Origin of the sequence: Alloalcanivorax gelatiniphagus, from assembly GCF_005938655.1 — a bacterium.
In the GTDB taxonomy this organism is placed as follows: Bacteria; Pseudomonadota; Gammaproteobacteria; order Pseudomonadales; family Alcanivoracaceae; genus Alloalcanivorax; species Alloalcanivorax gelatiniphagus.
This window is the reverse complement of record NZ_VCQT01000034.1, coordinates 1-56,510: the sequence shown is the minus strand read 5'-3', so window position 1 is coordinate 56,510 and position 56,510 is coordinate 1. Positions and strand designations below refer to the sequence as shown.

Here is a 56,510-nt window from a genome sequence, read left to right as displayed (position 1 = left end):
CAAGGAAGTGCTGGTCGAGGACCACAACGGCCTGAAGCCGGGCGCCGGCGACCATGTGCGCGCCGAGATCACCCAATACCCGTCCCGGGACCATAACGTGCTGGTGCGGCTGGAAGAAGTCATCGCCACCCCGGAGCAGCCGGGCATGGAAGTGGACGTGGCCCTGCGCCGCTTCGAGATTCCCCACCAATGGCCGGAAGGCGTGGAGCAGGAAGCCGAGCGTTTCGGCGCCGAGGTGCCCCATCCCGCCAAGGCCCACCGGGTGGATCTGCGCGACCTGCCGCTGGTCACCATCGACGGCGAGGACGCCCGCGACTTCGACGACGCCGTCTATGTGGAGCGCCGCAAGCGCGGCGGCTGGCGGCTGATCGTGGCGATCGCCGACGTCAGCCACTATGTGCACCCGGGCAGTGCCCTGGACAACGAAGCCCACAAGCGCGGCAACTCCGTGTACTTCCCCAACCGGGTGGTGCCGATGCTGCCGGAGGCCCTGTCCAATGGCCTGTGCTCCCTGAACCCCCATGTGGACCGGCTGTGCCTGTACTGCGACATGCTGGTGTCCGCCAACGGCCGGGTGTCGCGCTTCGTGTTCCGCGAAGGCGTGATGCGCTCCCGCCACCGCCTCACCTATACCAAGGTGGGCGCGGTGATCGAGGAACCGGAATCGCAGCTGGCGATCGAGACCGTGGAGAGCCTGGACGACGAATCCCTGGATTCAATCTGGGCGTTCCACGAGATGTACGGCGCCCTGCGCCGGCGCCGGGAGCTGCGTGGCGCCATCGACTTCGAGAGCGACGAAAGTCGCATGCTCTACGACGAGAACAAGAAGATTCGCGACATCGTGCCGGTGCACCGCAACGTGGCCCACGTGATGATCGAGGAGGCCATGCTGGCGGCCAATATCTGCGCCGCCCGCCTGCTGGAGAAGGCCGAGGTGCCGGCGCTGTACCGCAACCACGAGCCGCCCAAGGAAGAGCGCCTGACCAACCTGCAGCAGTTTCTAGGTGGGTTGGGGCTGAGCATTCCCTGGTCGGAAGGTCCTATCGGGCCGCAGGTGTTCCAGCAGCTCGCCGAGACCATCGCCGAGCGCCCGGACCGCCAGGTGATCCAGACCATGATGCTGCGCACCATGTCCCAGGCGAAGTACGAGGCGGAGGTGAAGGGCCACTTTGGTCTGGCCTATAACGCCTACACCCACTTCACCTCGCCGATCCGCCGTTATCCGGACCTGCTGGTGCACCGCGCCATCCGTTTCCTGATCCGGGGCGGCGGCGAAACGCCCCACGCGGACAACCCCGGCGAACTGCCGGCCATCCCCCGGGATCACATCGTGCCCTACAGCCAGGGCGACATGGTCACCATGGGCGAGCACTGCTCGATGACCGAGCGGCGCGCCGATGAGGCCACCCGCGACGTGGTGCAGTGGCTCAAGTGTCAGTTCATGGAAGAGCGCCTGGGCGAGGAATTCGACGGCGTGGTCAGCGGCGTGGCCGCCTTCGGCCTGTTCGTGCAGATCCAGGACCTGAACATCGACGGCCTGGTGCATGTGGCCAACCTGGACAGCGACTACTACCACTTCGACGACGTCAATATGGCGCTGGTGGGCGAGTCCTCCGGACGCCGCTTCAGCCTCGGCGACGGCGTGCGTGTGAAGGTGGCCGGCGTGCACACCGACGAGCGCAAGATCGACCTGGAGCTGATCAGCAGCACCCCGTCGAAAAAGCCCCGTGGTGGTCGTAAGGGCGGCGGTTCCGGTGGCAAGGCCGGGAAAGGCGGCTCCGAGCGCGAGAAGCTGGCCCGGGGCGACCTGCCCAAGAAGGCCGCCGCCAAGAAAAGCGGCGCCCGCAAGGGACGCCGCCGTCGATGAGCAAGGGTCAGCCCAAGCCGCTGATGTACTCCGGTATCCACGCGGTGGAGTCGCTGTTGCGGCACCGCCCGGAAGCGGTGCTGGAGCTGTTCGTGCTGGATGCCCGGGCGAAGCGTGGCGACGCCCGCCTGGAGACGCTGATCATCGCCGCCCGGGACCAGGGCATCGCCGTGCAGATGGCGCGCCGGGAATCCCTGGACAAGCTGGCCGGCCCCCAGAACCAGGGGGTGGCGGCCCGCGCCCGGCCGCGCCGGCCCGGTGACGACGTGGCCCTGGACAACCACCTGGACCGCCTCGGCCGGCCGCCGTTGCTGCTGATTCTGGAAGGCGTCACCGACCCCCACAACCTGGGGGCCTGCCTGCGCAGCGCCGATGCCGCCGGGGTCGACGCGGTGATCGTGCCGCGCCGCCACGCCGCCGGCCTCACCCCGGTGGCCTGCCGCAGCGCCGCCGGCGCCGCCGAGTCGCTGCCGTACTTCGAGGTGGGCAACCTGGCGCGGCTGCTGGAACGCCTCCAGGAGCGCGACATCCGGGTCGCCGGCACCGCGCTCCACGAGAGCAGCACGTCCCTGTTCGAGTACCAGCCGCCGGCGGGCCTGGCGCTGATCATGGGCGCCGAGGGCGAGGGCCTGCGGCGCCTGACCCTGGAACGCTGCGACGACCTGCTGGCGATTCCCATGGCCGGTTATGTGCAGAGCCTGAATGTGTCGGTGGCCACCGGGGTGGTGTTGTTTCATCTGGTTGCCGCACGGAGGGATCGCGGCTGAAGCCGCTCCTGCACGCCCCGGGCGGGCCTCGGTAGGAGCGGCTTCAGCCGCGATCCGGCTTGAGCCTGCGGCCGGTCTGGGCTAGAATCCCCGCCCTTCCGCTTTCCCGGCCCGCCGGGGAGGCGGTCTCCTTGCCTCACCGCATAATGCGGGAGGCTGCCAATCCGTAAGGAGCCACAATGCGTCATTACGAAGTCGTGTTCCTGGTCCACCCGGACCAGAGTGAACAGGTACCCGCCATGGTGGAGCGCTACAGCGCCGTGATCACCGACGGCAACGGTATTATCCACCGCCAGGAAGATTGGGGCCGCCGCCAGCTGGCCTACCCGATCAACAAGATCCACAAAGCACACTACGTGCTGCTGAACATCGAATGTGACGGCGACACCCTCGCCGAACTGGAAAACACCTTCCGGTTCAACGATGCCGTAATCCGTCACCTCGTGGTTCGCCGTCACCGGGCCATCACCGAGCCCTCGCCGCTGGCGAAATCCAACGAGAAGGAGGAGGCCACCAGCTGATTTCCGACGGCAATCACTGCCAGTTGACCGGCGTCGTCGTTCGTCTCGAAAAGACAGCGATCACACCGGCCGGTGTACCCCGCCAGCGTTTCTGGCTGGAACACCGATCCCGGCAGGAGGAAGACGGTCATCCCCGTGAAGTCCAGGTACGCCTCGCCGTGGTTCTGGTCGGCCGCAAAGCCGAACTGATCCAGGGTCTGAAGGAAGGACAGAACGTGAGGGTGGCGGGGTTTCTCAGCCGGGCCGGTTACAAGGGCGAAGCCCGCGACCGGGTGCAGTTGATTGCGGAAACACTGGAGCCCCTGGACTAGGAATCGAGAGGAGATTATCCATGGCCCGTTTTTATCGCCGTCGCAAGTTCTGCCGCTTCACCGCGGAAGGTGTTGAGTTCATTGATTACAAGGACCTCGACACCCTGAAAGCCTACATCACCGAAACCGGCAAGATCGTGCCCAGCCGCATCACCGGCACCAAGGCGCGCTATCAGCGTCAGCTGGCCTCCGCTGTCAAGCAGGCCCGCTTTCTGGCGCTGCTGCCGTACTCCGACAGCCACGACAATTAAGCCGAGGGGACCGTCATGCAAGTGATCCTGCTGGAAACCATCAAGAACCTGGGTGACCTGGGCTCCGTGGTGGACGTTCGCCCCGGTTACGGCCGTAACTTCCTGATCCCGCAAGGCAAAGCCCTGCCGGCGACCAAGGACAACCTGGCCGAGGTGGAAACCCGCCGCGCGGAACTGGAAAAACAAGCCGCCGAGCAACTCAGCGCCGCCGAAGGCCGTGCCGAGAAGCTGGCCGAAGCGAGCATCACCGTGGCCGCCAAGTCCGGTGACGAAGGCAAGCTGTTCGGCTCCGTGGGCACCGCCAACATCGCCGATGCCATCACCGAGCAAAGCGGTGTGGAAGTGGCCAAGGCCGAAGTCAAACTGCCCTATGGCGCTATCCGCCAGACCGGCGAGTACGACATCGACCTGGCGCTGCACGCCGACGTGACCGTGACCATTAAGTTGGTCGTGGTGCCCCAGGAGTAATTACTCCCGGCACCCGGTCGGTCGCCGTTTGCCCCTGGTCGGGCGCGGTGACAGAATCAAGGGCACCGTCCGGTATCGGACGGTGCCTTTTTCTTTTCAGACACCCGATTCGCCACGCGGACCCGCCATGAACGAACCCCTGAGCCTGGACAACCATCTGCCGGACAACCTGCGCCTGCCCCCCAACTCCCTGGAGGCGGAACAGGCGGTACTGGGGGGGCTGTTGCTCAATAACGAGGCCTGGGACGATGTGGCCGAGCGGGTCGGCGCCAAGGACTTCTACCGCAAGGAACACCGGCTGATCTTCAAGGTGATCGGCCAGCTGGTGGAAGAGGAAAAGCCCTGCGACCTGGTTACCGTGTCCCAGGCGCTCACCCATCTGGGGCAACTGGACGACGTGGGCGGCATGACCTACCTGTCGGAGCTGGCCCGTAACACGCCCAGCGCCGCCAACATCACCGCCTATTCGGACATCGTCCGCGAGCGCAGCATCCTGCGCCAGCTGATCCAGGTGTCCCACGACATCGCCGACCAGTCGTTCAATCCCAAGGGCCGCCCGTCCCTGGAGATTCTCGACCACGCGGAATCGTCGATCTTCGAGATCGCCGAGCAGCAGAAAAAGGGCTCCGGGCCCCAGGACATCAAGTCGGTGCTCAAGAAGGCGGTGGACCGCATCGACGAACTGTACAAGAACAAGAACTCGCTGACCGGCCTGACCACCGGCTTCGAGGAGCTGGACAAGATGACCGCCGGCCTGCAGCCCGCCGACATGGTGGTGGTGGCCGGCCGGCCCTCCATGGGGAAAACCACCTTCGCCATGAACCTGTGCGAGAACGTGGCGCTCAAGGCGCACAAGCCGGTGCTGGTGTTCTCGATGGAAATGCCCGCCGACTCCATCGTCATGCGGATGCTGTCGTCCCTGGGGCGCATCAACCAGGGGGCGATCCGTTCCGGCCGCCTGGAGCAGGACGACTGGCCGCGCATCACTTCGGCGATCCAGATGCTCAGCGAGCAGAAATTCTATATCGATGACACGCCGGCGCTGAGCCCGCTGGAGATGCGCGCCCGCGCCCGCCGGGTGGCGCGGGAATGCGGCGGCGAGCTGGGCATGATCATGGTCGATTACCTGCAGCTGATGCAGGTGCCCGGCGCCGACAGCCGGGTCAACGAGATCTCCGAGATCTCGCGCTCGCTGAAGGGTCTGGCCAAGGAACTGCACTGCCCGCTGATCGCGCTTTCCCAGCTCAACCGCTCCCTGGAGCAACGCCCCAACAAGCGGCCGGTGATGTCGGATCTGCGGGAATCCGGGGCCATCGAGCAGGACGCCGACTTGATCATGTTCCTGTACCGGGACGAGGTCTATAACCAGGAAACCACGGAGAAGGGCATCGCCGAGGTGATCATCGGCAAGCAGCGGAACGGCCCCATCGGTACCGTGCGTCTGGCGTTCCGGGGCGAATTCACCCGCTTCGACGACCTGGCGCCGGAGTACTACCAGCAATACAGAAGCGACGAGTAGCGCGCCCATGCGTGGTACACGGCTGGAATTGCGACCCGGAGCCCTGGCCCATAACGCCCGCCGCGCCCGTGCCCTGGCCGGCGGCGCCCGGGTGTTCGCCATGGTCAAAGCCAATGGCTACGGCCACGGCCTGGGGCTGGCGGCCCGCGCCCTGGCCCACCAGGTGGACGGCCTGGGCGTGGCGCTGATGGAAGAAGCCCAGGCGCTGCGGCACCTGGGGCTGGCCCATCCGCTGCTGGTGGCCGAGGGCTTCTTCGACGACGAAGAACTGGCGCTGGCCGCCCGCCTGCACGCCGAGGTGGTGGTGCATTCCCCCTGGCAGGTGGACCTGCTGGTGGCCCGCCCCCGGCCGGTGGGAGTCTGGCTCAAGGTCAACACCGGCATGAACCGGCTGGGCATGGCGCCGGATCTGGCCCGGGCCCAGGCCGCCCGGCTGCGTGGCCTGAAAGGGGTCAAGCTGCTCGGCGTGATGAGCCACTTCGCCTGCGCCGACCTGGCCGAGGACACCCTCAGCGCCGCCCAACTGGCCCGGGCCCGCACCCTGGCCGGAGAGCTGGACGTGCCGCTCAGCGCCGCCAACTCCGCCGCCCTGATCCGCTATCCGGAAGCCCGCGCCGAGCGGGTGCGGCCGGGCATCATGCTGTACGGCTCTTCCCCGTTCGCCTGGCGCGCCGCCGCCGACCTGGACCTGCGCCCCACCCAGCGGTTCAGCGCCCGCCTGATCGCCATCAACCCGGTGCAGGCCGGCGACAGCGTCGGCTACGGGGCCACCTGGACCGCCCCCGGCCCCGGCCGGGTCGGGGTGGTGGCGGTGGGCTACGGCGACGGCTATCCGCGCCACGCCCCCAACGGCACCCCGGTGGCGGTGAACGGCCACCGCACCCGGCTGGCCGGCCGCGTCTCCATGGACATGATCACCGTGGACCTGAACGGCATCGACGCCCGGGTCGGCGACGAGGTGGAACTGTGGGGTGATGTGGTCAGCGCCGACGAAGTGGCCGCCGCCTGCGGCACCATCAGCTATGAATTGTTCTGTCAGGTCACCGCGCGCCCGGTACGCGTGATCACCGAATAACGATACCGATGTAGGAGCGACTTTAGTCGCGATGACGGCCCAATCGCGGCTGAAGCGGAGCGCCGCCCGGCCGCTCCCACGGTACGTAGCAATAAGGAGCTCCCTTGGCCAAAAAGAAAACCGCCTTCGTATGCACCGACTGCGGTGCGGATTTCCCCAAATGGCAGGGCCAATGCCCGGCCTGCGGTGCCTGGAATACCCTGCAGGAATTCGTGGTGGACCCGGCCACGCCGAAAAGTCGTGGCGCCGAGCGCACCGGCTACAGCGGCGAGCTCACCGAGGTGCGCAACCTCAACGAGATCGTGCTGGAGGAAACGCCGCGCATCGGCACCGGCATGGGCGAGCTGGACCGGGTGCTGGGCGGTGGCCTGGTGCCGGGCTCGGCGATCCTGATCGGCGGGCACCCGGGGGCCGGTAAATCCACCTTGCTGCTGCAGGTCATGTGCCGGCTGGCGGACACCGAGTCGTGCCTGTACGTCACCGGCGAGGAATCCCTGTCCCAGGTGGCGATGCGCGCCGATCGCCTCAAGCTGCCCAAGGAAAAATTGCGCCTGGCGGCGGAAACCGACGTGGAGCAGATTCTCGACCTGGCCCGCAAGGAGCGCCCGCGCCTGCTGGTGGTGGACTCCATCCAGGTGATGTACCTGTCCGGGCTGCAGTCGGCGCCGGGCTCGGTGGCCCAGGTGCGCGAATGCGCCGCCGCCTTGACGCGTTTCGCCAAGCAAACCGGTACCGTATTGCTGCTGGTGGGCCACGTGACCAAGGACGGCACCCTGGCCGGGCCCAAGGTGCTGGAACACATGATCGACTGCTCGCTGATGCTGGAAGGCTCCACGGACTCCCGTTTCCGCACCCTGCGCGGGCTCAAGAACCGGTTCGGCGCGGTCAATGAACTGGGCGTGTTCGCGATGACCGGCGAAGGCCTGAAGGAAGTGAAAAACCCCTCGGCGATCTTCCTGAATCGCGCCGATGAGATCGCCGCCGGCTCCCTGGTCACGGTGGTCTGGGAAGGCACCCGGCCGCTGCTGGTGGAGCTGCAGGCGCTGGTGGACGCCAGCCATTTCGGCAACCCCCGGCGGGTGTGCGTGGGCCTGGAGGCCAACCGGCTGGCCATGTTGCTGGCGGTGCTGCACCGTCATGGCGGCATCCAGGTGGGTGACCAGGACGTGTTCGCCAACGTGGTGGGCGGCGTCAAGGTGGCGGAAACCGCCGCCGACCTGGCGCTGGTGCTGTCCATCGTCTCCAGCTTCCGGGACCGGCCCCTGGGTCGGGACCTGGTGGTGTTCGGCGAGATCGGCCTGTCCGGCGAAATCCGCCCGGTGCCCCAGGGCCAGGAACGGCTCCACGAGGCAGTGAAACACGGCTTCAAAAGGGCCATCATTCCCAAGGCCAACCGGCCCCGGCAATTGCCGGAGGGTGTCGAAGTGGTGGCGGTGGCCACCCTGGCCGAGGCCCTGGAACAATTGTAGGAGCGGCTTCAGCCGCGAACCGGGCATTATTCGCGGCTCATTCGCGGCTGAAGCCGCTCCTACGAAAAATCGAAGGAGCAAGGATGAAAAAGCAATTCGCGATCATGGGGCTGGGCGGCTTCGGGGAAGCCGTGGGCGTGGAACTGGTGCGGCTCGGTCACGAGGTCCTGGGCGTGGACTCCGACGAGGCCAAGGCCAATCAGCTCGCCGACAAGCTCACCCAGGTGGTGATCGCCGACGCCACCGACGAGGCCTCGCTCAAGGAACTGAAACTGGAGCGCTTCGACGCGGTGCTGGTGGCCATCGGCGAGAACATCGAAGCCAGCATCCTGTGCACCATGCACCTGGAATCGCTGAAGGCCAAGGAAGTGTGGGTCAAGGCGATCACGCCCACCCACCACAAGATTGTCGAAAAGCTGGGCGCCGAACGTATTTTCCATCCGGAGTACGAAATGGGGCTGCGGGTGGCGCAGACCATGGCGCACCCCAACATGCTCGATTATCTGGCGCTGGGCGATAACTACTTCGTGATCGAGGTACGCCCCGGCGAGGTGCTCGACGACAAGCCGTTCTCGGAACTGAAGATCGATCCGGACAAGGTGCGGCTGCTGGCCATCAAGCACGGCAACAGCGTGACCTTCGATCCGGTTCCGGACTACCGCCTGCGGCGTAACGATCACCTGATACTGCTGGGCGACGAGAAGGCCCTGCGCGAGTTCACCTCCAGCCTATGAGAAGCTGGCTGCCCCGGTTGCGCGGCCGCGTCACCCTGCGCGCGCGCATGCGTCGGGCCTGGCGGCTCAGTCCGCCGGCCTTGCTGGCCGGCGGCTTCGCGGTCTTCATCCTGATCGGCACGCTGCTGTTCTGGCTGCCGTTCGCCAGCCACGAGGGGCTGTCGCTGTGGCAGGCGCTGTTCACCGCCACCGCCTCGATCACCGTCACCGGCCTGTCGCTGGTGGACCCGGCCCGGGACCTGACCCTGTTCGGTCAGGTCGTGGTGATGGTGCTGTTCCATATCGGCGGTCTCGGCCTGATGACCTTCGCCGTGCTCACCGTGCTGGCCCTGGGCGGCCGCCTGGGGCTGGGCGGCCAGCGGCTGGTCCGCGAGGCGATGAACCAGACCTCCCCCGGCGACGTGGTGGTGCTGGTGCGGCAGGTGGCGCTGCTGGCGCTGACCCTGGAGCTGGCCGGCGCGGCGGTGCTGGCCACCGCCTGGGTGCCGGAGATGGGCTGGGCCCGGGGGCTTTGGATGAGCTTTTTCCATGCCGCCTCCGCGTTCAACAACGCCGGGGTGTCGATTCTTCCCGGTGGCCTGGCGCCCTGGGCCGCCACGCCCCTGACCACCATCGTCATCACCGGGCTGTTTATCGTCGGCGGGCTGGGTTTCACGGTGATCAATGATCTGTGGCATGAGCGCCGCTTCGGGCGCCTCAGCCTGCACAGCAAGCTGACTCTCACCGGCACCCTGATTCTGGCCGTCTCCGCCTGGCTCATGGTGATGGGGTTTGAATGGAACAACGGCAATACCCTGGCCGCCCTGGCCCCGGAGCAGCGGCCCTGGCTGGCCTGGTTCATGGCGGTGGTGCCGCGCAGCGCCGGCTTCGCGGTGGTGGACATCAGCGTCGCCTATGCGCCCACGGTGCTGCTGACCATGTTCCTGATCTTTATCGGCGGCGGCAGCAACTCCACCGCTTCCGGTATCAAGGTGAGCACCTTCATGGTGGTGATTCTGGCCACCCGGGCGTTTCTCACCGGCCGCCAGCGCCCCACCGCCTTTACCCGCATGGTGTCGCTGAAATCCGTGTTTCGCGCCTATACCGTGGTGGTGCTGAGCTTGCTGATGGTGATGCTGGGGTGTTTCTTCCTGGTCATCCTGGAACCGGAAATGCGGCCCATGGACGTGCTCTTCGAAGGTTTTTCCGCGTTCGGCAACGCCGGCATGACCCGGGGCATCACCGCCCACATGTCCATGGCCAGCCAGGCGGTGGTCATGGTGTTGATGTTCGTGGGCCGCATCGGCCCCCTGGCGCTGGCCTTCTCCCTGGCCCGGCCGCGACCGGTGCGGCTGCGCTACGCGGAGGATGAGGTGCAAATCGGGTGAGCGGCGCGCGATGAAAAGCTGGCAGCCCCGCGTCAGCGGCCGTCTTACCCTGCGGGCGCAACTGCGCCGGCCCTGGCGGTTCAGCCCGCCGGCGTTGCTGGCGCTGAGTTTTCTGACGCTGATCCTGATTGGTGGTCTGCTGCTGTGGCTGCCGATGGCCAGCCACGGTGGGCTGGGGCTGGGCCAGGCGATGTTCACCGCCTGCTCGGCGGTCACCGTTACCGGTCTGGTGGTGGTGGACACCGGCAGTGTGCTCACCGGCTTCGGCCAGGCCGTGGTGCTGGTGCTGATCCAGCTGGGCGGCCTGGGCCTGATGACCTTCGCCGGGCTGACCATTCTTGCCCTGGGCGGCCGGCTCGGCCTTGGCGGGCGGCGGCTGGTGCGCGAGGCGCTGGATCAGACCGACCCCGGTGACGTGCTGGTGCTGGTCGGCCACATCGCCATTCTGGCGCTGTCCCTGGAACTGCTCGGTACTCTGCTGCTGGCCCTGGTGTGGGTGCCGGAAATGGGCTGGGGCGGTGGTCTCTGGTTCAGCCTGTTCCATGCGGTTTCCGCCTTCAACAATGCGGGCTTCGGCCTGCGCCCGGACAGCCTGATGTCGTGGGCCGGGCAGCCCCTGGTCAACACCGTGATCACCGCGCTGTTCATCATCGGCGGCCTGGGGTTCACGGTGATCCTGGATCTCTGGCGCCGGCGGCGCCTGGCCCGCCTTACCCTGCACAGCAAGCTGACGCTCGCCGGCACCGCCATTCTGGCGTTGGGCGGCTGGCTGTTGATGCTGGGCTTCGAGTGGCACAACCCGGGCACCCTGGGCGGGCTGCCGGTGGCGGACCGGTTCTGGGCGGCCTGGTTCGCGGCGGTGACGCCGCGCACCGCCGGCTTCAACAGCATCGACACCGGCGCCCTGGGCATGCCGGCCACGCTGCTGACCATGCTGCTGATGTTTATCGGTGGCGGCAGCAACTCCACCGCCTCGGGCATCAAGGTGTCCACCTTCATGGTGGTGCTGCTGTCCACCTGGGCGATCCTGCGCGGCGAACAGCAGCCGCGCCTGTTCCGCCGGGCGGTGGCGGTGGCGGCGGTGTTTCGGGCCTACGCGGTGGTCATGCTCAGCGTCATGCTGCTGATGCTGGCGGCCTTCGTGCTGGTGATCCTGCAGCCGCAGATGAAGCCCCTGGATCTGCTGTTCGAGAGCTTTTCCGCGTTCGGTACCGTGGGGTTGTCCCGGGGGATTACCGCCGAGTTGGGCGCGCCGGGGCAGGGCATTCTGATGTTGCTGATGTTCGTCGGCCGCATCGGGCCGCTGGCGTTCGCCTATGCGCTGGCGAGGCCGAATCCTGCCCGGGTGCATTACACCGAGGCCGATGTGCAGATCGGTTGAAGGCGGTCAGAGGCCGTCGGCGGCCAGGTTCAGGCGCCGGTCCCGCCACCAGCGCCAGGACGCCACGGTGTCGAAGAACAGCGCCACGGAATTGACCATCACCACCATCACCGCCAGCAGCCACTCATCCCACGCCATGGCGTCCGGGCCCCAGCCCCCGATCAGCCGCGCCACCAGCGCCGCCTGCAGCGGTACCCAGGCGAGAAGATGGGGCAGGGCCAGCGCCCGGTTCAGGGAGGCATACCGCCACAGGGTGAGGCCGTTGGCGGCCATTACGAAAGCGCTGGCCCAGGCCACCGCGTGGCCACTGGCGGTGTGCAGCATGAAAAAGCCGGCGGCGTTCACCGGAATCAACACCAGCATGATCCACAGACGCATCCACAGTGGCAGGCGGCGGTAGGAATTCTGGATGCGGTCCAGGCGTTCGATATGACTCATGCGGCCCTCGTGATGCGTCGGTTCGGCGAGGCCGGCATTCCGCTTCAGGCGGTGTCCCGGCCGGTGAGCGCCGCGCCCTGGAAATCACGGTCTGATGCTCGACGGCGTCAAGATGGTGGTGGCGACCTTCGCTTTCAAGCGCCGGCGTTGCACCGGTGCCACTTATGTCGCCTTTTTCCCCGCTGCCGGCCGCCGGTGCGGGCTCAGGGTGAGGTGGACTGGCCGGCGGGGTCCCCGTTCAGGGACCAGTCGTAGTCCAGAAAATCGATCTCCAGGTCGCCGGCGCGCAGCCGTTGGCGGGCGTCGCCGGGCAGTGCCAGGGCGTCGCCCTGGTCCGCCAGCCAGGCGCCCAGGCTGCCGGCGGCGGCCTCGAAATCCTCCTGATACCAATCGAAGATGGAAGACACTTCCAGCACCCCGTCGCGGTACCGGTTGCGCTGGCGGTCGGAGAGAAAACGTCCGGTGGCGTCGTCCAATTGCCGGTCAAGAGCGCCGGCGGTGTAGGCTTCCGGGCGCAGGGCCGGGCAGCCCACCGAGGCGCAATTGACGGCGAAATGAATGCGCGCGTCCATCAGGGCCGGGTTGTCCCGGATCAGGCCGTGCTCCACGTCGTCCAGGGTGCGCTCCTTACCCAGCAGGGTGAAGAAGCGCTGTTTCCAGGGACCACGGAAGATCGAGCCGATGTCGCGGATGGAATCCGGCCTTGGGTTCTGGCGCAGAATCAGTTCCACGGTAAAGGCATTGTAGGCGTTGATCAGAAACGCCAGCCGGGCGTCCCGGGGCCACTGCTGAAACCGCTCCGCGCTGACCGCCGAGAGCCGCTCCAGATAGGCGTGCAGGGCCTGCCGGTCCGTGGCGAAGCCGTCATAGTCCACGGTGGAGGTGCGCCCCTGCCGCTGCCACGTAACGTGGTCCCGCAGCAGGGTGTCCCAGGCGCCGTGATCGAACGGTCGCTCGGCCAGGGCCGGCGACACGCTCAGGGCCAGGAGCAGCAGCCCCAGCAACCCGCGTTGAACATAAACCATGACGGCTCTCCGCGATAACAGGGACAGCCAGCTTACTCGCTTCGGTGTAGCGTTGGAGTGAGCGCTTGATCGGACTCGGCGTCGGAGGCACGGAAGAACCTCATTTGCCGCAGCAGATCGTTGGCCTGGTCCTGCAGCGACCGGCTGGCGGCGCTGGATTGTTCCACCATGCTGGCGTTCTGCTGGATCGCCGCGTCCATCTGCGACACCGCCAGATTCACTTGCTCGATGCCCTGGGTCTGTTCGCGGCTGGCCACGGCGATCTCGCCCACCAGCGCGGTGACCTGATCCACGCCCTTGGCGATTTCCCCGAGGGTTTCGGCGGCCTTGTCCACCAGGGCAGTGCCGGTGTCCACCCGGTCCACGCTTTCGTCGACCAGCGTCTTGATTTCGCGGGCCGCCTCGGCGCTGCGTCCGGCCAGGCTGCGTACCTCGCCGGCCACCACCGCGAAGCCACGGCCCTGTTCGCCGGCCCGGGCCGCTTCCACCGAGGCGTTCAGCGCCAGCAGGTTGGTCTGGAAGGCGATCTCGTCGATCAACGAAACGATGCTGGTGATCTTGCGGCTGGAGCTGCTGATTTCCGCCATGGCGGAGATCGCTTCCCGGGCGATGTCGCTGCCCTGTCTGGCCTGGCCGCTGACACGTTGCGCCAGCCCGTCGGCCTCGTTGGCGTTGTCCGCGTTCTGGCGCACGGTGGAGGTAATCTCGTCCATGGACGCGGCGGTCTCTTCCAGGCTGGCGGCCTGGTCCTGGGTGCGCCGGCTCAAATCGTCGGTGCCCTGGGAGATTTCGGTGGAGGCGATGCTCACCGATTCGGCGTTGTCGCGCACCGAGAGCACCACGTCGGAGAGTTTCTCCTGCATGGTCACCAGATCACGGAGCATGTCACCGAATTCGTCCTTGCAGGTCACATCGATGTCGTCGTCCAGTCGACCTTCCGCCATGGCACGTGCCACATGGCGGGCCTTGCCCAGCGGCGTCATGATGCCGCGCACCAGCCAGAAGGTCAGCCCCAGCGCCACCAATACGGAAACCACCATCAGACCGATGACCACATTGCGGGACGCCTTATAGTTGGTCAGTGCCCGGTTGTAATGGGTATCGGCCTGTTCCCGGTTGCGCGTTACCAGGGCGCCGATCAAGTCCTGCGTTTGCGTGTAGCCTTCGCCCACTGCTCCATTGGCCAGCAGGTTGGCTTGATCGAAGTCGCCGGCGATCATCAGAGCTTTAAGCTCATCGAGGTTGGCGCGCAGCGCTTTCAAGCTTTCCTGGAAGCGCTCGGCGATGGCCCGTTCCTGGTCTCCGCTGATCCGCTGAGGAAAATAATCCGCCCAGTACTGATCGATTTTCAGGTCGTTTTCCTTGACCTCATCCTCCATTTTTCTGGCCAGGCTGACATCGCGGTCCCGCTGGGCAGCGGTGATGATGATGCGGGTGTCCATCAGTGACTCGTGCACCGTGGCCAGGTCCAGCAAGGTGATCAGGTTCTGATTGTACGTTTGTTCCAGGTTTTCTCTCACGGAACTGGTGCTGATGATACCCATCACGCCAATAATGATGAGCAGCACGATGCAAAGACCCAGGCTTAGGGAAAGCCTTAGTTTGACGCTTCTGTTGAGCAGCATAGGAAGGAGCCTTGTATGGATGTTTCAGTGTCGGTGCGGCTTTCCCGACGGACGTTTTAGTCCTGCCGCTTGGTACAATGGCGTCCGTGTCCCATGCTCTATCGGCGCGGCTCAGCAGTAGTTAACAGCTTGCATATATTTTCTGTAACAGCTTTGATCCTTCACGCTATCGTCTCGCATCGTGAAACCGTTGCACCCAGCGGAGCAGTTTCTCCGGCTTGTGCGCCTTCTTCCATTCGCCGGCGGCGAACTTGTTGGCTTCGGCGCGCGTGGGGTAGATGTGGATGGTGCCGAGAATCTTGTTGAGGCCAAGGCCGTGCTTCATGGCCAGCACGTATTCGCTGATCAGGTCCGAGGCCGCCTCGCCGACGATGGTCACGCCGAGAATGCGGTCCTTGCCCGGCGGCGTGAGCACCTTGACGAAACCCCGGTCGCTGCCGTCGGCGATGGCCCGGTCCAGATCGTCGATGCCGTAGCGGGTCACCTCCACCTCGATGCCTTTTTCCCGGGCCTCGTTTTCGTTCAGTCCCACCCGCGCCACCTCCGGCGCGGTAAAGGTGGCCCAGGGAATCACCCGGTAGTCGGCCTTGAAAGTCTTCAGGATGCCGAACAGGGCGTTGACCGCGGCGTACCAGGCCTGGTGGGCGGCCACATGGGTGAATTGGTAGGGGCCGGCCACATCGCCGCAGCCGTAAATATTGGGGAAGCGGGTGCGCAGCCGCTCATCCAGATCCAGGGTGCCGTTGTCGCCGGTGGCGATGCCCAGCTCCTCCAGGCCCAGGCCGGCGGTGTTGGCGCGCCGGCCCACCGCCACCAGTACCGCGTCGAAGGGAATTCGTCGCGGCCCCTGTTCGCTGTCCGTAACAACACACTGTTCGCCGTCCTCGACGGTGAAGCGGACCGCCTGGTGGCCGGTGAGCAATTCCACCCCGTCCTCGCCCAGCGCCGTGGCCACCGCCTCGGCCGCGTCGTCGTCTTCACGGGGCAGCAGGCGCGGACCTTTCTCCAGCTGGGTCACCCGGCTGCCGAGCCGGGCAAAACTCTGTGCCAGTTCGCAGCCGATGGGGCCGCCGCCCAACACCAGCAGGCGAGGCGGCAGTTGATCGATTTGCCACAGCGTTTCCGAGGTCAGCACGCGCACCTGATCAATGCCGGGAATCGGCGGCAGCCACGGGCGGGCGCCGGTGGCGATGATGATCGCCCGGGCGCTCAGGCGCCGTTCACCGTCGGCGGTCTCGACGGCCACTTCCCAGGGCGACACCAGCCGCGCCCGCCCCTGGATGCAATCCACGCCCAGGGCCTGGTAGCGCTCCACCGAATCGTGGGGCTCGATGCGGCCGATCACCCGCTGGATGCGCGCCTGGATATCGGCGAAGTCGAACTCCGTGGTAATGCGCTTGAATCCGTATCGCTCCGACACCTTCGGCAGATGCGCCAGGGAGGCGCTTTTGATCAGTGCCTTGGAGGGCACGCAGCCGGTGTTCAGGCAATCGCCGCCCATCTTTTCCGCCTCGATCAGCGACACCCGGGCTTTTACCGTGGCGCCGATGTAGGCGCTCACCAGGCCGGCGGAACCGGCGCCGATCACGATCAGGTTGCGATCAAAATGCTTGGGCTTTTGGTATCCCCGATACATCTTGCGGCGCTGCACCAGCGCCAGCGCCGCCTTGGCCAGCCAGGGGAACAGCCCCAGCAACACGAACGCCCCCAGCAAGCCGGGCGACAGCAAGCCGGACAACGACGACAGTTCGCCCAACTGGGTGCCCGCGTTCACGTACACAGCGGTGCCGGCCAGCATGCCCACCTGGCTGACCCAGTAAAAGGTCCAGGTCTTCAGGGGCGTCAACGCCATCAGCAGATTGATCACGAAAAACGGAAAGGCGGGAATCAAACGCAAGGTGAAGAGATAAAAGGCGCCGTCCTTCTCCACGCCGGCATTGATCTTTTTCAGCCGCTCGCCGAAGCGCTCCTGCACCGCGTCCTTGAACAGAAACCGGGCCGCCAGAAACGCCAGGGTGGCGCCCAGGCTGGAGGCGAACGACACCAGCAGCAGTGCCACCCAGAACCCGAACAGCGCCCCCGCCGCCAGGGTCATGATCGCCGCCCCCGGCAAACTCAGGGCCGTGACCAGCACATACAGCGCGAAGAAGCCGCCCAGCACCGCCACCGGATGCTCGCTGGCCAGGGTCTGAAATGCCCCCTGCTGTTGCTTCAGGTAATCCAGGCTCAGGTACTGCCCCACATCGAAAAAGAAGTAGCCCGCCACCAGCGCCACGATCACCAGCAGCAACGTCATCTTCTTAATGCTCATAATTCACCCTTATCCACTGGGACGTTTTTGCCCGGCGATTGGCAACCACTGTTACGTTTGTGACGAGCCGGATCCGGCGCCCTCACTGTGGAAGGGGTGCGAACCCGGTAGGGTTCCGACGTTAGCAGCGCGTTACGGCGCCCGCCGTGAAGGCTGCCATGAAGAAAGTAAGCGGGAAGGCGGGGTCAGTCCAGGTTGTCCAGCCGGAGAGCGGCTTCCAGGGACATCGGTTTGCCGATCAGGTAGCCCTGCACCTTGGTCACGCCCAGGCGCCGCAGCGTATCCAGTTCGGCCTGGGTTTCCACCCCTTCGGCGATCACCCGGACGTCCATGACTTCCGCGAAGCGGATCAGGGCGGCGGCCAGCGCCTGGCGGCCCTGGTCGCGGTGAATGCCGCGAATCAGGGTGAGATCCAGCTTGATGATGTCCGCCTTCAGTTCCAGCACATGCTGGAAGCTGGCGTAGCCGGCGCCGGCGTCGTCGACGGCGATATCGACGCCCTTCTCCCGTAACGGCGCCAGCGCTTCGCGCAACGCCGTATAGTCGTCGATGCGGGCGTGTTCAGTGATTTCCAGCAACACTCGATGGGCGGGCCATTGCTCCAGGCCGGCGAGAAAGCCGCCATCGAGCAAATGCTCCGGCGACACGTTCAACGACAGGTAAACGGAGTCCGGCAGGGGCGCGGCGGTTTTCAGCGCGGTGTCCGCCGCCAGCTTTTCCAGGGCCAGCCCCAGCCCGACGGCATGGGCATCGGCGAACCACTGATCCGGCGGCCGGTAGGGTTCGGTGGTGAACCGGGTCAACGCCTCGAAGCCCACCACCCGCCGTTTTTCCATGTGGAAAATAGGCTGGAACAGGGTGTGCAACCGTTTGTGTTCGAGGGTATCCAGCACCCGTTCGCGGATCGGGCGATCCTGATCCTGCTGTTGCAGTTGTTTGCCGATCAGACGACCGGCGAAGTCGGCGAAGGCGCTGAGCAGATCCAGGTCTCTCTGGTCCAGCTTGCTGCCGGCTTGATGGTCGAAGCAGCAGAAACTGCCGAACAGGGAACCATCGGGTAGATGCACCGGCACGCCGATATAGTTGGCGATGTCCAATGCATCGGTGACCGGCATGGTCCGCGTCATGTCATGCTGGCGGGTGTCCGGCACGATGCCTTCCAGTTCGCCGCTGGCGATGTAGTGGCAATAGCTGTCCGGCAGCGCATGGGAATCGCCGGGTCGCAGGGCGGTGGAATGTCGCCGGGTATCCACGTACCGGATCACCCGTCGCCCTTCCAGAAATTCAGCAATAAAGGCTACGTCCATGCCCAGGTGGGTTCTGAGCGTGGTGAGAATATGCTGAATATCCGCGATGTCGTGCCCCGCGCCGATACCGGGATCGGCGGCGATCAGGGGGGCAATCAGGCTGTCATCACCCATGGCCAGTCCAGACGGAAAATGAGGGCGGTAGGCTAGGGCCGTGCCCGCCAAAGTCAATATACAGCTCCTTGCAGCCCGACGCGCCCCGGCCCCAAGGCTTATGACCGGCCCTGGGCCGTCGGGGAGGCGCCACCGGGGGATCGGTGCCGGCGCCAGCGGCGTTCCCAACCGATTCCGCTGACCAGGCCCAGCAACAGACCGCCGGCGGTGAGCGCCGGCCGCCATCCGGCGAGATCGATCCCCGCCGTGCCACTGGTCACCGGTAAATAGTGCGTGGCGGCGCCGGGGCGGCGGCTGAACCGTTGCAGATAAGCGCCAATACGGTCGCCGCTGGCCACCGGCGTCGGGCTTTGCACCTTGAGCCGCGTCGGGCCCGGACCCGGCCAGGCGACGCGCACCTCACAGCGATGGCCGAGCCACAGCAACAAAGGGTCCCGGTGGCAGCCGGCCAGCGCCGAGACCGTGCCGGTGCGCAGGGCCTTGCCTTTATCCGCGTACAACACCGTGGCGATATCCATGCCCGCGGTGGGGATCAGAAAGCCCACCGCCAGGCAAAGCATCACGCGCAACTGGCCGACCACCCTGTCGCCGCCCGCGCCCTGCTGTGGATGGGCGTGGCCGTGGCGGCAATGGCGCAGGTCCAGTACCGCCAGGGTCACCAGTGCCGCCAGCAGACCCGCCAGACCCAGTGCCAGGAAGCCGCTCACCGGCGTGGCCCTCCGTGGTCAGGCAATGCGCGCCGGGGCACGGCTGGCTTCCAAACGAATGGCGATCAGCTTGGAGGTGGGCGTGAAGCTGCCGTCTCCGTAGCTGTCCATGGGCACCAGCGGGTTGGTTTCCGGATAGTAGGCGGCGGCCTGGCCGGCGGGCACGTCGTACTCAAGCAGGGTGAAATCGCTCACCCGCCGCTCCACGCCATCGCGCCACAGCGACACCAGATCGATTTTGTCACCCGGTTTGAAGCCCAGGCGTTTGATGTCCGCGGCGTTGGCGAACACCACCTTGCGGCCGTTGTGCACGCCCCGGTAGCGGTCGTGCAGGCCGTAGATGGTGGTGTTGTACTGGTCATGGGAACGCAGCGTTTGCAGCACCAGGTCCGGTTCATCGCCACGGGCCAGGATCTCACCGTCCACCAAGCTGTCCGGCAGCGGGTTGCTGGCCAGATGGGCCTGGCCGCTGCGGGTGTGCCACTCACGGTCGCGGGCCGGGTTGCCCAGATAGAAGCCGCCCGGGTGTTTAAGCCGCTGGTTAAAATTCTCGAAGCCGGGGATGGTGTCCTGGATCAGTTCGCGGATGCGGTCGTAGTCCTCCACCAGGGCGGACCAGTCCACCGGCGTTTTGCCCAGGGTGGCCTCGGCGATGCCGGCGATGATCGCCGGTTCGGAACGCATGCGGTCGGACAACGGCTTAAGCTGGCCGTGGGAGATGTGCACCATGGAGAACGAATCCTCCACGGTGACGCCCTGGGGCCCGGCCGCCTGGCGGTCGATGTCGGTGCGCCCCAGGCAGGGCAGAATCAGGCCCTCCTTGCCGCACACCAGATGGCTGCGGTTGAGTTTGGTGCTGATCTGCACGGTCAGCTCGCAGCTGCGCAGCGCCTCATGGGTGCGCGGCGTGTCCGGGGTGGCCTGGGCAAAGTTGCCGCCCAGTGCCAGGAACACCTTGAGCTTGCCCGCCACCATGGCCTGCAGGGTGGTAATCACGTTGTAGCCGGGCTTCCGGGGTGGCTGGAAACCGAAGCGCTTTTCCAACGCGTCCAGCAGCGCCGCCGGCGGTTCGTCGGCGATGCCCACGGTGCGGTCGCCCTGCACATTGGAGTGGCCGCGCACCGGACACAGGCCGGCGCCTTCGCCGAACTGGCCGCGCAGCAACTGCAGGTTGGCGATTTCCTGAATGGTGGGCACCGAGTGTTTGTGTTGGGTGATGCCCATGGCCCAGCAAATGATGATCCGCTTGCTGTCCCGATGGATGCGCGCCGCCTGTTCGATCACGTCGCGGCTCAGGCCGGATTGTTCCTCGATGTGTTCCCAGGAGGTGGCGTCCACCTGCGCAAGATAGTCGTCCAGGCCGGTGGTGTGCTCGGCGATAAAAGCATGGTCGAACACCGGCTCGCCGCCGTTCTCCGCCGCCTCCCGGTCCCACTGCAGCAGCCACTTCACCATGCCGCGCACCGCCGCCATATCGCCGCCCAGGGCAGGGCGGAAGTAGGCGGTATTCAGCGGCGAGGAACCGCCGGTGAGCATTTCCTTCGGGTCCTGGGGCGCCTGGAAGCGTTCCAGACCGCGCTCGCGCAGCGGGTTGAACACCGCCACCTGGGCGCCGCGTTTCACCGCGTCGCGGATCGGTTCCAGCATGCGCGGGTGGTTGGTGCCCGGGTTCTGGCCGAAGATAAACAGCGCGTCCGCTTTCTCGAAATCCTCGAAGGTCACCGTGCCCTTGCCGGTGCCGATGCTTTCCGCCAGGGCCACGCCGCTGGCTTCGTGGCACATGTTCGAGCAGTCCGGAAAATTGTTGGTGCCGAAGGCGCGCACGAACAGCTGGTAGAGAAACGCCACCTCGTTGCTGGCGCGGCCGGAGGTATAGAAGGCGGCGTCGTGGGGGCTGTCCAGGTTCTTCAGGTGGCGGGCAATCAACGCGAAGGCATCGTCCCAATCGATCGGCTCATAGTGGTCGGTGGCCCGGTTGTAGACCATCGGTTCGGTGAGCCGGCCCTGGAATTCCAGCCAGTAATCGTCCTGCTTGAGCAGGTCGCTGACGCTGTGTTCCGCGAAGAAAGCGGCGTCCACCCGGCGGCTGGTGGCTTCCCAGTTCACCGCCTTGGCGCCATTCTCGCAGAACTTGATCATGCCGCCCTGGGGCGCCTCGCCCCAGGCGCAGCCGGGGCAGTCGAAACCATTGCTCTTGTTGGTCTTCACCATGGCGAACAGGTTCTTGAACGGCTGCTTGCTCTCGAACCAGTGGTCGGTGACGGCGCGCAGGGCGCCCCAACCGGCGGCGGGGCCCGGGTAGGGCTTGAAGCGCAACCGATCAGCGGGGGTATGAGGATCACTCATTGGGGGTCTCCATGTTCCCGGGCCCGTATTCCGGGAGTCAGGGGGTCGGGCTGTACAGCCGCGGCGCGCCCTGCCGCGGCTGGTGAATCAGATTCAGAGCACTGCGTCGTGCCTGGCGCACGCTCAGCGAGGACGGCGCGGACAGGCTCACCAGGGTGCCGGCGCCGGCGCGCACCGCCTTGTGGATCAGCTCCAGACCACAGCGGCTGGTGATCGCCAGAAAGCCGTCCGCCGGGTCCAGGCCCTGGCGGACGCAGGCGCCGATCAGCTTATCCAGGGCGTTGTGCCGACCGATGTCCTCACGGCAAAGCCGCGTTTCGCCGTTGCCGTCCACGTAAATCGCCGCGTGCATGGCGCCGCTGTGCCGCGCCAGCCGCTGGGTGGCCTGGAAGCGCTCGCGCAGCGCCTCCAGGTGCTCCGGCGGCGGCAACGGGGCCCGGGGGCGCACCGGCAACGGCGGCAGTGCCTGATCCAGCGCTTCCACGCCGCACAGTCCGCAGCCGCCGGTGCCGGCCTGGCCTCGCCGCTGCTGCTTGAAGCCGGCGAAGGCGCGGCTGCTCAGCGTCACCGCCACCTCCACCGCGTCCTCCAGGACCGTCAGCTCGATGTCGTAGAGGGCGCGGGCGTCATCCACCAGACCGGCGGTCAGGGTGAAACCGGTGACGAAGTCTTCCAAGTGTTCCGGAGTGGCCATCATCACCGCGTGATTGATGCCGTTGTAGCTGATCGCCACCGCCACCTCGGCGGCCAGCGCCTGTTCACCAACGGCGTCATCGGCGCCGTATTCCCGATAGGCGAAACGGGGCGACGGATCGTTCAGCGGTGTCTCTGCGGGATCATGCCCGGCCTCGTGCCGGGGCGGGGAGGTCATGCCGGTGCCTCTTGCGGTTGGCGTCTGCGGTTCTCGGCCAAAGGATAGGCGCTTTGCGGGCGCCGTCCAAATAACCAATGCCTATCGGCCGATGTCGGATGCTTCTTGAGCTTGGCGTTGACCGCTGGGAGGGTTTTGGGCTGTGGTGGTGGGCCGGGTGCAGGCTGACAGGCGGGCATCGCGGCTGAAGCCGCTCCTACAACTGTTCTGTTATGTAGGAGCGGCTTCAGCCGCGATCATCCAGCATCCGGGCGGACTTACACCTCGATGCGTTTGTACTTCATGCGCTTGGGCTGCAGGGCCTCGTCGCCGAGCTGCTTGCGGCGGTATTCCTCGAACTCGGTATAGGAGCCTTCGAACCATTCCACCTGGGCGTCGCCCTCGAAGGCGAGGATGTGGGTGGCCACCCGGTCCAGGAACCAGCGGTCGTGCGAGATCACCACGGCGCAGCCGGGGAACGCCAGCAGCGCTTCTTCCAGGGCGCGCAGGGTTTCCACGTCCAGGTCGTTGGTGGGTTCGTCGAGCAGCAGTACGTTGGCGCCCTGCTTGAGCAGTTTGGCCAGGTGCAGCCGGTTGCGCTCACCACCGGACAGGTCACCGACCCGCTTCTGCTGGTCGCCGCCCTTGAAGTTGAAGCGGCCCAGGTAGGCGCGGCTGGGCACCTCGTAGTTGCCGATCTTGAGGATGTCGTTGCCGTCGGAGACCTCTTCCCAGACGGACTTCTTGGCGTCCAGGTCTTCGCGGCTCTGGTCCACGTAGGCCAGGTCCACGGTCTCGCCCTTGTCGATCTCGCCGGAATCCGGGGTTTCCTCGCCGGTGAGCATGCGGAACAGGGTGGTCTTACCGGCGCCGTTGGGGCCGATGATGCCGACGATGGCACCGCGCGGGATCGAGAAGTTCAGGTTCTCGTAGAGCAGCTTGCCGTCGAACTGCTTGCTGACATCCTTGATCTCGAACACCTTCTCACCCAGGCGCTCGCCGGGCGGGATATACAGTTCCTGGGTTTCGTTGCGCTTCTGGAAGTCCTGGCTGGCCAGTTCCTCGAAGGCGTTGACCCGGGCCTTGTTCTTGGCGCGCCGGCCTTTCGGGTTCTGGCGCACCCATTCCAGCTCTTTCTCCACGGTTTTGCGGTGGGCGCTTTCGCTCTTGGCTTCCTGCTCCAGGCGCTGCTCTTTCTGTTCCAGCCAGGAGGAGTAGTTGCCCTTCCAGGGAATGCCTTCGCCCCGGTCCAGTTCCAGAATCCACTCGCAGGAGTTGTCCAGGAAGTAGCGGTCGTGGGTCACCGCCACCACGGTGCCGGGGAATTCGTGCAGGAAGCGCTCCAGCCAGGCCACGGACTCCGCGTCCAGGTGGTTGGTGGGCTCGTCCAGCAGCAGCATGTCCGGGGCGCTCATCAGCAGGCGGCACAGCGCCACCCGGCGGCGCTCACCGCCGGACAGGTTGGCCACGTTGGCGTCCCAGGGCGGCAGCCGCAGGGCGTCGGCGGCGATGTCCAGGCGGCGCTCAATATTGTGGGCGTCGGTGGCTTCGATGATGTTTTCCAGCTTGGCCTGTTCCTCGGCCAGCTTTTCGAAGTCCGCGTCCTCTTCCGCGTAGGCGGCGTACACCTCTTCCAGGCGGGTCTGGGCGTTGCGGATCTCGGACAGGGATTCCTCGACGATCTCACGCACGTTCTTGTCCGGGTCCAGGTCCGGCTCCTGGGGCAGATAGCCGATGTTGATGCCCGGCTGCGGGCGCGCCTCGCCCAGGTAGTCCTTGTCGACGCCGGCCATGATGCGCAACAGCGTGGACTTGCCGGCGCCGTTCAGGCCCAGCACGCCGATCTTGGCGCCGGGGAAGAACGACAGGGAGATGTCCTTGAGGATCTGCTTTTTGGGCGGGACGACTTTGCCCACCTTATCCATGGTGAAGATGTACTGGGACATAGTAAGGAACTGCCTGAAATCACTGTGAAAGGCCCGTCATACGGGGGCGGGCGGAATGGCGCCTAAACTAACCGAACCCGGCCCGGGATGAAAGCCCGTGCCGGGCGCGCCTAAAGTTCCCGGGGCGGCTGCCGATAGCGGAAGGGGGAAATAAAAAAAGCGGGCCTTTTGTCCGCAACGGAACGGGAGTCTGGTTGTGTTCGCTAAATTAAACCGTATCAATGTGAAGTACGGCGCCGCCTTTATTGGCGTGGCGCTGGCTCTGGCCCTGGTGGTCACCGCCAACGCGGTGCTGGTCAATACCGTCAAGAACCGCATGGTGGAAGTGGCGGAGGTGTTTAACCAGGCCCTGTCGCTGACGCTCAACGCCGACCGTGACCTGTACCAGGCCAGGGTGGCGGAAATGTCCTATCTGGCCACGGTGCCGAACACGCCCGAGGCGAAGGCCAGCCGGGCGACCTTCGAGGAAAACGCGGATCAGGCCCGCGACCGCCTTAAGCGGGTGGCGGAGCTGCTCGCCCCTTACACCGATACCGAGGAACAGCTGCAGCGTTTTCAGACGCTGTATGGCACCTGGCGTGAGGACGCCAGCAAGGTGTTCACCCTCTATGACGACCAGGACATCGGTGGCGCCATGGATCAGCTGGACGGCGCCTCCATGGCGGCGTTCGAGGCGCTGCGCGGCTTCTACGACGAGACCGGCCAGTCGGTGGATGACCGCGTCCAGGCCCTGCAGGCGGATACCCTGGCCCAGGTGGCGCGCCAGCAGACCCTGGTGATCGGCTTCGCCCTGGTGGTGGGCCTGATGGCGGTGGCGGTGGCGCTGATCGGCCCGCACCTGATGTCCAAGGCGATTCGCCAGGTGTCCGCGCGCATCCAGGAAATCACCGAAGGGGACGGCGACCTGACCGCCCGTATCGCAAGCACCCGCCGGGACGAGATCGGTGATCTGGCCGATCAGTTCAACGCCTTTATCGAGCGCATCGACACCACCCTGCAGTCGGTACGCCACAACGCCATGGGCGTGCACCGGGCCTCCGACGAGATCGCCAAGGGCAGCCAGGAACTGGCCTCGCGCACCGAGCAGTCCGCTGCCAACCTGCAGCAGACCTCCGCCTCCATGGAGCAGATCACCACCACGGTGCGCAACACCTCCGACTCCGCCGGCGAGGCGGACCGGCTGGCGCACACCACCGTGGACGTGGCACGGCGCGGCCAGCAGGCCATGAGCGAGGTGGAAAGCACCATGGAGGAAATCAGCGCCTCCTCGGCCAAGATCAACGAAATCATCGCCCTGATCGATGGCATCGCCTTCCAGACCAATATCCTGGCGCTGAACGCCTCGGTGGAAGCGGCCCGGGCCGGCGAGCACGGCAAGGGTTTCGCCGTGGTGGCCGAGGAAGTGCGCACCCTGGCCGGCCGCTCCGGCGACGCCTCCCGGGAGATCCGCGCCCTGGTGGACCGCTCCGTGAGCAGCACCCGCAGCGGCGCGGATATGGTCAAGAACGCCGGGCGCACCATGGAGGAGATCGTCGACAGCATCGAGCAGGTCACCCGGGTGATCGGCGAGATCAGTTCCGGCGCCAGCGAGCAAAGCCAGGGCATCGGCCAGGTCAACACGGCGGTCAGCGAACTGGACTCCATGACCCAGCACAACGCCGCCCTGGTGGAAGAGAGCAGTGCCGCCGCCGAGTCCATGCGGCAGCAGGCCGCGGCCCTGGCCCGGCTGATCGCCGGCTTCCGGCTCAGCGACGGTGACGGGGAAGCGGACGCCGAGCAGGAACAGGGGCCGGTCCTGCGCGCGGTGCGCGATCACGGGGAGCAAGAGCGCGCCGCCTGATCCTCGGCCGGCCCGACCCGCACGGACCGGTGTCGCCGGTCCGTGCTTTCGTGTGTCTGAAGGAAAGATGACTTAGGGGCATGATGGGAGATAATCGCCGCTTTATGGTGATTTTTCGCGGCACGATTCACTAATTTGCAATGGGGGTTGGTCAACCTCTCCGGGTCGCTGTTTATCAGGCTCGCCCAGGAGGCCCCATGCTTCACTCCCTCAACCGCATCAACGTCAAATACGCACTGACCTTTGTCGGCGTGGCCCTGTCTCTGTGGCTGGTGGTGCTGGCGGACGCGCTGCTGGTCAACTCGCTGCGCGACCGGCTGGACGCCTTCAGTGGCCCGTTCCACCAGGCCACGGTGGCGGTGATGGGCGCCCAACGCGACCTCTACCAGGCCCGCTCGGCGGAAAACGAATACCTGCGCTATATCCCCGGCATGCCGGAATCCAAGGCCGCCAAGGCCAGCTACCTGGCGATGGCGGACCAGGCGCAGCAGGCGCTGGCCAGTTTTCGGGTGGCGATGGCGGACTATCCGGAAGTGCTGGCCCGCGCCCAGGGCTTCGAGGACAGCTTCGCCGCCTGGCGGCAGGCGTCCCAGGCCACCTTCGACTATTACGACGATCAGAACGTGGTGCGTGCCACCCAGCAGATCGACCGGGCCTCCCTGGACACCTTCGAGGCGCTGGGGGCCTTGCTTGGCCGGGCCAGCCAGGCGGTGGACACCCGCACCGACCAACTGGCGGCGGAAACCGCCGGCAAGATCGCCCGGCAGCGCCTGATCGTGGGCCTGTTCGCCGGGGTGGTGGGGTTGGTCGCCATGGCCGTGGCGCTGGTGGGGCCGCATCTGATGGCCCGCGCGATTGGTGGCATCACCGGGCGCATCCGCGACATTACCGACGGCGATGGGGATCTGACCGCCCGCGTGAACAGCCCGCGCGGCGACGAAATCGGCGACCTGGCGCGGGCGTTCGACGCCTTTATCGAACGCATCGACAGCACCTTCCAGGCGGTCCGCGACAACGCCCTTGGCGTGCACCGGGCCGCCGACGAAATCGCCCTCGGCGGCCAGGAGCTGGCCGGCCGCACCGAGCAATCCGCCGCCAATCTGCAGCAGACCTCCGCCTCCATCGAGCAGATCACCACCACCGTGCGCCACACCGCCGAGGCCGCCGGCGAAGCGGACGGGCTGGCCCAGCAGACGGCGGCGGTGGCCCGCCGTGGGCGCACCGCGATGCACAAGGTGGAGACCACCATGGACGAGATCAACGCCGCCTCCTCGCGCATCAATGAGATCGTCGCGCTGATCGACGGCATCGCCTTCCAGACCAACATCCTGGCGCTGAACGCCTCGGTGGAGGCGGCCCGGGCCGGCGAACACGGGCGCGGTTTCGCCGTGGTGGCCGAGGAGGTACGCATTCTGGCCGCCCGCTCCGGGGATGCCTCCCGGGACATCCGCGATCTGGTGGAGCGCTCGGCGAGCAGCACCCGGGGTGGCGTGGATCTGGTGCGTGACGCCGGCCGCACCATGGACGAGATTGTCGCCGGCATCGAGCAGGTCACCGGGGTGATCGGCGGTATCAGCACCGGGGCCCGGGAGCAGAGCCAGGGCATCGGCCAGGTAAACACGGCGGTCAGCGAGCTGGACGCCATGACCCAGCACAACGCGTCCCTGGTGGAAGAGAGCAGTGGCGCCGCCGAATCCATGCGCCGGCAGGCGCAAGAACTGACCGCCCTGATCGCCGGTTTCCGGCTCAGCGACCAGCACCAGGGCGCGGACGCGCCGGCGGTTCTCGAGTCGCCGGACCAGGAGGACGCCTTTGCCCCGGAGCTGGCGGCCTGACCCGGTGGCGCCCCGTGAGGCCGGCTCAATGTGGGAATGAGGGGCTTTCATGTGCCAAAGGGCCGGGTTTTGGTTAGAATACGCGCCCCGAAACCCACCACCCAGGTACAGGTAGCGCATGTTCCCGAAATCCATGTCCATCGCTGAGTTCGACCCGGAAATCCAGGCCGCCATCGACGCCGAGCGCGAGCGCCAGGAGCAGCACATTGAGCTGATCGCCTCCGAGAACTACGCCTCGCCCCGGGTGATGGAAGCCCAGGGCTCCGTACTCACCAACAAGTACGCCGAGGGCTACCCGGGCAAGCGCTACTACGGTGGTTGCGAGCACGTGGACGTGGTCGAGCAGCTGGCCATCGACCGCGCCTGTGAACTGTTCGGCGCCGCCTGGGCCAACGTGCAGCCGCACTCCGGTTCCCAGGCCAACGCCGCCGTGTACATGGCGGTGCTCAAGCCCGGCGACACCGTGCTGGGCATGAGCCTGGACGCCGGCGGTCACCTGACCCACGGCGCCAAGCCCAACTTCTCCGGCAAGATGTACAACGCCGTGCAGTACGGCCTGGACAACGAAACCGGCCTGATCGACTACGACCAGGTGGAAAAACTGGCCCGCGAGCACAAGCCGAAGATGATCGTGGCCGGCTTCTCCGCCTACTCCCAGGTGGTGGATTGGCAGCGCTTCCGTGACATCGCCGACGAAGTGGGCGCCATCCTGCTGGTGGACATGGCCCACGTGGCCGGTCTGGTCGCCGCCGGGGTCTACCCGAGCCCGGTGGGCATCGCCGACATCACCACCACCACCACCCACAAGACCATCGGCGGCCCGCGCGGCGGCCTGATCATGGGCAAGGCCAACGAAGACCTGCAGAAGAAGATCAACTCCGCGGTCTTCCCCGGCGGCCAGGGTGGCCCCCTGGAGCACGTCATCGCCGCCAAGGCGATCTGCTTCAAGGAAGCCATGGACCCGTCCTTCAAGACCTACCAGCAGAACGTGGTGAAGAACGCCAAGGCCATGGCCAAGGTGTTCATCGACCGTGGTTTTGATGTGGTTTCCAACGGCACCGAGAACCACCTGTTCCTGCTCAGCCTGATCAAGCAGGACATCACCGGTAAGGATGCGGACGCCGCCCTGGGTCGCGCCCACATCACCGTCAATAAGAACGCCGTGCCCAACGACCCGCGTTCCCCGTTCGTCACCTCCGGCCTGCGCATCGGCTCCCCGTCGATCACCCGCCGTGGCTTCAACGAACAGGACGCCACCGACCTGGCCGGCTGGATCTGCGACATCCTCGACAACATGGGTGACGAGTCCGTGATCGACGCGGTGCGCGGCAAGGTCAGCGAGATCTGTGCCCGGCTGCCGGTATATGAGCGCTGAGCAAGCGCGTTAAAAGTTGAAAGTTAAAAGTTGAAGGCGCGCGCGGCCCTCGTCATGATATTTGACGCTGGTCGCCGCGCCTTTTGCTTGAGCGCGGCCTGAAGCGCCGAACAAGAGAGCGTTTTCGCCCGCGTTTCAACTTTTAACTTTTCACTTTCAACTTGTTCGTTTCGGCCGGAGGCCGCCATGTATTGCCCGTTCTGTGGAGCCCAGGACACCAAGGTCATCGATTCCCGCCTGGTCGCCGACGGCGGTCAGGTGCGGCGTCGCCGTGAGTGCCTGAGCTGCACGGAGCGCTTCACCACCTTCGAGACCGCCGAGCTGGTGATGCCCCGGGTGATCAAGTCCGATGGCACCCGCGAGCCGTTCGACGAGAACAAGCTGCGCGCCGGCATGCAGCGGGCGCTGGAAAAACGCCCGGTGAGCGTGGAGGACCTGGAGGCGGCGATCAGTCGCATCTGCCACCGGCTGCGCGCCACCGGCGAGCGGGAAGTGCCGGCCCGGGAAATGGGCGAGTTCGTCATGGAAGCCCTGCAGGAACTGGATGACGTGGCCTATGTGCGCTTCGCCTCCGTGTACCGCAGTTTCCAGGACATCTCCGAGTTCGCCGCCGAGGTGGACCGCCTGCGCCAGGGTGGCAAGAAAAGCGGCAAAAAAGGCGACGCGTGAGCGGCGCCACCCCCTTCTCCGACTTTGACCAGCGCTGCATGCTGCGGGCGCTGGAGCTGGCCCGCCGTGGCCTTTACACCACCGACCCCAACCCCCGGGTGGGCTGCGTGATCGCCCGGCACGGCGAGATTATCGCCGAGGGCTTCCACGCCCGCGCCGGCGAGCCCCACGCCGAACGCCATGCCCTGGCCGCCGCCGGCGACCGGGCCCGTGGCGCCACCGCCTATGTCACCCTGGAACCCTGCTCGCACACCGGCCGCACCGGCCCCTGCGCCGACGCCCTGGTGGCGGCCGGCGTGGCACGGGTGGTGGTGGCCATGGAAGACCCCAATCCCCAAGTCGCCGGCAGGGGCCTGCGCAAGCTGCGCGATGCTGGCATCGAGGTGGAAGTGGGGTTGCAGGAGCAGGACGCCCGGGCGCTCAACCCGGGCTTTATCCGGCGCATGGGCGGCCAGCGGCCCTATATCCGCATCAAGGCCGCCGCCAGCTTGGACGGCCGCACCGCCATGGCCAGCGGCGAATCCCAGTGGATCACCGGCGCCGCCGCCCGCGAGGACGTGCAGCGCCTGCGTGCGCGCAGCAGTGCCATTATCACCGGCATCGGCACGGTGCTGGCGGACCGGCCCTCGTATACGGTGCGCCCGGAACAATGGACCCGGGCGGATTACGGCAGTGATTGGGTGCGCCCGCCGCTGCGGGTGATCCTCGACCGTGACCTGCGCACGCCGGTGGATGTGCCGGTGGTCACCGCCGAGGGCGAATGCCTGATCGTCGGCGGCGAAGCCCACCCGGAACGGCAAAGTGTTTTGCAAGCCGCCGGTGCCGAAGTGATCCACCTGTCGGCCTCCGGGTCGGGAATCGACCTTCAGGCGCTGCTCGCCGAGCTGGCCCGCCGGGAATGCAACGAAATCCTGGTGGAATGCGGCGCCACCCTGGCCGGCGCCTTCGTTCAGGAAGGCCTGTTCGACGAACTGATCGTCTACCTGGCGCCGGCGCTGCTGGGCACCGACGCCCGGGGTTTGCTGGCCCTGCCGTTGGCGCGCATGGCCGAGAAGATCCCGCTGCAATGGCAGGACGTGCGCCGGGTCGGCGACGACCTGCGGCTGACGCTTCAGCCCACCGCCAGCCGGTTGCGGCCCTCCGCCTTGGCCTGATACAGGGCCTGATCGGCGCGCTGCAGCGTGGTGCGCCAGTCCTCGTCGCGCAAGGTGGCGAGGCCGATGCTGGCGCCCACGTCCAGGCTGGGCGTGCCGTCCAGCTGCAAATGCCGGAAGGCACGCAGCAATCGCTCCACCACCACCCGGGACGCCGCCTCGTCCGCATCCGCCAGATACACCACGAACTCGTCGCCGCCCCAACGGCAGGCAATGTCCTGCTCGCGCACCGTGCCGCGAATGGCGTCCGCCACCGCGCGGATCAGCTGGTCGCCGTGGTCGTGGCCGAAGCGGTCGTTGACGCCCTTGAAGTGATCCAGATCGATGAACAGCAGGCTGCCGCCCACTCCGGGCGGCAGGTGATCCAGTCGCTGCTCCAGATGGGCGCGGTTGAACAGGCCGGACAGCGGGTCGCGGATCACCCGATCCTCCAGGCGCCGCAACTGGTGATCGTGTTGGGCGCGCTCGCGCAGGGTATGGGAGTAGTGCAGCACCATGGTGCCGAAGGCGCCGATCTGGAACACCGCGCAGCCCAGGGTCAGGCCGCTGAACGGCAGCAGCTCCATGCCCAGCTCGCGGAGGGTGTCGTGCAGCCCGGCGCAAAAGAATACCGCGAAGCCGAACAGGGTCATCCGCCGCAACAGTCGGCCGGAAGCCTGGAACGCCAACCGCAACATGCCCACGGACAGCGCCAGCAGCGTGGCCAGGCAAGCCAGGAAGAACGGCGCCGCCAGGGCGCCGTAGTCCGCGAATACGCCCACCGGCGTGATTCGATAGCGCTCCGACGCGATGATCAGCGCTGGGCTATCCACCCAGAGCAGGCCGGCGACCAGGGTGCCGACCAGATAGGTGCCCAATAACCGCCGCCGTGAGGTAGCCCGGTGTGCCAGCACCTGCCGCAAAGCGAGCAGGGAGGCCAGGGCCATGGGCACCGCGCTGAGCGACACCCGGTAGGGAATCATCACATTGTCCAGGGTGCCGGCGAGCAGGCAGATGCGGACCCCGATATCGCCGGCCACATAGGCGGTGGCACAAAGGTTGGCCATGCTGAAATGCAGGGCCACCGGGGCTTCATGGTCGCCATTGCGATACAGCGTGATGGTGAACACCAGCATCAGGGTGGAAAGGGTAGCGGTGGCCCCCACGGCCATGATTTTCACCCATAGCGCCCAGGTGTCCACGCCCGAGCCAGCCAGCCCGGCCACCACTATTTCATTCGGCATACCACCCCATCCCGTCAATACGCAGCCCGTGCAAAGGTTAGCAAAAGCCCATCGCCGCCGCCGCTTATGCAGGTATCAAAGCGTTGCGGATTTGTTTCCTACCGCGCGTCGGCGGGGGTGGAGAAGGAAATCTGTATCGGATTGTCGTGATGAAGGAGGTATAACGGCACCCGCTACGGCTTTTTAGGCAGTCTTATTGCCATATTTAATTCCTTTATAAACAGTGATTTATAATGGTTTTGGCTGGCTGGAAACGCAATGCCTTATTAAATGATACGCAAATTGAATATTGACACTAAATTATGTGTCGTATAAAAAGGAGGCCATTCATGGCGGAAACCCCGGGCGCGCTCCGGGCCTTCCGCGCACGCATTTAGGAGGCACCCATGTACGCACAACAGGTGGACACCGGCAGCAAGGGCCTGAAGAGCCTGGACGATATGAGCCCGGAAGAACGCCACTTCCAGGAGAAGGTGGACGCGGAAGTCCGCATCGAGCCCAAGAACTGGATGCCCGACGGCTACCGCAAAACGCTGATCCGCCAGATCTCCCAGCACGCCCACTCGGAAATCGTCGGCATGCTGCCGGAAGGCAACTGGCTGACCCGGGCGCCTTCGCTGAAACGGAAACTGCAGCTGATGGCCAAGATCCAGGACGAGGCCGGCCACGGCCTGTACCTGTACAGCGCCATGGAAACCCTGGGCGCCGACCGGGACGAGGAAATCGAGAAGCTGCATCGCGGCGAAGTGAAGTTCTCCTCCATCTTTACCTACCCGACGCTCAGCTGGGCGGACATGGGCGCCATCGGCTGGCTGGTGGACGGCGCCGCCATCGTTAACCAGGTGCCGCTGCAGCGCTGCTCTTACGGCCCCTACGCCCGGGCAATGATCCGCGTCTGCAAGGAAGAGAGCTTCCACCAGCGCCAGGGTTACGAAATCCTGCTGACCATGATGCGCGAAGGCACCGACGAGCAGAAAGAGATGGTGCAGGACGCCATCAACCGCTTCTGGTGGCCGTCGCTGATGATGTTCGGCCCGTCCGACACCAACTCGCCGAACTCCGCCCAATCCATGGCCTGGAAGATCAAGCGCCACAGCAACGACGAGCTGCGCCAGCGCTTCCTCGACCAGACCGTGCCGCAGCTGGAATTCCTCGGCTGCACCGCCCCGGACCCGGACCTGAAATGGAACGAGGAAACCGGCCACTACGACTTCGGCGAGATCAACTGGCAGGAATTCTTCGACGTCCTCAAGGGCCACAGCCCCTGCGGCATCGAGCGCATCCAACAGCGCAAAAAAGCCATCGACGACGGCCAGTGGGTACGCGACGCCGCCGTGGCTTATGCCGAGAAGCAGAAAGCGAACGACGCCGCCTGAAGGCGGCAATCGCGGCTGAAGCCGCTCCTACAGCAGGTGGATAGCACCCCGTAGGAGCGGCTTCAGCCGCGAACCGGCGGCCCTGCCGCCGCAACCGAATCAACGAACCGGAACACAACAATGGCAGACTGGACCCTCTTCGAAGTCTTCGTGCGCAGCAAGCACGGCCTCAACCACAAACACGTGGGCAGCGTGCACGCCGCCGACGCCACCATGGCCCTGGAAAACGCCCGCGAGCTCTACACCCGTAGAAGCGAAGGCGTGAGCCTCTGGGTGGTGCCCGCCGAGCAAATCACCGCCAGCGCCGGCGACGAAAAAGAACCCTTCTTCGACCCCGCCGACGACAAGGTTTACCGCCACGCCAGCTTCTACAAGCTGCCCCCGGAAGTGGACCAGATGTGAGGATGGTGGTGATGAAGAACGACCAAGCACTCATTGAATACCTGCTTCGCCTGGCCGACACCGACATGGTGCTCGCCCAGCGCTTCTGCGAATGGTGCGGCAACGCCCCGGCGCTGGAAGAAGAAATGGCGATGCTCAACGCCGGCCTGGATCTGATCGGCCAGGCGCGCAACTGGTACGACTACGCCGCCGAGCTGCTCGACGACGGCCGCGACGCCGATCACCTGGCGTTCCGCCGCAACGAGCGCGAATACCGCAACCTGCTGATCGCCGAACAACCCCGTGGCGACTACGCGGTAACCACCGTCAAGCAGTTCTTCTTCGACGTCTGGCACCACCTGGTGCTCACGCGCCTGACCGAATCCAGCGACGAACGCATCGCCGGCATCGCCGCCAAGGCCCTCAAGGAAGTCACCTACCACCGCCGCCGCTCCACCGAATGGATGCTGCGCCTGGGGCAGGGCACCGACGAGAGTCACCGCCGTCTCGCCGACGCCGTGGAAAACCTGTGGCGCTTCACCTACGAGCTCGCCGACACCGATGACGTCGAGGACCAGCTCGCCGAGGCCGGCATCGGCGCCGGCAATGTGGGCGACGCCTGGCGCGCCGAAGTGGCCCGGGTGTTCGCCGAAGCCGGCCTGGAGCTGCCGGAACCGGCGCGCCACTTCTACATGGACGGCAAGAACGGCAAGCACACCGAGCATCTGGGTTTCTTGCTCGCCGAGATGCAGTACCTGCCGCGGGCCTACCCCGATGCAACCTGGTGATCTGATCTACCGCGAGCGCAAAGCCTACCAAGGCCAACCGCTCAGCGACGCCGACCTGCCCCGCGCCTGGGAGTGCCTGGCCGAGGTCATGGACCCGGAAGTGCCGGTGGTCAGCGTGGTCGATCTCGGCATGATCCGCGCGGTGGAATGGGACGGCGACCGTCTCAAGGTCAAGGTCTCGCCCACCTATTCCGGCTGCCCGGCCACCGAGGTGATCGAGCGCGACGTGCAAGAAGCCCTGGAAGACATCGGCTTCCGCAACCCGCGCATAGAACGGGTGCTGGCCCCGGCCTGGACCACCGACTGGATCACCGACCAGGGTCGCCACGCGCTCAAGGCCTACGGCATCGCGCCGCCGCCCAAAGGGCAGGGCAGGGCCACCCTGGCGGACCCGGGCCCGGCGGAATGCCCGCACTGCGGCAGCACCGACACCGTCCAGGTCAGTGAATTCGGCTCCACCGCCTGCAAGGCACTCTACAAGTGCCGCGACTGCCTGGAGCCGTTCGATTACTTCAAGTGCCTGTAAGCCGGCACCGTTAACGCAAGCCGGCCGCCGTCCGACCACAACGCGGCGTCCGCCAACCACCGTGAAGAGTTCGCGCCATGAGCCAATTCCACTCGCTGACAATTCGTGAAGTGCGCCCCGAGACCCGGGAAGCCGTCTCCATCGCTTTCGACATTCCGCCGGAACTCAGCGACACCTTCCGCTTCACCCAGGGCCAGCACCTGATCGTGCGCACCCACATGGACGGCGAAGAAGTACGCCGCTCCTATTCCATCTGCACCGGCGTCAACGACGGCGACCTGCGCGTGGCGGTGAAAAAAGTCCCCGGTGGCCGCTTCTCCGGCTTCGCCAACGGCCAGCTGAAAGAAGGTGACACCCTGGAAGTGATGCCCCCCAGCGGCCACTTCTTTATCGAGCTGGACCCGCAACGCCAGGCCCACTACCTGGCCGTGGCCGCCGGCAGCGGCATCACGCCGATTCTCTCCATTATCAAAACCACCCTGGAAGCCGAGCCCAACAGCCAGTTCACGCTGCTCTACGGCAACCGCTCCAGCAACTCCACCCTGTTCCGCGAAGCCCTCAGCGACCTCAAGAACGCCTACCTGGGCCGCTTCAACGTGATCTACCTGTTCAGCCGCGAACAACAGGACGTGGACCTCTACAACGGCCGTATCGATGCCGACAAATGCGACGCCATCTTCTCCCGCTGGCTCGACACCCCGAACCTGCACGCCGCCTTCCTGTGCGGCCCGCAATCCATGACCGAAACCGTCCGCGACCGCCTCGTCGCCAACGGCCTGGACAAAAGCCGCGTGCACTTCGAACTGTTCGGCGTGGAAGGAGAGATCTCTTCACAAAGAAAGGGCCGCGAACGCCGCCCGGAAGAAATCGCCACCGACGAAACCAAAACCCAGGTCACCATCATCGCCGACGGCCGCCAGGTGCAGGTCGAACTGCCCCGGGACTCCAAGAACATCCTCGACGCCGCCAACGAAAACGGCGCCGACCTGCCGTTCTCCTGCAAGGCCGGCGTCTGCTCCACCTGCCGCTGCAAGGTAGTGGAAGGCGAAGTGGAAATGGACAACAACTTCGCCCTGGAAGACTACGAAGTCGCCGCCGGCTACGTGCTCTCCTGCCAGAGCTACCCGGTCACGGACAAGGTCGTGCTCGACTTCGACCAGCCCTAAGTGCAGACGGAGATTGATCGCGGCTGAAGCCGCTCCTACAAAAATCCCGGCGCTAGATTCCTGACTGTAGGAGCGACTTCAGTCGCGATTCCCAAGCCTGCCGCAACCACGGCGGCCCGGGAAAAAACACAGGCCGCGGCCCCAAGAAGCCGCGCCCATACGCAGACAAAACAAGGAGCCACGCCATGACCGTCCTCCAAAGCTACCTCGCCGGCCAATGGTTCGGCAGCCAGGCCGCCAAACCCCTGGCCAGCGCCATCAACGGTGAAATCGTCGCCCACACCCACGACGACGCCCCCGACTTCGCCGCCGCCGTGGACTACGCCCGCACCACCGGCACCCGCGAACTGCTCAAGCTCGACTTCCAGGAACGGGCCGCCCGCCTCAAGGCCATGGCGCTCTACCTCCAGGAACACAAAAAAGAGCTCTACACACTCTCGCGCCACACCGGCGCCACCAAAGGCGACAACGCCTTCGACATCGACGGCGGCTTCGGCACCCTGTTCGCCTACGCCAGCATGGGCCGCAAGGAACTGCCCTCCGGCAACGTCCTCCACGAAGGCCCGGTGATCCCCCTGGGTAAAGAAAACCACTTCGCCGCCACCCACATCCTGGTGCCGCGCCGGGGCGTCGCCGTGCACATCAACGCCTTCAACTTCCCGGTCTGGGGCATGCTGGAAAAATTCGCCGGCAACTTCCTCGCCGGCATGCCGTGCATCGTCAAACCGGCCACCGCCACCAGCTACCTCACCGCCGCCTGCGTGCGCCTGATGCAAGACTCCGGCGCACTGCCGGAAGGCGCCCTGCAACTGATCATCGGCGGCACCGGCGACCTGCTGGACCAACTCGACGAACAGGACATGGTCACCTTCACCGGCTCGGCCAGCACCGCCCGCAAACTGCGCGCGCACCCCAACATCATCAACCGCTCCATCCCCTTCAACGCCGAAGCGGATTCCCTCAACAGCGCCATCCTCGCCCCGGACGTCACCCCCGACGACGAGGAATTCGACCTGCTGGCCAAGGAAGTGGTCCGCGAAATGACCGTCAAAGCCGGCCAGAAATGCACCGCCATCCGCCGCATCCTGGTGCCCCAACAACACCTGGACGCCTTCGGCGAACGCCTGATCCAACGCCTGGAAAAAATCACCCTCGGTGACCCGGACGAAGAAGGCGTGCGCATGGGCGCGCTCGCCTCCCTCGACCAGAAAGAAGACGTGGCCGCCGCCGTCAACGACCTGCTCAACACCAGTGAATGTATCTTCGGCGGCAACGGCGACCCGCAGCCCATCGGCCAAGGCACCGACAAAGGCGCCTTCTTCGGCCCGCGCCTGCTGCGCAGCACCGACCCCCACGCCAACGGCGGCGCCCACGACATCGAAGCCTTCGGCCCGGTCAGCACCCTCATGGGCTACGGCGACCTCGACGAAGCCATCGCCCTCGCCGACAAAGGCAAAGGCAGCCTGGTCACCACCTTCGCCACCAAGGACCCCAAAAACGCCGCCCGCGTCATCCCGGTCCTCGCCGCCCGCCACGGCCGTCTGCAAGTGCTCAACGCCGAATCCGCCAAGGAATCCACTGGCCACGGCGCGCCGCTCCCCATGCTCAAACACGGCGGCCCCGGCCGCGCCGGCGGCGGTGAAGAACTCGGCGGCATCCGCGCCGTGCGCCACTACCTCCAGCGCACCGCCATCCAAGGCTCCCCCACCATGCTCGCCGCCGTCACCGGCGAATACGTGCGCGGCGCCGAAGTACTCGAAACCGAAGTGCACCCCTTCCGCCGCCACTTCGACGACCTCGCCATCGGCGAATCCCTGCTCACCCACCGCCGCACCGTCACCGAAGCCGACATCGTCAACTTCGGCTGCCTCTCCGGCGACCACTTCTACATGCACTTCGACGAAATCGCCGCCAAGGACTCCCAATTCGGCAAACGCATCGCCCACGGCTACTTCCTCCTCTCCGCCGCCGCCGGCCTCTTCGTCTCCCCGGCCCCCGGCCCCGTCCTCGCCAACTACGGCCTCGACACCCTCCGCTTCATCACCCCCGTCGGCGCCGGCGACACCATCCGCGCCCGCCTCACCTGCAAACGCAAAATCGACCAAGGCAAAGCCGCCCCCGACGGCACCCCCCAAGGCGTGGTGGTCTGGGACGTGCAGGTCAAAAACCAGGACGACGAACTCGTCGCCAGCTACGACATCCTGACGCTGGTGGCGAAGAAGAAAGGGGACGCCTAACCGCCATGTGGTGAGTTAGTCCTTACTCTTTAATCCCAGGCTTCCTTGGTGATGGCCGCTCCTTTTGGGGCGGCCTTTTTTGTTGCAGGAAGATAAAAGAAAAATATAATCTAGTTATCGTTTTGTGGTTGCATTTTGGGGTTGGGAATATGTCTGGAGAAAGCGAAGGTGATAATGCTGCTGCATTGTCCGCTGCTGTTCTGAGAGGGGATGAAGGTCACTATGTGGTTCTTCCTTGTGAGCCTTCACAGTTCGGCGGATTTGTATCAGGTCTGCTAGGAAAAACCCAAGTTTTAAAAGGGATTGTTGATGGCGTTTTTGATGTAACCTCTAATGAAATAGAGAATGTGTTTCATCTGGTCAACACTCGAGTTGGTGAGCAAAACGAGGGGAGTTTGGTCCATTTCTCTATTACTGTCCATTATAGTAATGGAACCTCGATTACGCACAATGATGTTAGTAAGTTTAGAAGTTATAGCCCTGTCGATTCTTGTCATCCTTTTGAGGTGGTTCTGAATTTTACTTATTTAATAAAATTCCCAGCTGAAACAGTTCCTAAAAAGCAAGAAATTGAGGTGGCTGTAATAGCTGAGGGGGATAGTAGAAATGGCAGCCGACGCTTTGTTGATGGTGTTTTTGAGTACAAAATAGATTATACAAACCGGACATGGGCTACGGATGTCGGAAGTTTGTTGAAAAATCATGGCGAAACATTTGTAGAAAAAACTTCTGGAATTAAAAGATGGTTGAGAGATCATTCGGATGTGATTTTGTTGACCATTTGCTCCCTTGTGGCGATGTTCTCGATATTGTTTTTCTGTGTCGATTTCTATAAAGATATCCCCAGTTATTTGTCGGCGAGCAGAAATCTTTCAGATGGAGTGGCCAGTTGCTTTAAAGAGTTATTGGTGGGTGGGGCGGTCTTGTCGATTCTTGTGCTTTTTTTGAACTGGATATATAGAGTGTCAGAATTTTCTATGTATCTCCCTCTGAGGTCTTTTATTGTTTTGTCAGAGCAAGACGTTAAAAGGAGAAAAAGGGCTAAGAGGCGAATGTCTTATAGGTGGGGGTTAGTTGTTGCGTCTTGGGTTTTTAGTGTGGTGGCTGGGTTGGTTGCTAACTGCATCAATAGTATTGGGTTATTTTGAGGTGGCGGGGATTGTTTGATATTTGATTTATTTATAAAATAAAAGCACTGCCTCCGGGTGCGGCAACACCCGAAGGCAGCTAACCACAACAGACTGAACAGGAGTCCATCATGGCTGCTCGCAATCATAAGCCACGCGCCCGCGTGGGTAAAAGCGAAACCCCCAAATCCAACCGCGAATTTCCCTATATTCGCCACCTCAAGGTCCACCCCGGCCAGTACTATTCGTACGGCGTCCCGCTCCACGTCCAGCTAAGCCGCCCGCCCAAGCCGCCCGTGCCCTGGGTCCACGTGAAGGGCTATTGGCTCGCTGAGGCCGGTTTCGCCATCGGCACGCCGCTGGAGGTGGAAGTCAGCGAAGGCCGCCTGGTGATCTCGGCGGCCCCCGAGCCCTCCGGCGCCTGACCGCCGCCCGCGCCGCCGCCTTGCCGGGCGGCGGCTGTCCTCCCTGAGCTGTGCTCTTGGGGCCCCTTTGAGGGTTGCGTTTATTGGCCCGTATGTTCTGCTGGGCTAGCGATTGGGGTTTAATGCCGTCGCCAATAAATGCTTTGGAAGCAATAGGTTGTGAACCTTTGGGGAGCCAGGGATTGGCCAATGAGTAAAGGATGCCCTGGCTTGTAGCGTGTATCGATACAGGGTACAATTCTTGTGATTAGTGACTTTCGAGACCAATGGCTGGATGACTATTACTTTGGTGGCCAACCAACACGGCATATTCCTAGCAACTTAGAGAGTGCGTTAAGGCGAAAGCTTCAAATCATTCATGCTGCTGAGGAGGAGAAGGATCTTATGGTTCCTCTTGGCAATAAGTTCGAGCATCTGAAGGGCAAGCTAAAGGGTTGGTGCTCAATTAGGGTGAACAAGCAATACCGCCTGGTCTTTCAGTGGAACCACGGTGAGGCCCGAGGTCTCTATCTGGACCCACACACCTACCGTTGATGAGAAAATGAGGTGCGTTATGGCTGAGGCATTGAGAATTCCGGCGCATCAACCCACGAGTGTTGGTTTGATGCTCAAAGAAGAGTTTCTTGAACCCCTGGGGGTTACCCAAGGCGAGCTCGCTAAGGCAATGGGCGTGGGCCGGAAAACAGTTAACGAGCTCTGTGGTAACCGCCGCGGCGTCACCGCCGAAACGGCTTTCCTGCTTGCCAAAGTACTGGGGACCACGCCGGAGTTCTGGCTCAACTTGCAGCTACTCAACGACATGTGGCTGGCCAAGCATAGCGAGATACTGGCGGCTAAGCTCGATGTGGCCCGCCCATTGGTTGCTGCTTGAAGTTTGTATAGGCCTGAACGGAGGAGGCGGGCCGCTTCGTGGCCTACTTCCCTTATGCGCTAGTGAAGGGTCGCTCAGAGACCCGCCTCGCTTTACGGCCGTTTTAAGGCTTTCCTGTTTTCCGTACCCATAGATTTATTCATTGCTTTCTTCCTTTTGCGGGGCTGCAACCAAGAGCACATACCCGCTATGATCCCTGACGAACAATAGTCGTTGACGCTCTGGCTCTGGCCTCAGCGTCTAGTTAGGCCTGTCGGCTCGGGGAAGCGCAGTGTTTGAAGTGGGGAAAGAATATCACCGCCGTTCGCAGATCCATGAAGTGTATGGCGGGCAGCAGCAAGGCGGTATCTCCACGCCAAAGAACGCACCCTATGTGTTCCTGTTCGTCTCAGAGACCGGTGGGCGGCACGGTTATACCGATGAATTTAAAGACGGCGTATTCTTCTACACCGGGGCGGGGCAAGTCGGGGACATGGCGCTCGCCGGCGGCAATCGGGCCATTGCCCACCATCAGCAAGATGGCAAAGCGCTGCACCTCTTCGAATACACGCGCCGTGGTTACGTCCGCTATGTTGGGCAGGCGGACTGTATTGGTTACCACCAAGAAGAGCGACCTGATCGGGATGGCGAGCTGCGTCAGGCCTTGGTCTTTCGTCTCGATGTGAATTCGTCGCCTCCTTCCACGTTGGTGCGGGAGGCGCGGCCGCTCTACGACCCGGGTGATACAAATAGGCTGAAGCGCTATTCGCTGACGCAGCTTCGAGAGGCGGCGCTTCCGAAGGCCGTTAGTACCGCCGAGCCACAGACTCGAATGCGAGTTGCCTACTACCGGGCCGAGGCCATTCGCCGCTATGCGTTGGCGCGTGCCAATGGCTATTGCGAGGGCTGTACCCAGCCGGCGCCGTTCTTCTCTTCACAAGGTCCCTATTTGGAATGCCACCACCTTCATCGTGTGGCCGACGGTGGCCCGGATCACCCAGAGAACGTGATCGCTCTGTGCCCCAATTGTCACCGGCGCGCGCACTACGCTAAAGATGCCGCGCGTTTTAATACTCAGTTGGTAGAGGTGGCGAAAGCCGCCGAGGCCGCTTTGTGGGCTGGATATTGAACGAGGCAGGGCACGGTCGTTGCTCTGCATCTCCGGTGAAATCCCTGCGGTTAGTTTAAAAAATAAGCCGATATGTGCATTTATGGGATATTTTGGACTATAAATTAAACTGCCGATGGTTTAATTTATGGCTTAATATGTTCTTCATGGGTTCATATCAGTGAAAAATGTAAACCAGCTCCTCCAGCAATGGCCCGCTGGTGCGGTCCTCTCCCAGCCCTGGCTGACGGCGCATGGTGTCTCCAGCGTGGCCGCCGGGCGTTGGGCGCGGGAGGGCTGGTTGGCGCGCGTGGGGCACGGCGCCTACCGGCGGGCAGGTGACAAGGTGAATTGGCAGGGAGGGCTGTACGGCTTGCAGCAGCCGCTGGGGGAGGGGCCTGCGTTCTGGTTGGGCGGGTTGTCGGCGCTGGAGCTCAGTGAAGGTAGCCATTTCCTGCGCTTTGGTGAGGAAGCGCTCACTCTCTGGGGTGAGCCCGGCCGGCGGCTGCCGCGCTGGTTCGCCGGGTACGACTGGGATGTGAGGGTGAGCTATCAGCAGTACGCGTTGTTCGACCGGGCGCCTGCGGACAGTATCCAGCCTTATACGCCGCCGGGGCGGGATTTCGATATCCAGGCGGCGACGCCAGAGCGCGCGGCGTTGGAGTGGTTCTATGCGCTGTCCGGCGAGGCGTTCTTTGGCAGTCTGGTGTCGGAGACGTTCGGCGGGCTGGTGACGCTGCGCCCCCGCCGGTTGCAGGTATTGCTGGAGGCGTGTCGCTCGGTCAAAGTGAAGCGGGCTTTCTTGTTGCTGGCCCGCCATCACGGTCATGCTTGGTATCGGCGCCTGGACACGGGGCGTATCAACTTGGGCGCGGGTAAGCGCCAGTTGTATCCGGGCGGGCGGCTGGACAGGGACCTTCAGGTAACGATACCCAGGGAGTGGGGGGATGACGTTTGATGCACGCTATGCGGATCAGGTGCGGCTGCTGCTGCGGGTTCTGCCGCTCGTGGCGGAAGAGAAAGACTTTGCCCTGAAGGGCGGCACAGCCATTAATCTCTTCGTCCGCGATATGCCGCGGCTGTCCGTGGACATTGACCTGGCGTACCTGCCGGACCACGGGCGCGACGACGCTCTGCGACGCTCCCGGGAGGCCCTGACCCGGATACAAGGGCGCATCAAAACCCAATTGCCCGGGGTTAGCTGCCTTCAACACAACCGAGGGGATGACGATCTCAAGCTGATCGTTCGTCAGGGGCGGGTTCAGGTCAAAGTGGAGGTGAACCCGGTCGTCCGTGGCTCGTTGCACGTCCCGGAAGAACGTGACGTCAGCGAGGCCGTGGAAGATCAGTTCGGTTTCGCATCAGCGTCGGTGCTGGCGCTGCCGGATTTGTATGGCGGCAAGCTGTGTGCGGCCCTGGATCGCCAGCACCCCCGTGATCTTTTCGATGTTCACCTGTTACTGGAAAACGAAGGCATTGACCGGTCGCTCTTCGAGGGCTTTCTGGTCTATCTGATGAGCCACCCCCGGCCGATGGCGGAGCTGCTCGCTCCTCGCTGGAAGGCCCTGGCTCAGGTACACGCCGATGAGTTTGCCGGCATGAGCCGGGAGGCCGTCTCCGCCGTGACGCTGCAAGCTGTTGGTGATGCCTTACTCAAAGCCCTGGCTGCCCACCTTACCGACGCAGACATTGAGTTCCTCCTTTCCTTCAAACGCGGCGAGCCCGATTGGCAACGGTGTCCGGTACCGAAAGCCGAATCGCTGCCCGCTGTGCAGTGGAAACTTCGCAATATCAATGCGATGACTCCGGAGAAACGGGCGGCGGCGGTGGCCCGTCTGGAGGAGGTGCTCCGTCTCTTGTCAGCCAGTACCGTGGAGCCATAATGATTCCGTCGGGCCCCCGGTTGAGGAGAGCACCATGATCAAACGCATCTGGCACGGCTGGACCACCCACGCCAACGCCGACCGCTACGAAGCACTACTCAAAGAAGAAATCTTCCCCGGCATCGAAGCCAAGCAGGTGCCCGGCTACCGCAGTATTCAATTGCTGCGCCGTGAGCACGCCGACGAGGTGGAGTTCATCACACTGATGGCGTTTGATTCCCTACGCCATCAAGGCGTTCGTGGGTGAGGACGTCACGGCGTCTTACCTTGCCGGGCAAGGTCCTGGAGGTGATGGCCATTGGGTTGGCCGTGCGCAGCACTATGAGATGCTTTAGCAATGCTGTACCGATTTCAGGCGCTTTCCATGCCCATGAGCGGGGGCTGCTCCGCTGATTGCTGGTTTACAATTTCCATAGAGGTTGACACTTTTCAGGTTAGTTGACAGAAATAGAAATTGCCTATAATTTGGGTGCGTAACCGGCATGGAGCAAAGCGGGATGCATGAACCCTCGGAAATCAATGATCAACTGACTGACGACCGCATCGACGCTGTGGGTCGACTTCTTGTCGAGGCGCACAACGGTGTAATCGAGCGGGAAGAGCCATTCGATAACGGCTGGAGCATCGGTACGAGATCCCATACTTGGAGAATGGGCAGAATCGTACAGGCTGTCGAACGCAGCGAGTTACCTTGGCTGTCATTGATAGACGGGTCCCTGAAGTTCATTTTCGCCATCGGCGACACGCCTGTGAATATGTTTCATGGGACCACAGGAAAGCCGAAGAAAAATATTCTTTCTCGCGCGGTCTCCTATCCTGAGCTTCAGCAGTTAGGTCTTTTCGAGGATCTAGAAGGTATCCCGAATTTGGTCTGGTCCTACGCATTGGAAACAGGTCCTGAAGGGGAGGTTGTCTCCCTTCAGTTTGTAGGGCTTACCGACTATGGCCAGGTCGTCGCTCAGCGTGAGGTGCCGATTGACGGCATGCTTGCTCCTATTGCTGGTGTGGCTGCTGAAGATTATGAACCGGTTTCACTGCCGGCTGCCCCTGTTACTGTTCGGCGGACTCCGAAGACGGAGACTGGAGAGGAACAGGCGGAAAGTCGCGGTTCGGAGGGGATTGAAGATTCTGGAGGCTGACAATAAATGAATGCTCCCGACTTTTTTGGAGATAACTTACGAATTGCCCGGCTTACGTCGGGCCTTTCTTTACAAGAGCTAGGAGAACGAGTTGGGACAACTCGGCAGTACCTGAGTCAGCTTGAGACAACCGATAAGAAGCCATCCCCCGATCTACTGGAGGCTCTTAGTTATGAGCTAGGGGTCACCACTCAGTTTTTTGGAAAACCAGTCGGCAATACAGTGAAGGACGAGGAATGCCATTTTAGGAAACTGTCCTCAGTGCCAATGTATTCCGTGCGAGAGTGCACAGCTCGTATAACCCTGGTTCATAAGGTTGTTGAGGTGCTTTCTCAGTATCTCGATTTGCCGTCGGTGAATTTTCCGGATTTCGGGCCAATCGAGTCAGGCCGTGACGCCGCCATGGCGGCTAAGAAGTGTCGACAATACTGGGGACTCGGAAACGGGCCTATAGAAAGCGTTGCGAGGGTAATTGAATACTCTGGTGGCGTGATAACGTCGCTGGGCGATATATCGGAGAAGGTGGATGCTTTGTCGGTCCATAGAGAGCGACCGGTCATCATTATCAACAGTACCAAAAGCGCGCCGAGGCTGCGGTTCGATCTGGCCCATGAACTCGGCCACATGGTTATGCATAAAGGTGTTGAATCCGGCTGCAAGGATACTGAATCTCAAGCCGATCAATTTGCGAGCTACTTCTTGCTGCCACAGGAGGCACTATTAGCGAGCTATAGACCCGGTAACCGTGTTAATTGGCAGTGCATCAAGCAGCTCAAGGTCAGGTGGGGTGTGAGTATGCGGGCAGTGGTTTTTCGGCTGCGCCAAGCCAACTTGATAACTCCCAGTCAGTATCGCACGGCCAATATTACTCTGAGCAAGAAGGGCTCTCGAAGTGAGGAACTCGATGATTCGGTTGTTCGTGAAAAGCCGGAGTTGCTTAGGAATGCCTTTCAGCTATTGGGCGAGACCTTTGGGTCGAATTTCGGAGGGGTTTTCGAAAGATTAGGAATATCCCGAGATATCGTTGGAGTTCTTACGGACTCACAGGATGTTTTGGCGGATGACCAATGGCAGTTGACGAGCAATGTGCTTCCTTTTCCGCCAACAGCGATTTAGCCCATAGCCAGTCTGAAGAATGCGGGGAGAGGCCGGATCTTCGGTAGCTTCTGCCTTTCCCTTTTCCTAGTGGTGATTTCTCGATTCCCCCGTCCCGGCTTCATCTACCAGCCTCCCCGTGCGCAACTACAAGCCGTGAACGCCACCAGGCTCAGAGGTAGCAGCAGTAACCGTGTATTCGTGTGCCGGGGTTGGTCTGTTTCCCAGACGTTGAAATGGCTGCCTACCGCAGCGCGCCGACGAGGTCTTTGGTGGGTGCCGGGGGCTCAATGGCGTCCAACACCTGACAGAACTCGTCGTTGCTAACGCGGGTGGTTGTTCTCTGGTTGAGTAGGTGCTGAGTCCGCACCTTGGCGCTGTCATGAATACACTCCCCTAAAGCCAGGCCACGGACGTTGGCCGCTCGCCGTAACAGCACCGCCTTAACTTGGCCTTGAGCCGAATAATTGCCATAATCGGCTCATTAATTGATTCGATTAGAGGTGCTATTCGGCTCATGATGATCTGGGAACAGTCCGATTGGCCCCGTTTTCGCTGGGATGAAGCGGCGTTGCGCGGGTGTTTGGACAGAGTGCGCCTGCTGCAGGGGCGCTTGCTCGGGCGTACCGATGCGGAGTCGCAGGCGGCGGATCTCGAGGTGGAGATGGACGCGCTGATCCAGAATGCCATCCGCACCAGTGAGATCGAGGGCGAGCATCTGGATGTGGGGTCGGTGCGTTCTTCCGTTGCCCGTCATTTGGGGCTTGAGCGGGCGGGCATGGCGGATCGGGCGACGGAGCGGTCCGAGGCGCTGGTGGGTCTGCTGGTGGAGGCTACCCGGAAGCCGGACGGCGTGCTGACGCTGGACCAATTGTGCCGCTGGCAGGCGGCGCTGTTTCCCGAGGGCCCGGAGCTGTTCTCCCGTATTCGGATCGGTGAGTTACGCGGTGAGCAGACCATGCAGGTGGTGTCCGGGCGTCTGGATCGGCCTCGGGTGCATTTCGAAGCGCCGCCCCGGGATCGGCTGGAGCCGGAGCTTGAGGCATTTCTGGGTTGGTTTAATGATCCACCGGCAGGGCTCGATCCGCTGCTTCGCGCGGGTATCGCCCATCTTTGGCTGGTGACGCTGCATCCCTTCGACGATGGCAATGGCCGTGTAACTCGCGCGGTGACGGACCTGGCCCTGGCCCAGGCGGAGCGGCAGTCCATCCGGTTTTATTCCCTGAGCGCTGCCATCATGGCCCGGCGGCCGGCCTATTATGAGCATTTGGAGCGTACCCAGAAAGGCGAGATGGACATCACGGGCTGGCTGGGGTGGTTTCTGTCGGTGTTGGAGGAGGCCCTGGAGCAGGCGCTGAATCGCATTGATCGGGTGCTGATCAAAGCACGGTTCTGGCAGCGGCACGCGCAGACCGTGTTGAACGAGCGTCAGGTAAAGGTGCTGAACCGGTTGCTGGATGGCGCCGGCGAGGAGTTTCTCCACGGTATCAATGCCAGCAAATACAAAAACCTGACCAAAGTGAGCAAGGCCACCGCCACCCGCGATCTGGCGGAGCTGCTGGAAAAAGGCTGTTTACGCCGCCTGCCGGCCGGGGGACGTAGCACCCGCTATGAACTCCAGGTGGAGGCGTAATTGGCGTTGCAGCCGCTTTCCCGCAGCCAGGAAAGCCCAGTGGCACCAGCCGGAGCCGAGCTTCCTGGCGGCTTCGATGCTCCGCCAGAGCCGGGGCGTTGATTACTGAATGACCTGACTGATGACCACCACCGGGATAATGTCGGTGTAGTTGGTGCGGTCGGCGCTGAGCGCCTTGCCTTCGGCGGCCATCGCCGCTTGGAAGCTGCCGAGGTCGTCGAAGAACATGTGCGCCGCCGCGATGCTGGCGGGTGGGTTTTCGCTGCCGCCGGGCAGGGCTTGATCGATTTCCAGCTTGACCAACCCATGCGGGCCGAGGCGGTCGCGGATCAGGCGGGCGTGGGTGTTTTGGTAGTACCCGTGGTCGAATTGGAACGCTTCGTGGGGCGGGTAGGATACGGTCACTCTGATCATGTTTTCCTCCATTGGGGGCGTCCGTGCAAGGGTGTCAGGCCGGCATGTTAAGTTCGCGGAACAGGTCGCGGCCCAGTGCCGCGGAGGCGGCCAGCAGCCGGCCGATCATGGCGCCGCTGACGCCGCCCATGGCCACATCCTGGCCGGTGAAGAGCAGGCCTTTCACCGGGCTGAATGCACGGGTCCAGCGTTGCTCGTAGCGCTCGGGGGTGGGGGCGAACGACATGAAGTCGCCACGGGTGCGGCCCAGGAAGTCGTTGAAGCTCAGTGGCGTGGCCAGTTCGGCGTGGGCGACATGGCCTTCGGCCTTGGGGTAGAACCGGTAGACCTGCTGGAGCATTTCCTCGGTGAGCCGCGCTTTGAGTGCTTCGTACTCGTCGCCACGGTGCTTCCACTGGGTGCCCTGGAATGGCTTCCAAAGGTTCCAGTCGGTGAAGCTGCAGATATCCATGGTGGTGCGGTCCGGGTAGCGCTCGGGCCAGGTGGGGTCTTTTGCGGAAGGCTGCGAGATAAAATGCAGCGGCATCCGGCGGTTCGACGAGTCCTGGATATAGTGCTGCCAGTCTTCGGTCTGATGGGCGCTTTGGTGGATCCAGATGTTGGCGGGTCCGACATCCAGATCCGCGTTGCTGGCGTTGAGGCCCAGGTTGAGCACCACCGCCGGTAGCGTACTGGGCATGGACTGAGCCTTGGCGTTTACCTTGGCCACATCCGGGCGTTCGCTTTTGAGCATGCTCAGGGTCTGCCGGATGCCGATACCGCTGATGACCCGTAGCGCTTCGAGCACTTCGCCGCCGGCCATCCGTACGCCGACCACCGTGCCGTTGTGTTCGACCACCTCAACCACGTCGGCGCCTGCCAGTACCATGCCGCCGGCCTGGCGAACGGTTTCCGACATCTGGTCGGCGATGACCTGGGCGCCGCCAATGGGATAGCTGGCACCATCCAGGTAGTGGCGAATAACGGCGGCGTGCACCGAGAAGGAGGCCACACTCGGCAGGCTGGCGTAGTCACCGAAGTGACCGCAGAGCACGGCGATCAGCTTCTCGTTGCTGGTGATGGAGCGGAGCACTTCCAGTGTGGTTTTTTCGGCCAGGGGCATGAAGCGCGGCGCGATCTGGTCGAAGGCTTGGTCCGCAATCGGTCCCGGCATCGCCCGGACGGCCAGGAATTCACCGGCGGGCCGGCTCGCTTCGTTGACCAGCTCGATGTAGCGGTCGATGGCGTCGGCCTCTTCGGGGAAGTATTGCTTCATCCGCTCGCGGAAGGCGGCGCTGCCGGCGTGGTATTCGAACACCTCATCGCCAATCGCAATCTTGTTGTAGACCTCGGGCATCTTCTGCCACTTCAGCTCGCCGCGCGTGACCTTGTTGAACAGGCTCTGCAGCGTCCCGGGGCGATGAACCTCGCCTATGTAATGCAGGCCCACGTCCCATTCGAACCCGGGGCGTTTGAATACCTGCAGGCATCCGCCGATGACCGCGTGGCGCTCAAGCACCAGTACCTTCTTGCCGTCGAGTGCCATCAGTGCCGCGGCGGTAAGGCCGCCGGCGCCCGAGCCGACCACAATGGCATCGAATTGGGTGTCGAGGTCGCCGTTCGCCAGCGCGCGCTTGTAGCTTGTTTCAGTGCTGCTTTTCATTATTGTCGCCCTCGTTGGGTGGATTGGACGGGGTACGAAGCCTGTACTCAGGCGGAGGGTCCGAAGAGGCCGGGGCCCGCCAGGGAGGCGCCACCGTCCACGGGCAGAACAACGCCGGTGACGTAGTCGCAGACCGAGGAGCTGAGCATGACGGCGACCTTGGCCACCGAGTTGAGGTCGCCATAGCGGCGCAGCGGCAGGTTGCGAATCACCGCATCACGGGATTCCTGGGTCGGCGTCAGGCGGGCCATGCCTTCCGTGCCGTCGATGGGGCCGGGGACGATGGAGTTGACGCGGATGCCTTCCGGGCCCCACTCCATGGCGAGAACGCGGGTGAGCATGTCGACGCCGGCCTTGGCCGCGCAGACATGGGCTTGCATGGGCGTGGCGGTGGAGGCCTGCGGGGCGGAAATATTAATGATCGAGGCGCCCGGCTTGGTGAGGTATTGGTAGGCCTCGCGCAATACGTGGAAACTGCCGAGCAGGTCGATATCCACCACGCTCTTGAAGCCGTTCACCGACATGCCCGCCGCCGGTGCGACAAAGTTGCCGGCGGCGCCGGAGCAAAGCACGTCAATGCTGCCGAAGGCCTCGTAGGTGCCGGCCAGGGCGCGCTCGACACTTTCCGTGTCGCGGACATCGCCGGTGAAGCCGATGGCTTCTGCGCCCAGCTCGCGCAGGCTGGCGAGCGCGTTTTCGACCCGTTCCGGTGAGCGGCTGAACACCGAAACACGGGCGCCTGCCGCGGCAAAGGCCTTCGCAATTCCAAGATTGATGCCGCTGGTGCCGCCGGCGACAAAGACGTTTTTACCGAGGAACTCATTCTGGTTCAGCATTCCGTTACTCCCGCTAGGTGGATCGCGTTTTGTTGTTGGCGCGGACTAGGATATGCATCGCCAAGATGGCAATCTGTCAAAAACTTGAAATTCGGACCTGCTGCATGAACCCCCCTCTCCGATACCGGTTCGTTGATGACCACCCTGGACACGGATGAGTGGTTTTCCTCCTGCGCGCTGGAGCTGAAACAGGGCCTGCTGCGCAGTGCCAGGCTGCAACGATTGGGCCCGGGAGAGGTGTTATACCGGGATGGCCAGCTCGCCCAGCAGGCTCTGTTCTGCGTTGTGGAAGGGGCGGTCAGGATATGCAGCTCATTGCAAAATGGCACGACGTCCTTGCTGGCTTATCTGGAGCCTTGTCACTGGTTTGGTGACATCTCTCTGATCGATTCCGGTCCCTATGTTCACGACGCGGTCGCCGACGTTGAATCCCGGATTCTTTGTGTGCCGCTGCAACCCTTCACCCAGTGGCTGGACCAGAACCCACAGTATTGGCGGGACATCGCGCGCCTGAGCATCAACAAGCTTCGGGTGGCCTATCAGGTGATCGCCGAACCGGGGGCTCTCCAGCACCGGTTGGCCCGGCGGCTATGGTTGCTGGCACATGGGTTCGGCTCGCGCGCGCAGCGTCCGTCCCCGCATCTCAGCGTTTCTCAGGAGGACCTGGCGCAAATGATGGGCAGCACCCGGCAGAGCATCAATGCCGCGCTGGCCAGGCTGGAAGGGTTGGGGTTACTGAAGCAAGGCTATAAGTCCATCGAAATCAGCGATTTGGCACGCTTGTTGGACCATGCCAATCATCTGGAATCGAACAACCCGGCCGGCCGTATTTAACCAGCTCCACCGCCATTCTCTCCCCGGCTGTCGGGCGCTCTACCGGTAGCGCTCCGCGATCTGTCCCATCACCTGCTCCGCGTGCCGGGCGTCCCGTTGGAACTTGGTTTTCAGATCCCGGGCCAGCACGCTGGCGAGCTTGTCGCCGATCATGGGGACGCCGACGCGGACCGAGAAGTTCAGGTCCAGGGTGGATTGGTGGTCGTGGCCTGTCAGGGTCATGTCGCAGTGGACCTCGGCGGGCACGCCCTTGAAGCGGATGTCCAATTGGCCGGTTTTGCGCCTCCGATCCCAGGCGTCGGTCTGGATCAGGGTGACCACGTCGGGCACGAACTTGCGGGCGAAGGCGGGGACGTTGATATCAATGTCCACATCCCGTTGGGTCACGATACGGCTGTGGTCAGCGTCGCGGGTGTCTTCCAGCAGTTGAATATTGCTGGCGCCGCTGAGCCGGTATTTTTCCAGGAAGTAGTCCTTGTCGGCGAACACCTGGATAACGGTGTCCGCGGGGAACGGATACTGGTTCTGTTCATTGAATGTCATGAAGTTCTCTTGTTGTTATTGGGGCGTGCCGCCTTTGATGACATGTTGTTGTTTGCCCAGGTCGATGCGGCCATCGCTGCTGACGATGGTGGTTTCCATGCGGTCGCCGGCCTTCAGATATTCCGGTCGGCGTTGCTGCATCTTGACGAACATGGCCCATTTTTTTGCCTCCGGCAACAGGGCGGAGAGCTTAACCACCGGGGCCGGCGGCACGCCGAGGGCGCAGCCGCTGGGGGTGCCGGTCATCAGTACGTCGCCGGGGGCGAAGTCGGCGATCTGGGCGTATTCGGTCAGGGTTTCCGGGGCCTTGAACACCTGGGCGGCGGTGTTGTCGTTCTGGCGCACCTGGCCGTTGACGCTCAGGGTCAGTTGCATCTGTTCCAGGTAGTGCATTTCGTCCTTGTCCAGCAGGCAGAGTATCGGGCCCAGGGGGCAGAAGGTCCGGTAGCTTTTTCCTTTATGAAATTGCATTTGCGGGAGCTGCACGTCCCGCGCGGAGACGTCGTTGCCGATGCAGATGCCGGCCACATAGTCGTGCAAGTTGTCGGCGGTAACGGTGACCGGGCCGTTGGTGTGCTTGCCGAGCACCAGCACCAGCTCCACTTCGTAGTCCAGCAGTTTGACGTGGCCGGGCTTGATGATGTGGCCGGTGGGCCCGGTGATCGAGGCGCTGGATTTGGTGAAGAAAAGATTGAACGCTTTGGCGTCCGGGTTCATGCCGGAGTCGATCATGTGCTCACGGTAGTTGGCCCCCTGGCAGAGCACCTTGGCGGATTCGGTGATCGGCGAGATCAGGGTGACGCTGTCCATGTCCAGAGTTTCGTCGGCGGTGGGGGCTTGCCGGACGCCGGCGTAGCCGAGAGACAGCAGCTCGCCGGTGGTGCCGCAGGGAATATCCAGGGGCGTGATGTGGTCGTCCTGTACCAGGCCCCAGCGGGTGCGGTCCTGGTGTTCGAAGCGAACGAGGTGAAGGGCCATGGTCTGTCTCCGTTTTCGAGTCGGGTGCTGTTTTCGGGTCGGGTTAATGGGGGTTACAGCAATAGCTGGCTGAGGTTTTCCAGCTGCTTTACCAGATGCAGCAGGAAGCGTGCGCCGAGGGCGCCGTCGATAACGCGGTGGTCGTAGGACAGGGACAGCGGCAACACCAGCCGCGGCGAAAACTCCCGGCCATTCCAGACCGGCTGAACGGTAGCCCGGGAGATGCCGAGAATGGCGACTTCCGGCGCGTTGACGATGGGGGTGAAGGCACCACGGATGCCGAGGCCACCCAGGGAGGAGATGGTGAAACAGCCGCCTTTCATGTCGTCCGCCGCGAGCTTGCCGTCCCGGGCCTTGCCGGCCAGGGCGGCGCATTCGTCGGCCAGTTCACGCACGCTTTTGCGGTCGGCGTCGCGGACCACGGGCACCACCAGGCCCGCGTCGGTATCCGCCGCGAAGCCGATGTGCCGGTACTTCTTGAGAATCAGGTGTTCGCCGTTGGCGGCCAGGGAGGCGTTGAACCTTGGGAACTCGGCCAGCGTTTGGGTGACCGCCTTGATCAGAAACGGCAGCAGGGTGAGCTTGATGCCCTGTTCTTCGCCGGCGCTTTTGCGGAAGGCGTCCAGGTCGGTGATGTCGGCGGATTCAAACTGCGTCACATGGGGCACGTTCAGCCAGGCGCGGTGCAGGTGCGCCGAGGAAAGCCGTTGGATGCGCTGCAGGGGTTGCCGCTTGATCTCGCCGAACTGGCTGAAGTCGATGTCGGGAATGGCCGGGATGCCGGCTTGGGGTTCCGGTTTCCCGGTGTGGTTGGCGAGCGCGTCGCGGACGTAGGCTTCCACGTCCTCCTTGAGCACGCGGCCGCCCTTGCCGGTGCCGGTCACCCGGGACAGATCCACGCCCAGTAGCCGGGCCTGCTTACGCACCGCCGGCCCGGCATTAACGGACGTCGGATCGTCCCCGGCAGGCGGCATGCCGAGGGGCGCCGTGGCCGCCGGCCCGTGGGCGACCGGCGCCGGGGTCTGTTCAGGGGGCGCTGCCTGCGTCGGCTCGGGCTCGGCGCGGGTTTCCTCGTCCGAGACATTGGGCTCCAGCGTGCAGAAGACGTCACCCTGGCTGAGGGTGTCGCCCACTTTGACGGCCAGGGTTTCGATCACGCCGTTTCTGCCGGCGGGCACTTCCAGGGCGGCCTTGTCGGTTTCCAGCACCAGCACGGACTGGTCGGCGGTCACCGTTTCGCCGGGTGCCACCAGGATGTCCACCACCGTAACGTCCTGGTAGTCGCCGATGTCCGGCACCGCGATGTCGATGGGGGTCGATGACATGCCAGTGGTTCCGTTAATGGGTTTCGGGCTCGGCGTGGGCTGGCTTGCGCGCGGCCGGCTGGCGTCCATAGGGGGCAAACAGGCCGTTGGCCACGTCCACCAGGGTGGCCGCCGCCGTGGACGCCGGCTCCCGGGTACGCCAGGCCACGTGCTGGTCGGGGCGGACCAGCACCGCGCCCTGTTCGCCCACCTCAAACAGATCCAGGGCCGCCTGGCGATCCGCCGGGTCCGGCGTGGCCAGGGCCACCAGGGTCAGGCCCATCTGGATCGGTTCGGGAAGGGCGGCCAGGGCGTCGCGCCAGCCGTCCGGGTCGGCGGTGACCAGGGTGAAGGCACGCCGGTCGATCAGGTCATGGATCGGCGTGGGCCGGCCCTGGTGGTCCACCATCGCATGGGGCAGGCGGCTGCCCGGCCAGGTGGTGGGGCGGTAGTCGGTGACGCCGTCCTCGATCATCGGTTGTGGCGTGCTCTCCCCCTGTACCAGCCCGGCGGAATAGGCGAAGCCGTACTCCAGGCCGGTGGAGATAAAGTGCGCCATCTGCCCGGGGATTTCCCGGCCCAGGGTGGCGCGCAACCGGCGCCCGACAAAGGTGCGGTTTTCCAGCAGGCCGGTGGGCATCAAGGCCAGGCGCATCAGGGTGTCCGCCAGTTGGCCATGGGCGATCCTCGGCAGCCGGTTGATTGGGCGGGCGGCGAAGCGTTTGGTCATGGCCATCAGGTTCTGGTTACGCAGCCCCACATGGCGCGTCACGTTATCCAGGGTGAAGTGGTTGCCCACGCTCTGGTCGGCGAAGCGTTGGATCACCGGTTTGCGTTCCGCCTCATAGGTGGCCAGCAGTTCCGGGGTGGCGCGTTCTTCCAGCACCGCCGCCAGTTTCCAGGCCACGTTGTGGGCGTCCTGGACACCACTGTTGAGGCCGAAGCCGCCGGTGTGCGGAAAGCGGTGGGCGACATCGCCGACCAGCAGCGTTCTGCCCCGCCCGAAGGTCGAGGCGAGCTGCGCGGTCATCGACCACTGGCCATGGGTATGAATCTGGAACGGGACTTTGTGGGTGCCGATGGCCGCGGGGATGATCTTTTCCCAGTAGCGGCTATCGCCTTTGGCGATTTTCTGTTCGGCGCTGATGAAGGGCGTCATCAGAATATAGTCATCGTCGTCGTGCTTGATCAGCACGCCGCAGAATTTCGGGTTATAGATCCAGCTGAGCAGGGGGCGCGGCGCCGGGTAAACCTCGTCCAGCTTCATTTTGAAGAAGATGCTGGCCATGTTGGCGAGTACCGGCCCGTCCATGTGGATGCCAAGCTGGTCGCGCACGTCGCTGTTGGCGCCGTCCGCGCCGATCAGCCAGCGGCTGTCGATGGCGGTGGTCTGGCCGTCGGGGCCGGTCACTTCCACGGTGACGCCGTCGCCCTGGTTCTGGAAACCCTTGAGCTTATGGTCCCGGTGGAAGGTGATCAGCGGTTCCGAATCCACCGCCCGCCACAGGATCGGCATAAGAAGATGCTGGCCCACATGGGCGATGCGATAGGGGCCGAAGCCTTGCACCCGTTCCACTCGGTCCTTGTCCGCCAGCAGATCGATGCTGCCCAGTTTTTTCCCCAGCAGGCTGGTGCACCAGGTGATATCGCCGATCTCGTCCTCGGTGGGGCACAGGGCCATGATCTCGTCGGCCAGGGCCGGCGAATACTGGGACCAGATTTCGAAGGAG

The 56,510-nt window shown here is 64.0% G+C and carries 53 protein-coding genes (1 of these 53 running past the window's edge); 35 read left to right on the top strand and 18 right to left on the bottom strand.

What is annotated here, in order from left to right:
• The 12 genes from rnr to FGS76_RS10880 form a co-directional block, all read left to right on the top strand.
• On the top strand, positions 1-1,867 hold the 3' portion of the coding sequence (rnr, locus tag FGS76_RS10935; protein ID WP_138772681.1) for a ribonuclease R. Its footprint begins 533 nt before the window's first position; the window shows 1,867 of its 2,400 coding nt (coding positions 534-2,400); its start codon lies off the left edge, out of view; it ends in the stop codon at positions 1,865-1,867.
• Positions 1,864-2,634, top strand: coding sequence for a 23S rRNA (guanosine(2251)-2'-O)-methyltransferase RlmB (rlmB, locus tag FGS76_RS10930; protein ID WP_138772680.1), 771 nt, complete (start codon positions 1,864-1,866; stop codon positions 2,632-2,634). Before rnr ends, rlmB begins: the two co-directional genes overlap by 4 nt.
• 179 nt (positions 2,635-2,813) lie before the next feature.
• A complete protein-coding gene (gene rpsF, locus FGS76_RS10925; RefSeq protein WP_138772679.1) occupies positions 2,814-3,155 on the top strand; it encodes a 30S ribosomal protein S6 in 342 nt (113 codons plus the stop codon).
• Between the two features lie 23 nt (positions 3,156-3,178).
• Positions 3,179-3,466: a primosomal replication protein N gene (gene priB, locus FGS76_RS10920; protein ID WP_240692508.1), complete on the top strand. Its 288-nt coding sequence runs from the start codon at positions 3,179-3,181 to the stop codon at positions 3,464-3,466.
• A gap of 20 nt (positions 3,467-3,486) precedes the next feature.
• A complete protein-coding gene (gene rpsR / locus FGS76_RS10915) occupies positions 3,487-3,717 on the top strand; it encodes a 30S ribosomal protein S18 (RefSeq protein WP_138772677.1) in 231 nt (76 codons plus the stop codon).
• Between the two features lie 15 nt (positions 3,718-3,732).
• Positions 3,733-4,185 (top strand): 50S ribosomal protein L9, encoded by a 453-nt coding sequence (gene rplI, locus FGS76_RS10910; protein ID WP_138772676.1) that lies wholly within the window; start codon positions 3,733-3,735, stop codon positions 4,183-4,185.
• A 127-nt stretch (positions 4,186-4,312) separates the two neighbouring features.
• On the top strand, positions 4,313-5,704 hold the full coding sequence (gene dnaB / locus FGS76_RS10905) for a replicative DNA helicase (RefSeq protein WP_138772675.1): 1,392 nt from the start codon (positions 4,313-4,315) through the stop codon (positions 5,702-5,704).
• Positions 5,705-5,711: 7 nt separating this feature from the next.
• A complete protein-coding gene (alr, locus tag FGS76_RS10900) occupies positions 5,712-6,779 on the top strand; it encodes an alanine racemase (RefSeq protein WP_138772674.1) in 1,068 nt (355 codons plus the stop codon).
• Positions 6,780-6,883: 104 nt separating this feature from the next.
• On the top strand, positions 6,884-8,248 hold the full coding sequence (gene radA / locus FGS76_RS10895; protein ID WP_138772673.1) for a DNA repair protein RadA: 1,365 nt from the start codon (positions 6,884-6,886) through the stop codon (positions 8,246-8,248).
• Positions 8,249-8,331: 83 nt separating this feature from the next.
• Entirely contained in the window at positions 8,332-8,982 is a 651-nt protein-coding gene (locus FGS76_RS10890; RefSeq protein ID WP_138772672.1) for a potassium channel family protein, read from the top strand.
• Entirely contained in the window at positions 8,979-10,349 is a 1,371-nt protein-coding gene (locus FGS76_RS10885; RefSeq protein ID WP_138772671.1) for a TrkH family potassium uptake protein, read from the top strand. The genes FGS76_RS10890 and FGS76_RS10885 overlap by 4 nt, the downstream gene beginning before the upstream one ends.
• 10 nt (positions 10,350-10,359) lie before the next feature.
• Complete coding sequence (locus tag FGS76_RS10880) at positions 10,360-11,730, top strand: TrkH family potassium uptake protein (RefSeq protein WP_138772670.1); 1,371 nt, start codon at positions 10,360-10,362, stop codon at positions 11,728-11,730.
• Positions 11,731-11,736: 6 nt separating this feature from the next.
• Here the strand turns inward: FGS76_RS10880 and FGS76_RS10875 are convergent, their stop codons facing one another.
• The 9 genes from FGS76_RS10875 to ettA all read right to left on the bottom strand — a co-directional run bounded on the left by FGS76_RS10875 (position 11,737) and on the right by ettA (position 24,399).
• Positions 11,737-12,168, bottom strand: coding sequence for a hypothetical protein (locus FGS76_RS10875; RefSeq protein WP_138772669.1), 432 nt, complete (start codon positions 12,166-12,168; stop codon positions 11,737-11,739).
• A gap of 203 nt (positions 12,169-12,371) precedes the next feature.
• Positions 12,372-13,193 (bottom strand): DUF547 domain-containing protein, encoded by an 822-nt coding sequence (locus FGS76_RS10870; protein WP_138772668.1) that lies wholly within the window; start codon positions 13,191-13,193, stop codon positions 12,372-12,374.
• 32 nt (positions 13,194-13,225) lie between these two features.
• Positions 13,226-14,818, bottom strand: coding sequence for a methyl-accepting chemotaxis protein (locus FGS76_RS10865; protein WP_138772667.1), 1,593 nt, complete (start codon positions 14,816-14,818; stop codon positions 13,226-13,228).
• Between the two features lie 166 nt (positions 14,819-14,984).
• On the bottom strand, positions 14,985-17,129 hold the full coding sequence (locus tag FGS76_RS10860) for an FAD-dependent oxidoreductase (RefSeq protein WP_138772666.1): 2,145 nt from the start codon (positions 17,127-17,129) through the stop codon (positions 14,985-14,987).
• Between the two features lie 185 nt (positions 17,130-17,314).
• The gene (locus FGS76_RS10855) at positions 17,315-18,550 is read right to left on the bottom strand and encodes a sensor domain-containing phosphodiesterase (protein ID WP_170214457.1); all 1,236 of its coding nucleotides are present in this window, start codon (positions 18,548-18,550) and stop codon (positions 17,315-17,317) included.
• A gap of 98 nt (positions 18,551-18,648) precedes the next feature.
• Positions 18,649-19,257 carry a hypothetical protein gene (locus FGS76_RS19470; RefSeq protein WP_170214456.1) on the bottom strand — a complete coding sequence of 203 codons (609 nt, stop codon included), beginning with the start codon at positions 19,255-19,257 and terminating at the stop codon, positions 18,649-18,651.
• Positions 19,258-19,275: 18 nt separating this feature from the next.
• The gene (locus tag FGS76_RS10850) at positions 19,276-21,603 is read right to left on the bottom strand and encodes an FdhF/YdeP family oxidoreductase (RefSeq protein ID WP_138772664.1); all 2,328 of its coding nucleotides are present in this window, start codon (positions 21,601-21,603) and stop codon (positions 19,276-19,278) included.
• Positions 21,604-21,640: 37 nt separating this feature from the next.
• Positions 21,641-22,474: a formate dehydrogenase accessory sulfurtransferase FdhD gene (gene fdhD, locus FGS76_RS10845; RefSeq protein WP_138772663.1), complete on the bottom strand. Its 834-nt coding sequence runs from the start codon at positions 22,472-22,474 to the stop codon at positions 21,641-21,643.
• 257 nt (positions 22,475-22,731) lie between these two features.
• Positions 22,732-24,399 (bottom strand): energy-dependent translational throttle protein EttA, encoded by a 1,668-nt coding sequence (gene ettA / locus FGS76_RS10840; RefSeq protein ID WP_138772662.1) that lies wholly within the window; start codon positions 24,397-24,399, stop codon positions 22,732-22,734.
• 196 nt (positions 24,400-24,595) lie between these two features.
• Between ettA and FGS76_RS10835 the strand changes: the two genes are divergently transcribed.
• The 5 genes from FGS76_RS10835 to ribD all read left to right on the top strand — a co-directional run bounded on the left by FGS76_RS10835 (position 24,596) and on the right by ribD (position 31,272).
• Positions 24,596-26,239: a methyl-accepting chemotaxis protein gene (locus tag FGS76_RS10835; protein ID WP_138772661.1), complete on the top strand. Its 1,644-nt coding sequence runs from the start codon at positions 24,596-24,598 to the stop codon at positions 26,237-26,239.
• A 197-nt stretch (positions 26,240-26,436) separates the two neighbouring features.
• Positions 26,437-28,074, top strand: a complete 1,638-nt coding sequence (locus FGS76_RS10830; protein ID WP_138772660.1) for a methyl-accepting chemotaxis protein — start codon at positions 26,437-26,439, stop codon at positions 28,072-28,074.
• A 118-nt stretch (positions 28,075-28,192) separates the two neighbouring features.
• Complete coding sequence (gene glyA / locus FGS76_RS10825; protein ID WP_138772659.1) at positions 28,193-29,449, top strand: serine hydroxymethyltransferase; 1,257 nt, start codon at positions 28,193-28,195, stop codon at positions 29,447-29,449.
• Positions 29,450-29,635: 186 nt separating this feature from the next.
• Positions 29,636-30,118 (top strand): transcriptional regulator NrdR, encoded by a 483-nt coding sequence (gene nrdR, locus FGS76_RS10820; protein WP_138772658.1) that lies wholly within the window; start codon positions 29,636-29,638, stop codon positions 30,116-30,118.
• Positions 30,115-31,272, top strand: coding sequence for a bifunctional diaminohydroxyphosphoribosylaminopyrimidine deaminase/5-amino-6-(5-phosphoribosylamino)uracil reductase RibD (ribD, locus tag FGS76_RS10815; RefSeq protein WP_338081332.1), 1,158 nt, complete (start codon positions 30,115-30,117; stop codon positions 31,270-31,272). The genes nrdR and ribD overlap by 4 nt, the downstream gene beginning before the upstream one ends.
• On the opposite strand, the gene FGS76_RS10810 is transcribed toward ribD, so the two are convergent.
• Positions 31,230-32,495 carry a GGDEF domain-containing protein gene (locus FGS76_RS10810; RefSeq protein WP_138772657.1) on the bottom strand — a complete coding sequence of 422 codons (1,266 nt, stop codon included), beginning with the start codon at positions 32,493-32,495 and terminating at the stop codon, positions 31,230-31,232. The genes ribD and FGS76_RS10810 overlap by 43 nt on opposite strands.
• Before the next feature lie 386 nt (positions 32,496-32,881).
• Here FGS76_RS10810 and paaA point away from each other — a divergent pair, with 386 nt between their 5' ends.
• From paaA to FGS76_RS10730, 16 genes are all read left to right on the top strand, one after another.
• Positions 32,882-33,871: a 1,2-phenylacetyl-CoA epoxidase subunit PaaA gene (gene paaA / locus FGS76_RS10805; RefSeq protein ID WP_138772656.1), complete on the top strand. Its 990-nt coding sequence runs from the start codon at positions 32,882-32,884 to the stop codon at positions 33,869-33,871.
• A 120-nt stretch (positions 33,872-33,991) separates the two neighbouring features.
• A complete protein-coding gene (gene paaB / locus FGS76_RS10800) occupies positions 33,992-34,273 on the top strand; it encodes a 1,2-phenylacetyl-CoA epoxidase subunit PaaB (RefSeq protein WP_138772655.1) in 282 nt (93 codons plus the stop codon).
• Positions 34,274-34,284: 11 nt separating this feature from the next.
• Entirely contained in the window at positions 34,285-35,040 is a 756-nt protein-coding gene (gene paaC / locus FGS76_RS10795) for a 1,2-phenylacetyl-CoA epoxidase subunit PaaC (RefSeq protein ID WP_138772654.1), read from the top strand.
• Entirely contained in the window at positions 35,027-35,566 is a 540-nt protein-coding gene (paaD, locus tag FGS76_RS10790) for a 1,2-phenylacetyl-CoA epoxidase subunit PaaD (RefSeq protein ID WP_138772653.1), read from the top strand. The genes paaC and paaD overlap by 14 nt, the downstream gene beginning before the upstream one ends.
• Before the next feature lie 77 nt (positions 35,567-35,643).
• Complete coding sequence (gene paaE / locus FGS76_RS10785) at positions 35,644-36,732, top strand: 1,2-phenylacetyl-CoA epoxidase subunit PaaE (protein ID WP_138772652.1); 1,089 nt, start codon at positions 35,644-35,646, stop codon at positions 36,730-36,732.
• Between the two features lie 185 nt (positions 36,733-36,917).
• Complete coding sequence (gene paaZ, locus FGS76_RS10780) at positions 36,918-38,969, top strand: phenylacetic acid degradation bifunctional protein PaaZ (protein ID WP_138772651.1); 2,052 nt, start codon at positions 36,918-36,920, stop codon at positions 38,967-38,969.
• A 149-nt stretch (positions 38,970-39,118) separates the two neighbouring features.
• Positions 39,119-40,117: a hypothetical protein gene (locus tag FGS76_RS10775; protein ID WP_138772650.1), complete on the top strand. Its 999-nt coding sequence runs from the start codon at positions 39,119-39,121 to the stop codon at positions 40,115-40,117.
• Between the two features lie 110 nt (positions 40,118-40,227).
• Positions 40,228-40,521, top strand: coding sequence for a SymE family type I addiction module toxin (locus FGS76_RS10770; protein ID WP_138772649.1), 294 nt, complete (start codon positions 40,228-40,230; stop codon positions 40,519-40,521).
• Between the two features lie 243 nt (positions 40,522-40,764).
• Positions 40,765-41,055 (top strand): type II toxin-antitoxin system RelE/ParE family toxin, encoded by a 291-nt coding sequence (locus FGS76_RS10765; protein ID WP_138772648.1) that lies wholly within the window; start codon positions 40,765-40,767, stop codon positions 41,053-41,055.
• A 19-nt stretch (positions 41,056-41,074) separates the two neighbouring features.
• The gene (locus FGS76_RS10760; protein WP_138772647.1) at positions 41,075-41,392 is read left to right on the top strand and encodes a HigA family addiction module antitoxin; all 318 of its coding nucleotides are present in this window, start codon (positions 41,075-41,077) and stop codon (positions 41,390-41,392) included.
• 271 nt (positions 41,393-41,663) lie between these two features.
• Entirely contained in the window at positions 41,664-42,500 is an 837-nt protein-coding gene (locus FGS76_RS10755; RefSeq protein ID WP_138772646.1) for an HNH endonuclease, read from the top strand.
• A 160-nt stretch (positions 42,501-42,660) separates the two neighbouring features.
• Positions 42,661-43,437: a type IV toxin-antitoxin system AbiEi family antitoxin domain-containing protein gene (locus FGS76_RS10750; RefSeq protein ID WP_138772645.1), complete on the top strand. Its 777-nt coding sequence runs from the start codon at positions 42,661-42,663 to the stop codon at positions 43,435-43,437.
• Positions 43,427-44,362 (top strand): nucleotidyl transferase AbiEii/AbiGii toxin family protein, encoded by a 936-nt coding sequence (locus tag FGS76_RS10745; protein WP_138772644.1) that lies wholly within the window; start codon positions 43,427-43,429, stop codon positions 44,360-44,362. Before FGS76_RS10750 ends, FGS76_RS10745 begins: the two co-directional genes overlap by 11 nt.
• A gap of 34 nt (positions 44,363-44,396) precedes the next feature.
• Entirely contained in the window at positions 44,397-44,609 is a 213-nt protein-coding gene (locus FGS76_RS10740) for a hypothetical protein (RefSeq protein ID WP_138772643.1), read from the top strand.
• Positions 44,610-44,859: 250 nt separating this feature from the next.
• Complete coding sequence (locus tag FGS76_RS10735) at positions 44,860-45,501, top strand: hypothetical protein (protein WP_138772642.1); 642 nt, start codon at positions 44,860-44,862, stop codon at positions 45,499-45,501.
• A 6-nt stretch (positions 45,502-45,507) separates the two neighbouring features.
• Complete coding sequence (locus FGS76_RS10730; RefSeq protein WP_138772641.1) at positions 45,508-46,617, top strand: helix-turn-helix domain-containing protein; 1,110 nt, start codon at positions 45,508-45,510, stop codon at positions 46,615-46,617.
• Between the two features lie 223 nt (positions 46,618-46,840).
• Here the strand turns inward: FGS76_RS10730 and FGS76_RS19895 are convergent, their stop codons facing one another.
• Positions 46,841-47,035 carry a type II toxin -antitoxin system TacA 1-like antitoxin gene (locus FGS76_RS19895; RefSeq protein WP_138772640.1) on the bottom strand — a complete coding sequence of 65 codons (195 nt, stop codon included), beginning with the start codon at positions 47,033-47,035 and terminating at the stop codon, positions 46,841-46,843.
• A gap of 78 nt (positions 47,036-47,113) precedes the next feature.
• Between FGS76_RS19895 and FGS76_RS10720 the strand changes: the two genes are divergently transcribed.
• Positions 47,114-48,229 (top strand): Fic family protein, encoded by a 1,116-nt coding sequence (locus FGS76_RS10720; protein ID WP_138772639.1) that lies wholly within the window; start codon positions 47,114-47,116, stop codon positions 48,227-48,229.
• Positions 48,230-48,331: 102 nt separating this feature from the next.
• Here FGS76_RS10720 and FGS76_RS10715 read toward each other — a convergent pair whose 3' ends face one another.
• The 3 genes from FGS76_RS10715 to FGS76_RS10705 are packed head-to-tail and all read right to left on the bottom strand — an operon-like array spanning position 48,332 to position 51,121.
• Positions 48,332-48,643 (bottom strand): EthD family reductase, encoded by a 312-nt coding sequence (locus FGS76_RS10715; RefSeq protein ID WP_170214455.1) that lies wholly within the window; start codon positions 48,641-48,643, stop codon positions 48,332-48,334.
• A gap of 34 nt (positions 48,644-48,677) precedes the next feature.
• A complete protein-coding gene (locus tag FGS76_RS10710; RefSeq protein ID WP_138772637.1) occupies positions 48,678-50,285 on the bottom strand; it encodes a phytoene desaturase family protein in 1,608 nt (535 codons plus the stop codon).
• A gap of 47 nt (positions 50,286-50,332) precedes the next feature.
• A complete protein-coding gene (locus tag FGS76_RS10705) occupies positions 50,333-51,121 on the bottom strand; it encodes an SDR family oxidoreductase (RefSeq protein WP_138772636.1) in 789 nt (262 codons plus the stop codon).
• Positions 51,122-51,256: 135 nt separating this feature from the next.
• Between FGS76_RS10705 and FGS76_RS10700 the strand changes: the two genes are divergently transcribed.
• Positions 51,257-51,955, top strand: a complete 699-nt coding sequence (locus FGS76_RS10700) for a Crp/Fnr family transcriptional regulator (RefSeq protein ID WP_138772635.1) — start codon at positions 51,257-51,259, stop codon at positions 51,953-51,955.
• 39 nt (positions 51,956-51,994) lie between these two features.
• Here the strand turns inward: FGS76_RS10700 and FGS76_RS10695 are convergent, their stop codons facing one another.
• The 4 genes from FGS76_RS10695 to FGS76_RS10680 all read right to left on the bottom strand — a co-directional run.
• Positions 51,995-52,498 (bottom strand): DUF2505 domain-containing protein, encoded by a 504-nt coding sequence (locus FGS76_RS10695; RefSeq protein WP_138772634.1) that lies wholly within the window; start codon positions 52,496-52,498, stop codon positions 51,995-51,997.
• A gap of 15 nt (positions 52,499-52,513) precedes the next feature.
• Positions 52,514-53,476 carry a fumarylacetoacetate hydrolase family protein gene (locus FGS76_RS10690; protein ID WP_138772633.1) on the bottom strand — a complete coding sequence of 321 codons (963 nt, stop codon included), beginning with the start codon at positions 53,474-53,476 and terminating at the stop codon, positions 52,514-52,516.
• A gap of 53 nt (positions 53,477-53,529) precedes the next feature.
• The gene (locus FGS76_RS10685) at positions 53,530-54,801 is read right to left on the bottom strand and encodes a 2-oxo acid dehydrogenase subunit E2 (RefSeq protein WP_138772632.1); all 1,272 of its coding nucleotides are present in this window, start codon (positions 54,799-54,801) and stop codon (positions 53,530-53,532) included.
• 13 nt (positions 54,802-54,814) lie between these two features.
• Positions 54,815-56,510, bottom strand: a 1,696-nt coding sequence (locus FGS76_RS10680) for an FAD-dependent monooxygenase (protein WP_138772631.1), incomplete at its 5' end; no start/stop codon positions are given.

Bases quoted from the DNA above. Each gene is read 5' to 3' on its own strand.
- rlmB (WP_138772680.1), top strand. From the start codon at position 1,864: ATGAGCAAGGGTCAGCCCAAGCCGCTGATGTACTCCGGTATCCACGCG.
- rpsF (WP_138772679.1), top strand. From the start codon at position 2,814: ATGCGTCATTACGAAGTCGTGTTCCTGGTCCACCCGGACCAGAGTGAA.
- rpsR (WP_138772677.1), top strand. From the start codon at position 3,487: ATGGCCCGTTTTTATCGCCGTCGCAAGTTCTGCCGCTTCACCGCGGAA.
- rplI (WP_138772676.1), top strand. From the start codon at position 3,733: ATGCAAGTGATCCTGCTGGAAACCATCAAGAACCTGGGTGACCTGGGC.
- dnaB (WP_138772675.1), top strand. From the start codon at position 4,313: ATGAACGAACCCCTGAGCCTGGACAACCATCTGCCGGACAACCTGCGC.
- alr (WP_138772674.1), top strand. From the start codon at position 5,712: ATGCGTGGTACACGGCTGGAATTGCGACCCGGAGCCCTGGCCCATAAC.
- FGS76_RS10890 (WP_138772672.1), top strand. From the start codon at position 8,332: ATGAAAAAGCAATTCGCGATCATGGGGCTGGGCGGCTTCGGGGAAGCC.
- FGS76_RS10885 (WP_138772671.1), top strand. From the start codon at position 8,979: ATGAGAAGCTGGCTGCCCCGGTTGCGCGGCCGCGTCACCCTGCGCGCG.
- FGS76_RS10880 (WP_138772670.1), top strand. From the start codon at position 10,360: ATGAAAAGCTGGCAGCCCCGCGTCAGCGGCCGTCTTACCCTGCGGGCG.
- FGS76_RS10875 (WP_138772669.1), bottom strand. From the start codon at position 12,168: ATGAGTCATATCGAACGCCTGGACCGCATCCAGAATTCCTACCGCCGC.
- FGS76_RS10870 (WP_138772668.1), bottom strand. From the start codon at position 13,193: ATGGTTTATGTTCAACGCGGGTTGCTGGGGCTGCTGCTCCTGGCCCTG.
- FGS76_RS10865 (WP_138772667.1), bottom strand. From the start codon at position 14,818: ATGCTGCTCAACAGAAGCGTCAAACTAAGGCTTTCCCTAAGCCTGGGT.
- FGS76_RS10860 (WP_138772666.1), bottom strand. From the start codon at position 17,129: ATGAGCATTAAGAAGATGACGTTGCTGCTGGTGATCGTGGCGCTGGTG.
- FGS76_RS10855 (WP_170214457.1), bottom strand. From the start codon at position 18,550: ATGGGTGATGACAGCCTGATTGCCCCCCTGATCGCCGCCGATCCCGGT.
- FGS76_RS10850 (WP_138772664.1), bottom strand. From the start codon at position 21,603: ATGAGTGATCCTCATACCCCCGCTGATCGGTTGCGCTTCAAGCCCTAC.
- fdhD (WP_138772663.1), bottom strand. From the start codon at position 22,474: ATGACCTCCCCGCCCCGGCACGAGGCCGGGCATGATCCCGCAGAGACA.
- ettA (WP_138772662.1), bottom strand. From the start codon at position 24,399: ATGTCCCAGTACATCTTCACCATGGATAAGGTGGGCAAAGTCGTCCCG.
- FGS76_RS10830 (WP_138772660.1), top strand. From the start codon at position 26,437: ATGCTTCACTCCCTCAACCGCATCAACGTCAAATACGCACTGACCTTT.
- glyA (WP_138772659.1), top strand. From the start codon at position 28,193: ATGTTCCCGAAATCCATGTCCATCGCTGAGTTCGACCCGGAAATCCAG.
- nrdR (WP_138772658.1), top strand. From the start codon at position 29,636: ATGTATTGCCCGTTCTGTGGAGCCCAGGACACCAAGGTCATCGATTCC.
- FGS76_RS10810 (WP_138772657.1), bottom strand. From the start codon at position 32,495: ATGCCGAATGAAATAGTGGTGGCCGGGCTGGCTGGCTCGGGCGTGGAC.
- paaA (WP_138772656.1), top strand. From the start codon at position 32,882: ATGTACGCACAACAGGTGGACACCGGCAGCAAGGGCCTGAAGAGCCTG.
- paaB (WP_138772655.1), top strand. From the start codon at position 33,992: ATGGCAGACTGGACCCTCTTCGAAGTCTTCGTGCGCAGCAAGCACGGC.
- paaC (WP_138772654.1), top strand. From the start codon at position 34,285: ATGAAGAACGACCAAGCACTCATTGAATACCTGCTTCGCCTGGCCGAC.
- paaD (WP_138772653.1), top strand. From the start codon at position 35,027: ATGCAACCTGGTGATCTGATCTACCGCGAGCGCAAAGCCTACCAAGGC.
- paaE (WP_138772652.1), top strand. From the start codon at position 35,644: ATGAGCCAATTCCACTCGCTGACAATTCGTGAAGTGCGCCCCGAGACC.
- paaZ (WP_138772651.1), top strand. From the start codon at position 36,918: ATGACCGTCCTCCAAAGCTACCTCGCCGGCCAATGGTTCGGCAGCCAG.
- FGS76_RS10775 (WP_138772650.1), top strand. From the start codon at position 39,119: ATGTCTGGAGAAAGCGAAGGTGATAATGCTGCTGCATTGTCCGCTGCT.
- FGS76_RS10770 (WP_138772649.1), top strand. From the start codon at position 40,228: ATGGCTGCTCGCAATCATAAGCCACGCGCCCGCGTGGGTAAAAGCGAA.
- FGS76_RS10760 (WP_138772647.1), top strand. From the start codon at position 41,075: ATGGCTGAGGCATTGAGAATTCCGGCGCATCAACCCACGAGTGTTGGT.
- FGS76_RS10745 (WP_138772644.1), top strand. From the start codon at position 43,427: ATGACGTTTGATGCACGCTATGCGGATCAGGTGCGGCTGCTGCTGCGG.
- FGS76_RS10740 (WP_138772643.1), top strand. From the start codon at position 44,397: ATGATCAAACGCATCTGGCACGGCTGGACCACCCACGCCAACGCCGAC.
- FGS76_RS10735 (WP_138772642.1), top strand. From the start codon at position 44,860: ATGCATGAACCCTCGGAAATCAATGATCAACTGACTGACGACCGCATC.
- FGS76_RS10730 (WP_138772641.1), top strand. From the start codon at position 45,508: ATGAATGCTCCCGACTTTTTTGGAGATAACTTACGAATTGCCCGGCTT.
- FGS76_RS10720 (WP_138772639.1), top strand. From the start codon at position 47,114: ATGATGATCTGGGAACAGTCCGATTGGCCCCGTTTTCGCTGGGATGAA.
- FGS76_RS10715 (WP_170214455.1), bottom strand. From the start codon at position 48,643: ATGATCAGAGTGACCGTATCCTACCCGCCCCACGAAGCGTTCCAATTC.
- FGS76_RS10710 (WP_138772637.1), bottom strand. From the start codon at position 50,285: ATGAAAAGCAGCACTGAAACAAGCTACAAGCGCGCGCTGGCGAACGGC.
- FGS76_RS10705 (WP_138772636.1), bottom strand. From the start codon at position 51,121: ATGCTGAACCAGAATGAGTTCCTCGGTAAAAACGTCTTTGTCGCCGGC.
- FGS76_RS10700 (WP_138772635.1), top strand. From the start codon at position 51,257: ATGACCACCCTGGACACGGATGAGTGGTTTTCCTCCTGCGCGCTGGAG.
- FGS76_RS10695 (WP_138772634.1), bottom strand. From the start codon at position 52,498: ATGACATTCAATGAACAGAACCAGTATCCGTTCCCCGCGGACACCGTT.
- FGS76_RS10690 (WP_138772633.1), bottom strand. From the start codon at position 53,476: ATGGCCCTTCACCTCGTTCGCTTCGAACACCAGGACCGCACCCGCTGG.
- FGS76_RS10685 (WP_138772632.1), bottom strand. From the start codon at position 54,801: ATGTCATCGACCCCCATCGACATCGCGGTGCCGGACATCGGCGACTAC.